Origin of the sequence: Azospirillum formosense, from assembly GCF_040500525.1 — a bacterium.
GTDB lineage: Bacteria > Pseudomonadota > Alphaproteobacteria > Azospirillales > Azospirillaceae > Azospirillum > Azospirillum formosense_A.
Map to the genome: position 1 here is coordinate 1,462,501 of NZ_CP159403.1, position 55,884 is coordinate 1,518,384.

51 protein-coding genes are annotated in these 55,884 nt (G+C 71.1%); 28 read left to right on the forward strand and 23 right to left on the reverse strand.

Annotated features, from left to right (window positions below):
- Positions 1-21: 21 nt before the first annotated feature.
- Both ABVN73_RS19785 and ABVN73_RS19790 read left to right on the forward strand, forming a co-directional pair.
- On the forward strand, positions 22-423 hold the full coding sequence (locus ABVN73_RS19785; RefSeq protein WP_353859948.1) for a response regulator: 402 nt from the start codon (positions 22-24) through the stop codon (positions 421-423).
- 168 nt (positions 424-591) lie between these two features.
- A complete protein-coding gene (locus ABVN73_RS19790; RefSeq protein WP_353859949.1) occupies positions 592-2,292 on the forward strand; it encodes a monovalent cation:proton antiporter-2 (CPA2) family protein in 1,701 nt (566 codons plus the stop codon).
- Between the two features lie 22 nt (positions 2,293-2,314).
- On the opposite strand, the gene ABVN73_RS19795 is transcribed toward ABVN73_RS19790, so the two are convergent.
- The 5 genes from ABVN73_RS19795 to ABVN73_RS19815 all read right to left on the reverse strand — a co-directional run bounded on the left by ABVN73_RS19795 (position 2,315) and on the right by ABVN73_RS19815 (position 8,095).
- Positions 2,315-4,039, reverse strand: coding sequence for a hypothetical protein (locus tag ABVN73_RS19795; RefSeq protein ID WP_353859950.1), 1,725 nt, complete (start codon positions 4,037-4,039; stop codon positions 2,315-2,317).
- A gap of 208 nt (positions 4,040-4,247) precedes the next feature.
- Positions 4,248-5,288 (reverse strand): sulfate ABC transporter ATP-binding protein, encoded by a 1,041-nt coding sequence (locus tag ABVN73_RS19800; protein ID WP_353859951.1) that lies wholly within the window; start codon positions 5,286-5,288, stop codon positions 4,248-4,250.
- Positions 5,289-5,301: 13 nt separating this feature from the next.
- A complete protein-coding gene (gene cysW / locus ABVN73_RS19805) occupies positions 5,302-6,162 on the reverse strand; it encodes a sulfate ABC transporter permease subunit CysW (RefSeq protein ID WP_353859952.1) in 861 nt (286 codons plus the stop codon).
- Positions 6,152-7,012, reverse strand: a complete 861-nt coding sequence (gene cysT, locus ABVN73_RS19810) for a sulfate ABC transporter permease subunit CysT (protein ID WP_353860829.1) — start codon at positions 7,010-7,012, stop codon at positions 6,152-6,154. Before cysT ends, cysW begins: the two co-directional genes overlap by 11 nt.
- Before the next feature lie 30 nt (positions 7,013-7,042).
- Positions 7,043-8,095: a sulfate ABC transporter substrate-binding protein gene (locus tag ABVN73_RS19815; RefSeq protein WP_353859953.1), complete on the reverse strand. Its 1,053-nt coding sequence runs from the start codon at positions 8,093-8,095 to the stop codon at positions 7,043-7,045.
- A 305-nt stretch (positions 8,096-8,400) separates the two neighbouring features.
- Between ABVN73_RS19815 and ABVN73_RS19820 the strand changes: the two genes are divergently transcribed.
- On the forward strand, positions 8,401-9,549 hold the full coding sequence (locus tag ABVN73_RS19820) for a hypothetical protein (RefSeq protein WP_353859954.1): 1,149 nt from the start codon (positions 8,401-8,403) through the stop codon (positions 9,547-9,549).
- A 29-nt stretch (positions 9,550-9,578) separates the two neighbouring features.
- Here the strand turns inward: ABVN73_RS19820 and ABVN73_RS19825 are convergent, their stop codons facing one another.
- Positions 9,579-10,031 carry an Rrf2 family transcriptional regulator gene (locus ABVN73_RS19825; RefSeq protein WP_014198135.1) on the reverse strand — a complete coding sequence of 151 codons (453 nt, stop codon included), beginning with the start codon at positions 10,029-10,031 and terminating at the stop codon, positions 9,579-9,581.
- Positions 10,032-10,199: 168 nt separating this feature from the next.
- On the opposite strand from ABVN73_RS19825, the gene ABVN73_RS19830 reads away from it, so the two are divergent.
- Entirely contained in the window at positions 10,200-10,832 is a 633-nt protein-coding gene (locus tag ABVN73_RS19830; RefSeq protein ID WP_353859955.1) for an MBL fold metallo-hydrolase, read from the forward strand.
- A gap of 123 nt (positions 10,833-10,955) precedes the next feature.
- Here the strand turns inward: ABVN73_RS19830 and ABVN73_RS19835 are convergent, their stop codons facing one another.
- The 3 genes from ABVN73_RS19835 to cobS are packed head-to-tail and all read right to left on the reverse strand — an operon-like array spanning position 10,956 to position 12,934.
- Positions 10,956-11,465 carry a pyridoxamine 5'-phosphate oxidase family protein gene (locus tag ABVN73_RS19835; protein WP_353859956.1) on the reverse strand — a complete coding sequence of 170 codons (510 nt, stop codon included), beginning with the start codon at positions 11,463-11,465 and terminating at the stop codon, positions 10,956-10,958.
- A 36-nt stretch (positions 11,466-11,501) separates the two neighbouring features.
- Positions 11,502-12,131, reverse strand: coding sequence for a histidine phosphatase family protein (locus ABVN73_RS19840; RefSeq protein WP_353859957.1), 630 nt, complete (start codon positions 12,129-12,131; stop codon positions 11,502-11,504).
- On the reverse strand, positions 12,128-12,934 hold the full coding sequence (gene cobS, locus ABVN73_RS19845) for an adenosylcobinamide-GDP ribazoletransferase (RefSeq protein ID WP_353859958.1): 807 nt from the start codon (positions 12,932-12,934) through the stop codon (positions 12,128-12,130). The genes ABVN73_RS19840 and cobS overlap by 4 nt, the downstream gene beginning before the upstream one ends.
- Positions 12,935-13,108: 174 nt before the next feature.
- On the opposite strand from cobS, the gene cobT reads away from it, so the two are divergent.
- Positions 13,109-14,137, forward strand: a complete 1,029-nt coding sequence (gene cobT / locus ABVN73_RS19850) for a nicotinate-nucleotide--dimethylbenzimidazole phosphoribosyltransferase (RefSeq protein ID WP_353859959.1) — start codon at positions 13,109-13,111, stop codon at positions 14,135-14,137.
- A 79-nt stretch (positions 14,138-14,216) separates the two neighbouring features.
- On the opposite strand, the gene ABVN73_RS19855 is transcribed toward cobT, so the two are convergent.
- The gene (locus ABVN73_RS19855; RefSeq protein ID WP_353859960.1) at positions 14,217-14,732 is read right to left on the reverse strand and encodes an OsmC family protein; all 516 of its coding nucleotides are present in this window, start codon (positions 14,730-14,732) and stop codon (positions 14,217-14,219) included.
- A 196-nt stretch (positions 14,733-14,928) separates the two neighbouring features.
- Between ABVN73_RS19855 and ABVN73_RS19860 the strand changes: the two genes are divergently transcribed.
- From ABVN73_RS19860 to ABVN73_RS19875, 4 genes are all read left to right on the forward strand, one after another.
- Positions 14,929-15,141: a hypothetical protein gene (locus tag ABVN73_RS19860; protein ID WP_353859961.1), complete on the forward strand. Its 213-nt coding sequence runs from the start codon at positions 14,929-14,931 to the stop codon at positions 15,139-15,141.
- 67 nt (positions 15,142-15,208) lie between these two features.
- A complete protein-coding gene (locus ABVN73_RS19865) occupies positions 15,209-15,694 on the forward strand; it encodes a hypothetical protein (protein WP_353859962.1) in 486 nt (161 codons plus the stop codon).
- 162 nt (positions 15,695-15,856) lie between these two features.
- A complete protein-coding gene (locus ABVN73_RS19870) occupies positions 15,857-16,168 on the forward strand; it encodes a Gas vesicle protein V (protein ID WP_353859963.1) in 312 nt (103 codons plus the stop codon).
- Between the two features lie 253 nt (positions 16,169-16,421).
- Entirely contained in the window at positions 16,422-17,186 is a 765-nt protein-coding gene (locus ABVN73_RS19875) for a helix-turn-helix domain-containing protein (protein ID WP_353859964.1), read from the forward strand.
- Positions 17,187-17,253: 67 nt separating this feature from the next.
- On the opposite strand, the gene ABVN73_RS19880 is transcribed toward ABVN73_RS19875, so the two are convergent.
- A complete protein-coding gene (locus ABVN73_RS19880) occupies positions 17,254-17,754 on the reverse strand; it encodes a hypothetical protein (protein ID WP_353859965.1) in 501 nt (166 codons plus the stop codon).
- 153 nt (positions 17,755-17,907) lie between these two features.
- Between ABVN73_RS19880 and ABVN73_RS19885 the strand changes: the two genes are divergently transcribed.
- Positions 17,908-18,036 carry a hypothetical protein gene (locus tag ABVN73_RS19885; RefSeq protein WP_014197696.1) on the forward strand — a complete coding sequence of 43 codons (129 nt, stop codon included), beginning with the start codon at positions 17,908-17,910 and terminating at the stop codon, positions 18,034-18,036.
- Positions 18,037-18,057: 21 nt separating this feature from the next.
- Here ABVN73_RS19885 and ABVN73_RS19890 read toward each other — a convergent pair whose 3' ends face one another.
- Entirely contained in the window at positions 18,058-18,507 is a 450-nt protein-coding gene (locus tag ABVN73_RS19890; RefSeq protein ID WP_051140500.1) for a hypothetical protein, read from the reverse strand.
- A 113-nt stretch (positions 18,508-18,620) separates the two neighbouring features.
- Between ABVN73_RS19890 and ABVN73_RS19895 the strand changes: the two genes are divergently transcribed.
- Positions 18,621-20,867 carry a helicase-related protein gene (locus tag ABVN73_RS19895; protein ID WP_353859966.1) on the forward strand — a complete coding sequence of 749 codons (2,247 nt, stop codon included), beginning with the start codon at positions 18,621-18,623 and terminating at the stop codon, positions 20,865-20,867.
- A gap of 20 nt (positions 20,868-20,887) precedes the next feature.
- On the opposite strand, the gene ABVN73_RS19900 is transcribed toward ABVN73_RS19895, so the two are convergent.
- Complete coding sequence (locus ABVN73_RS19900) at positions 20,888-22,549, reverse strand: electron transfer flavoprotein-ubiquinone oxidoreductase (RefSeq protein ID WP_353859967.1); 1,662 nt, start codon at positions 22,547-22,549, stop codon at positions 20,888-20,890.
- A 146-nt stretch (positions 22,550-22,695) separates the two neighbouring features.
- Between ABVN73_RS19900 and ABVN73_RS19905 the strand changes: the two genes are divergently transcribed.
- From ABVN73_RS19905 to ABVN73_RS19935, 7 genes are all read left to right on the forward strand, one after another.
- Positions 22,696-23,568: a uracil-DNA glycosylase gene (locus tag ABVN73_RS19905; RefSeq protein WP_353859968.1), complete on the forward strand. Its 873-nt coding sequence runs from the start codon at positions 22,696-22,698 to the stop codon at positions 23,566-23,568.
- Between the two features lie 525 nt (positions 23,569-24,093).
- Positions 24,094-26,052 carry a lytic transglycosylase domain-containing protein gene (locus ABVN73_RS19910; RefSeq protein ID WP_353859969.1) on the forward strand — a complete coding sequence of 653 codons (1,959 nt, stop codon included), beginning with the start codon at positions 24,094-24,096 and terminating at the stop codon, positions 26,050-26,052.
- Positions 26,053-26,065: 13 nt separating this feature from the next.
- Complete coding sequence (moaB, locus tag ABVN73_RS19915; protein WP_353859970.1) at positions 26,066-26,602, forward strand: molybdenum cofactor biosynthesis protein B; 537 nt, start codon at positions 26,066-26,068, stop codon at positions 26,600-26,602.
- Positions 26,599-27,612 (forward strand): phosphotransferase, encoded by a 1,014-nt coding sequence (locus ABVN73_RS19920; protein ID WP_353859971.1) that lies wholly within the window; start codon positions 26,599-26,601, stop codon positions 27,610-27,612. Before moaB ends, ABVN73_RS19920 begins: the two co-directional genes overlap by 4 nt.
- Positions 27,613-27,802: 190 nt before the next feature.
- Positions 27,803-29,497 (forward strand): tetratricopeptide repeat protein, encoded by a 1,695-nt coding sequence (locus ABVN73_RS19925; RefSeq protein WP_353859972.1) that lies wholly within the window; start codon positions 27,803-27,805, stop codon positions 29,495-29,497.
- A gap of 100 nt (positions 29,498-29,597) precedes the next feature.
- Entirely contained in the window at positions 29,598-30,674 is a 1,077-nt protein-coding gene (locus ABVN73_RS19930) for a PA0069 family radical SAM protein (protein ID WP_353859973.1), read from the forward strand.
- Between the two features lie 144 nt (positions 30,675-30,818).
- Positions 30,819-32,735 carry a tetratricopeptide repeat protein gene (locus ABVN73_RS19935; RefSeq protein ID WP_353859974.1) on the forward strand — a complete coding sequence of 639 codons (1,917 nt, stop codon included), beginning with the start codon at positions 30,819-30,821 and terminating at the stop codon, positions 32,733-32,735.
- A 17-nt stretch (positions 32,736-32,752) separates the two neighbouring features.
- On the opposite strand, the gene ABVN73_RS19940 is transcribed toward ABVN73_RS19935, so the two are convergent.
- The gene (locus ABVN73_RS19940) at positions 32,753-34,594 is read right to left on the reverse strand and encodes a tetratricopeptide repeat protein (RefSeq protein ID WP_353859975.1); all 1,842 of its coding nucleotides are present in this window, start codon (positions 34,592-34,594) and stop codon (positions 32,753-32,755) included.
- 320 nt (positions 34,595-34,914) lie between these two features.
- Between ABVN73_RS19940 and ABVN73_RS19945 the strand changes: the two genes are divergently transcribed.
- The gene (locus ABVN73_RS19945; protein WP_353859976.1) at positions 34,915-36,822 is read left to right on the forward strand and encodes a tetratricopeptide repeat protein; all 1,908 of its coding nucleotides are present in this window, start codon (positions 34,915-34,917) and stop codon (positions 36,820-36,822) included.
- Between the two features lie 28 nt (positions 36,823-36,850).
- On the opposite strand, the gene ABVN73_RS19950 is transcribed toward ABVN73_RS19945, so the two are convergent.
- From ABVN73_RS19950 to ABVN73_RS19975, 6 genes are all read right to left on the reverse strand, one after another.
- On the reverse strand, positions 36,851-38,164 hold the full coding sequence (locus ABVN73_RS19950; RefSeq protein ID WP_353859977.1) for a tetratricopeptide repeat protein: 1,314 nt from the start codon (positions 38,162-38,164) through the stop codon (positions 36,851-36,853).
- A gap of 115 nt (positions 38,165-38,279) precedes the next feature.
- Positions 38,280-39,443, reverse strand: coding sequence for an acyl-CoA dehydrogenase family protein (locus ABVN73_RS19955; protein WP_353859978.1), 1,164 nt, complete (start codon positions 39,441-39,443; stop codon positions 38,280-38,282).
- A gap of 36 nt (positions 39,444-39,479) precedes the next feature.
- Positions 39,480-40,343, reverse strand: a complete 864-nt coding sequence (locus ABVN73_RS19960; RefSeq protein ID WP_353859979.1) for a CoA ester lyase — start codon at positions 40,341-40,343, stop codon at positions 39,480-39,482.
- 37 nt (positions 40,344-40,380) lie between these two features.
- The gene (locus ABVN73_RS19965) at positions 40,381-41,220 is read right to left on the reverse strand and encodes a MaoC family dehydratase N-terminal domain-containing protein (RefSeq protein ID WP_353860830.1); all 840 of its coding nucleotides are present in this window, start codon (positions 41,218-41,220) and stop codon (positions 40,381-40,383) included.
- Between the two features lie 2 nt (positions 41,221-41,222).
- The gene (locus ABVN73_RS19970; RefSeq protein WP_353859980.1) at positions 41,223-42,404 is read right to left on the reverse strand and encodes a CaiB/BaiF CoA-transferase family protein; all 1,182 of its coding nucleotides are present in this window, start codon (positions 42,402-42,404) and stop codon (positions 41,223-41,225) included.
- Positions 42,405-42,554: 150 nt separating this feature from the next.
- Positions 42,555-43,493 carry a LysR family transcriptional regulator gene (locus ABVN73_RS19975; RefSeq protein WP_353859981.1) on the reverse strand — a complete coding sequence of 313 codons (939 nt, stop codon included), beginning with the start codon at positions 43,491-43,493 and terminating at the stop codon, positions 42,555-42,557.
- Positions 43,494-43,823: 330 nt separating this feature from the next.
- On the opposite strand from ABVN73_RS19975, the gene paoA reads away from it, so the two are divergent.
- The 6 genes from paoA to ABVN73_RS20005 all read left to right on the forward strand — a co-directional run bounded on the left by paoA (position 43,824) and on the right by ABVN73_RS20005 (position 50,876).
- The gene (gene paoA / locus ABVN73_RS19980) at positions 43,824-44,507 is read left to right on the forward strand and encodes an aldehyde dehydrogenase iron-sulfur subunit PaoA (RefSeq protein ID WP_353859982.1); all 684 of its coding nucleotides are present in this window, start codon (positions 43,824-43,826) and stop codon (positions 44,505-44,507) included.
- Positions 44,504-45,481 carry an FAD binding domain-containing protein gene (locus ABVN73_RS19985; RefSeq protein ID WP_353859983.1) on the forward strand — a complete coding sequence of 326 codons (978 nt, stop codon included), beginning with the start codon at positions 44,504-44,506 and terminating at the stop codon, positions 45,479-45,481. The genes paoA and ABVN73_RS19985 overlap by 4 nt, the downstream gene beginning before the upstream one ends.
- Positions 45,478-47,670 carry an aldehyde oxidoreductase molybdenum-binding subunit PaoC gene (paoC, locus tag ABVN73_RS19990; protein WP_353859984.1) on the forward strand — a complete coding sequence of 731 codons (2,193 nt, stop codon included), beginning with the start codon at positions 45,478-45,480 and terminating at the stop codon, positions 47,668-47,670. Before ABVN73_RS19985 ends, paoC begins: the two co-directional genes overlap by 4 nt.
- Before the next feature lie 174 nt (positions 47,671-47,844).
- Positions 47,845-48,630, forward strand: coding sequence for an HNH endonuclease family protein (locus ABVN73_RS19995; RefSeq protein ID WP_353859985.1), 786 nt, complete (start codon positions 47,845-47,847; stop codon positions 48,628-48,630).
- 144 nt (positions 48,631-48,774) lie between these two features.
- On the forward strand, positions 48,775-50,460 hold the full coding sequence (locus ABVN73_RS20000) for a GGDEF domain-containing protein (protein WP_353859986.1): 1,686 nt from the start codon (positions 48,775-48,777) through the stop codon (positions 50,458-50,460).
- Positions 50,461-50,615: 155 nt separating this feature from the next.
- Positions 50,616-50,876, forward strand: a complete 261-nt coding sequence (locus ABVN73_RS20005; protein ID WP_353859987.1) for a hypothetical protein — start codon at positions 50,616-50,618, stop codon at positions 50,874-50,876.
- A gap of 16 nt (positions 50,877-50,892) precedes the next feature.
- Here ABVN73_RS20005 and ABVN73_RS20010 read toward each other — a convergent pair whose 3' ends face one another.
- The 3 genes from ABVN73_RS20010 to ABVN73_RS20020 all read right to left on the reverse strand — a co-directional run bounded on the left by ABVN73_RS20010 (position 50,893) and on the right by ABVN73_RS20020 (position 51,923).
- Positions 50,893-51,108 carry a SlyX family protein gene (locus ABVN73_RS20010; protein WP_353859988.1) on the reverse strand — a complete coding sequence of 72 codons (216 nt, stop codon included), beginning with the start codon at positions 51,106-51,108 and terminating at the stop codon, positions 50,893-50,895.
- A 114-nt stretch (positions 51,109-51,222) separates the two neighbouring features.
- Positions 51,223-51,474: a hypothetical protein gene (locus ABVN73_RS20015; protein WP_353859989.1), complete on the reverse strand. Its 252-nt coding sequence runs from the start codon at positions 51,472-51,474 to the stop codon at positions 51,223-51,225.
- The gene (locus ABVN73_RS20020; protein ID WP_014197677.1) at positions 51,474-51,923 is read right to left on the reverse strand and encodes a Fur family transcriptional regulator; all 450 of its coding nucleotides are present in this window, start codon (positions 51,921-51,923) and stop codon (positions 51,474-51,476) included. Before ABVN73_RS20020 ends, ABVN73_RS20015 begins: the two co-directional genes overlap by 1 nt.
- 417 nt (positions 51,924-52,340) lie before the next feature.
- On the opposite strand from ABVN73_RS20020, the gene ABVN73_RS20025 reads away from it, so the two are divergent.
- From ABVN73_RS20025 to ABVN73_RS20035, 3 genes are all read left to right on the forward strand, one after another.
- Complete coding sequence (locus ABVN73_RS20025; protein WP_353859990.1) at positions 52,341-53,522, forward strand: GNAT family N-acetyltransferase; 1,182 nt, start codon at positions 52,341-52,343, stop codon at positions 53,520-53,522.
- A 62-nt stretch (positions 53,523-53,584) separates the two neighbouring features.
- Entirely contained in the window at positions 53,585-54,772 is a 1,188-nt protein-coding gene (locus ABVN73_RS20030; protein ID WP_353859991.1) for an ATP-grasp domain-containing protein, read from the forward strand.
- Positions 54,773-54,785: 13 nt separating this feature from the next.
- Positions 54,786-55,607, forward strand: a complete 822-nt coding sequence (locus ABVN73_RS20035) for a metallophosphoesterase family protein (RefSeq protein ID WP_353859992.1) — start codon at positions 54,786-54,788, stop codon at positions 55,605-55,607.
- Positions 55,608-55,884 lie beyond the last annotated feature (277 nt).

Below are 55,884 nucleotides of genomic sequence, written 5' to 3' on the forward strand. Positions count from 1 at the left end.
GCATTGGGAGCGACGGAGGCCATGGCCCGAATTCTGGTGATCGACGACGTTCCCGCCTTCACGGCGCTGCTGCGCATGACGCTGGAGACGCGGGGCCACCATGTGGCTGAGGCCCATGACGGCCTGTCCGGCCTGTCGATGCTGGAGCGCGAGCCCTTCGACCTCGCCATCGTCGACATGATGATGCCCGGCCTGGACGGGATCGAACTGATCCGCCGCCTGCGCGCCCGCGACGCCTCCCAGGCCCCGGGCGTCGACGCCCCGGCCATCATCGCCATGTCCGGCGGCACCGACGACTTTCCGGCGGCGTTCTCGCTGACTCTGTCGGCCATGCACGGCGCCGACCGCCTGCTCTACAAACCCTTCGACAACAGCGAGTTGACCGCCGCCGTTGACGAGCTGCTGGCCGTCCGAGCGGCCTGACGCCGCGGCGCCACCGCCACAGCGCGATCTTTTTTGAACGGCGCGGGACTTTTTTCGCGCGTTCCGATCTTTCGCACACCCGCTGCGCTTGCGGTGGCCCTGTTTGCGCCGCATACAGACGCCGTCCCGGACGGCCGGCGTCCGGCCCGACCCAGCCAGCGCGCGGCCATGCACGATCCCAAACTGCTTTTCGACGTCCTGTTCCTCCTGCTGGCGGCGGTGGTCATCGTCCCCTTGTTCCAGGCGCTGCGCATCCCGGCGGTGCTCGGCTATCTGGTGGGCGGGGCGCTGCTGGGTCCGCACACGCCGGGGCCGGTGGTGGATATGGAGCTTCCCCAGGTCCTGTCGGAATTCGGGGTGGTCTTCCTCCTCTTCGCCATCGGGCTGGAGCTGCCGCTGTCGCGCCTGCGGGCGATGCGGCGCTACATCTTCGGGCTGGGGCTGATGCAGGTCGTCCTGACCAGCGCCGCCATCGCCGCCGTCGCCTACGCGCTGGGCGAGGGCATGGCCGCCGCGCTGGTGATCGGCGGCATGCTGGCCTTCTCCTCCACCGCCACGGTGCTGAAGCTGCTGGTCGAGCGCGGCGAGACGGTGGCGCGGTTCGGGCGCGTGTCGGTCGCCGTGCTGATCTTCCAGGATCTGGCCGTCGTGCCGCTGCTGACCCTGCTGCCGCTGCTGGCCGGCGGCGACACCAGCATCCCCTGGGCGCTCGCCCTGGCGGGGGTCAAGGCCGTCGCGGCGATCGGCGCCATCATGCTGCTGGGCCGTTTCGTGGTGCGCCCGGTCTATCACTTCGTGGCCTCGGCCAAGAGCCCGGAGGTCTTCACGGCGACCAACCTGCTGGTCGTCCTGGCGGTCGCCTGGCTGACGGCGGAGGCCGGCATGTCGATGGCGCTGGGCGCCTTCCTGGCCGGCATGCTGATGGCCGACACCGCCTACCGCCATCAGGTGGAAGCCGACATCGAGCCGTTCCGCGGCCTGCTGCTCGGCCTGTTCTTCATGACGGTGGGCATGACGCTGGACCTGCCGGCCATGCTCCAGCGCGCCGACGACATCCTGATGGTGACCGCGGCGCTGCTGGTCGGGAAGAGCGTCCTGTTGTTCCTGCTCTGCCGCCTGTCGGGGCTCGGTCTGGCGACGTCGCTGCGCATCGGCCTTCTGCTGTCGCAGGGCGGCGAGTTCGCCTTCGTGCTGATCGGCAAGGCGACGCGGCTGAGCGTGCTGGAGGGCGAGACGGGGCTGCTGCTGTCCTCCTGCGTGGCGCTGAGCATGGCGGTCACGCCGCTGGTCGGCGCCATCGCCCAGCGGCTGGCCCAGAAGGTCGAGGCCCGCTACGGCGCCGAGGCCTTCGGCGTCGAGACCAGCGACATCACCGGCCACGTGCTGATCGCCGGCTATGGCCGGGTCGGGCGCGCCGTCGCCCGGTTGCTGCGCACCCACGACATCCCCTACGTCGCGCTGGACCTCGACCCGCAGCGGGTGGCCGCGGCGCGGGCCGAGGGGCTGCCGGTCTATTACGGCGACTCCAGCCAGATCGGCGTGCTGCGCGCCGCCGGGATCGAGCGGGCGCGGGCCGCCGTCATCACCGTCAACCGACCGGACATGGCGGAGCGCGCCGTGGAGGCCATCCGCCGCGCCGCCCCGCGTCTGGCCATCGCCGCCCGCGCCCACGATCTCGACCGCGGCGCGCGGCTGAAGAGGGCCGGGGCCAGCGCCGTGGTGCCGGAGACGCTGGAGGCCAGCCTGCAGTTGGCCAGCCTCGTGCTGCGCACCGCCGGGGTGGACGCCGAGACCATCGACCAGAGCCTGAAGAGCGTCCGCGACCGCGGCTACGACGCGCTCAGCGAGCCGGCCGGGCAGAACGACTGACCGGAACGACCGGGCGATCGCCTCATCGCGCGACCCGCCACAGGTCGAAGACGGTGCCGCGGTAGACCTCCTCCGCTCCCGCCGGCGGTTTCAGCCCGGCCGCGTGGAAGACGTTGGAGAACATCACCAGCACGTAATCGTACTTGTCCCGCCAGCCGACGTAGTGCGGGCAGGGCTCCACATGGTCGCGCAGGGTCGCCTCCCCGGGGCGGGAAAGCAGGCGCACATCCACCGGCACTCCCTCGTAGATCGCCATGCAGCGGTCGCGGTAGGGCTGGGTCACGGTCAGCGGCTGCTTGCCGGGGTGGCTGAACAGGGTCGGGACGAAGGCGCGCCGCTCCACGGTGATCAGCGACGGCAAATGGATCAGGCTGGGCAAGGCGACCAGCGTGTGCCGCCAAGGCGGCTGGGTGAGCAGAAACTCCCGCGTGTTGCAGCAGCCCGCCTCCTGCCCCGCCCAGGCGATCAGAACGGACCGTCCGGGCTCGATCCGCTCCATGGCGCGGCGCAGATCGGCCACATCGTCCTCATAGGCCAGCCAGTTGAGCGTCAGCACGCCGGTCCGCACCGTCAGCAGGGCGAGCAGCCCGGCGGCGAAGGCCGCCGCGGCACGGGCCGAGGGAAAGCGGATGTCGGTGCCGGCGACCAGCAGGAAGGCCGCGAGGATCCAGAAGCGGATCGACACGAAATAGGTGCCGAAGAAGGGGTCCGGCACGACGAAGAAGGCCAGCACGAACAGCCCCACCGCCAGCATCATCGCCGGCGCGGCGCGCAGCCAGCCGGCCAGACGCGCCGCGACCATGCCGCCCAGGATCAGCAGCAGGGTCGCCGCATCCAGCAGCGTGTTGTAGTTCAGCACCGGGGCCAGCATGTCGTGCAGCCGGTACCCCCACTGCTTCAGTTCGGTCAGCTTCTTCAGCCGCCAGTAGACCTCCTTCAGCAGCAGGACCGGCGTGCTGTCGCGCGACCCCACCGCCGCCGCGTCGGACTGCAGGAGATGCGTCCCCACCGTGCCGGCGAACAGCGCCGCGGGCAGGACCAGAAGCGCGGCGAAGCGCAGGGCGTCGCGCCCGAGATTGGCGAGCGTCAGCGGCTTGCGCCCCTTCCCCACATACGCCACCGCCTCCACCGCGAACAGGCAGAGCAGGAAGGAGCCGAGCACGATGGCGTGGGCGAAGTAGAGGAACAGGGCGCAGCCCATCCCCACCGGCACCTGCCAGCGCCGCCCCGCCAGCGCGATCCACAGCGACAGCCCGACCAGCAGGAAGCCGAGGCCGAGCGAGAAGCTCATGAAGCCGCCGATCAGCGTGGCGTTGTAGATGAACAGCGCGCCGCACAGCGGCCAAAGGCTCCACCGCCCGAACAGCGTGCGGTTGAGCAGCATCGCCCCGAACAGGGTCAGCAGCCCGGCCAGCGCCATGTAGACCCGCCCGGCGACGTACAGCGGCAGAACGCTGGCCAGCGGCAGCATCACCGCCTCCATCAGCAGGTTCGGCACCGGCGTCAGGGAGGCGGTGTAATGGTCGGCCAGGAAGGGATCGGACCGGTAGTTCAGCAGCACGTCCACCCGCGCCAGATGGTTCGGGTAGTCGAGCAGCGGCGGCATCTCCACCAGGATGAGCGGCAGAATCAGCAGCGCCAGGATCACCGGCAGCACGAGCGTCAGCGGCGGCGACCAGGCTCCGGCTCCGGCGTCCGTCCGCAGGGCGGCGGGGCCGGGGGCCTGCGACAGTCCTGAATGGTCCACCGGAGCCTCCTGCATTTGGTGCAATGCGGAAGGCTCAACACATCCGCCGTCCGCATCGCCAGAAGGCAATGGCGTTACGAGTCGGCGTTGGACTTAGTCCGCGGCCCGGACGGGGCAGGCTCCATGGTCCACGAAATTCCCCTTCGCATGAGGCGGGGCACCCCGCCCGCCCCTTTTCGAGGATAGGCCGGGTGCCATCCGCACGCCTTCAGGGCTGCGGGAAAACGCGGGCGCGGTCGATGTGGACGGCGCACTGGTCGCCGGGGCGCAGGCCCAGGGCGGACAGGCGCTCGCGGTCCATCTCGGCCTCCAGCGGCAGGCCGGCGAGGTCGATCTCGATCCGCGCGTCCGGCCCCACCACATGGATTCCCGACACCCGGCCCGGCCCCGCGGCGCTGGGGCTGAGCCCCAGATCGTGCGGGCGCACATAGGCGATGGCCGGGCCGCGGACCGTGCCGTCGGCGGGGATCGACAGCGCGCCGTTGGCGGTCCGCGCCACCCCGTCCGCCACCACGCAGTCGAAGCGGTTCACCTGACCCAGGAACTCGTAGACGAAGGCGGAGGCCGGGCGGTCGTAGACCTCCGCCGGGCTGCCCACCTGCTCGATCCGGCCCTGGCTCATCACCACCACGCGGTCGGCCAGTTCCAGCGCCTCCTCCTGGTCGTGGGTGACGAAGACGGAGGTGATGTGGATGTCCTCGTGCAGCTTGCGCAGCCAGCGCCGCAGCTCCTTGCGCACCTTGGCGTCGAGCGCGCCGAACGGTTCGTCGAGCAGCAGCACCTTCGGCTCGATGGCGAGCGCGCGGGCCAGCGCCACGCGCTGCCGCTGCCCGCCGGAGAGCTGTGCCGGATAGCGGTCGGCGAAATGGGCGAGCTGGACCAGTTCCAGAAGCTCCATGACGCGCCGCTTGATCTCGGCCGAGGCCGGGCGCTGGCCGCGCGGCCGCACCTTCATCCCGAAGGCCACATTCTCGAAGACGGTCATGTGGCGGAACAGCGCGTAATGCTGGAAGACGAAGCCGACCTGCCGCTCCCGCGGGGTGAGGCTCAGAGCCTCCTCGCCGTTGAGCAGGAGGCTGCCGGAGTCGGCGAACTCCAGCCCCGCCATGATGCGCAGAAGGGTCGTCTTGCCCGACCCCGACGGGCCGAGCAGGGCCAGAAGCTCGCCCGAGCGGACTTCGAGGTCCACCGCGTCGAGCGCGCGGAAACTGCCGAATTGCTTGGTGATGCCGGAAACCTGGATCGCCATGACGTGCGTCGCCTCAATGCCGGGTGGCCGCCAGCTCAGCCCCGAAGCGCCATTCCAGAACCGACTTCACGACCAGCGTGACGAGGGCGAGCATGGCCAGCACCGAGGCCACCGCGAAGGCAGCGACCAAGTTGTATTCGTTGTAGAGGATCTCGACATGCAGGGGCATCGTGTTGGTCTCGCCCCGGATGTGGCCGGACACCACCGACACCGCGCCGAATTCGCCCATCGCGCGGGCGTTGCACAGCAGGACGCCGTACAGCAGGCCCCATTTGATGTTGGGCAGGGTGACGCGCCAGAAGGTCTGCCAGCCGGACGCGCCCAGCACCAGAGCCGCCTCCTCCTCCTCGTTGCCCTGCTCCTGCATCAGCGGGATCAGTTCGCGGGCGACGAAGGGGAAGGTGACGAAGACGGTGGCGAGCACCAGCCCCGGCACGGCGAAGATGATCTGGATGCCCTGCGACTTCAGGAACGGCCCCATCAGCCCGTGCAGCCCGAACAGCAGCACGTAGATCAGGCCGGAGATCACCGGCGACACCGAGAAGGGCAGGTCGATCAAGGTGATCAGCACGTCCTTGCCGCGGAAGTCGAACTTGGCGATGCACCAGGAGGCCGCCACGCCGAAGAGGAGGTTGAGCGGCACGGCGATGGCCGCGACGAGCAGCGTCAGCCTGATCGCCGCCACCGCGTCCGGCTCCACCAGCGCCGCCCAGTAGGCGTCCGTGCCGCGGCGCAGCGCCTCGACAAAGACCGCGACCAGCGGCAGCACCAGGAACAGCAGCAGGAAGGCCAGCGCCGTGGCGATCAGCAGGCCCTTGACCCAGCGGCTGTCGGCCAGCGCGGGCGTAAAGCCGACGGCTTTCTTAACGAGCATGGCGGGCCCTCATCCAGGCTTGCAGCAGGTTTAGGCCCAGCAGCAGAACGAAGGACGCCATCAGCATCAGCACGCCGACCGCGGCGGCGCCGGCGTAGTCGTACTGCTCCAGCTTGATGACGATCAGCAGCGGAAGGATTTCCGACAGTCCGGGGATGTTGCCGGCGATGAAGATCACCGAGCCGTACTCCCCCACCCCGCGGGCGAAGGCCAGGGCGAAGCCGGTCAGCAGGGCCGGCAGGAGCGCCGGGAACACCACCCGCCGGAACGATTGCCAGCGCGTGGCGCCCAGGGCCGCGGCGGCCTCCTCCTCCTCCGGCGGCAGGTCCTGGAGGATGGGCTGCACGGTGCGCACCACGAAGGGCAGGCCGATGAAGGTCAGGGCGATGGCGATGCCCAGCGGCGTGAAGGCCACCCTCAGCCCGAACCACTCCATCAGCAGGGAGCCGATCCAGCCGTTGGGCGCGTAGAGCGCGCTGAGCGCGATGCCGGCCACCGCGGTGGGCAGGGCGAAGGGCAGGTCCACCAGCGCGTCGACGACGCGGTCGCCGGGGAAGCGGTAGCGCACCAGCACCCAGGCGACGATGAAGCCGAAGACGGCGTTGATCGCGGCGGCGGCCAGCGACAGCCCGAAGCTGACCTTGAAGGCGGCCAGGACGCGCGGCGTCAGCACCGCGTCCCAGAAGCCGGACCAGCCCAGCCCGGCCGCCTTCAGCGCCAGCGCGGCCAGCGGCAGCAGGACGATCAGGGACAGATAGGTCAGCGTGAATCCCAGGGTCAGCCCGAAGCCGGGCAGGACGCTGGGTTTTCGAAGAACGCTCAACACCGTGCCCCCCGCGTTGGGGAGCACGGCGTCGCTGGTGGTTGCCGCGACCACGGGTCAGCGGCCCTTCTGATAAATCTGGTCGAAGACGCCGCCATCCGCGAAATGCTTCTCCTGCGCCGTGCGCCAGCCCCCAAAGGAACCGTCGATGGTCACAAGCTTAACATTCGGGAAGCGATCCGCATACCGCGCAGCGACCTCGGGCAGGCGGGGGCGGTAGAAGTTCTTCGCCGCGATCTCCTGCGCTTCCGGGGTGTAGAGGAAGTTCAGATAGGCTTCCGCCGCCTTCCGGGTTCCCTTGCGGTCGACCACCGAATCGACGACCGCGACCGGCGGCTCCGCCAGGATCGACAGCGACGGCACGACGATGTCGAACTTGTCGGCGCCGAACTCCTGGAGCGACAGGAAGGCCTCGTTCTCCCAGGCCAGCAGCACGTCGCCGAGCTGCCGCTGCGTGAAGGTGACGGTGGAGCCGCGGGCGCCGCTGTCCAGCACCGGCACGTTCTTGAACAGGTCGGCGACGAACTGCTTGGCCTTGGCCTCGTCGTTGCCGTTCTTCTCCAGCGAATAGGCCCAGGCCGCCAGATAGTTCCAGCGCGCCCCGCCCGAGGTCTTCGGGTTCGGGGTGATGACCTGGACGCCCGGCTTCAGCAGGTCGTCCCAATCCTTGATCTGCTTCGGGTTCCCCTTGCGGACCAGGAAGACGATCGTCGAGGTGTAGGGGGAGCTGTTGTTCGGCAGGCGCGCCTGCCAGGTCTTCGGCAGGGCGCCGGAGTCGGCGATGGCGTCGATGTCGTAGGCCAGCGCCAGCGTCACCACGTCGGCGTCCAGCCCGTCGATGACCGAGCGCGCCTGCTTGCCCGACCCGCCGTGCGATTGCTTGACGGTCACCGTCTGGCCGTTTTCCGCCTGCCACTTCTTGGCGAACGCCTTGTTGAACTCCACATAGAATTCACGCGTGGGGTCGTAGGAGACGTTCAGCAGCGTGGTCTGCGCCTTGGCGGGCGTGACGGCCAGCATGGCGAGGGCGACGCCCGCGGCCATTGCGGACAGCCGGCCTATGGAGAGCCGGTTCGCGCGGAGCGCGGAGAGCCGATCACGAAAGGACATGGCACACTCCCTCGGTATGGTTCATTGGGGCACGGACACCGGCCCTTGAGGCCACGCGCCGCACCGCTGTTCACAAAGCCGGCGCTCGCGCCGTATCCACACACTTTATAATGTATATGCAATATCCATTTGCCTCCTAGAGTTTGCATGAATTCTCGAAGGCCGCAAAGCTGTTTTTTGTCATTCCCCGCGATGCGGCGAGACAATTCCACAAAAACTGTGAAATCCGGCCGTCGGATCGCGCTGGAAGCGAAGCGCCGGTTCGCTATCATGCGCGCCCTCTCCGCCCCCTGTCCCGAACGGCCATGTCCGCAACAGCCCAGTCCCCCTCCCCCGCCCTGCTGACCGCCCTTCTGGAGGCCGAGCGCGCGCTCGGCCGGCTGGCGGAGGTCACGCAGGACTTGGCGCGCCGGCGGCGGCTGTGGGCGGACGCGGCGCGGCGCGAATCCTGCGCGGCGGCCCGGCTCGACGGGGTGGCGGTGGACCCGGCGGATTTCCTGGTGGCGACCATCGGCACCGACCTCGTCCCCACCGCCGGGCGGGGAGCGGCGCAATCGGTCCGCGCGCTGTGGCAGGGCGCCCTGTTCACGCAAGGCGTCATCGCCGCCCCCGCCCGCCGCGCGGAAAACACGCGGGCGCCGTTCCCATCAAGCGGAGCCGCCGCCGACGCATGGCGCGCGGTGGCGGAACTGGAGGCCGGGCCGGAGTCCCGCTTTTCCTTCCCGCCGGACGACGAGGACGGCGACGCCGCGCCCGTGGTGGACGACACGCCGTCGCCCTGGACGCTGGGCTGGTCGGAGGCGCTGTGGCGCTGCCTTCAGGCCGAGGTGTCGGGCCGCGACCCCGGACGGCTGGCCTTCTCGGATGAGCGGGAGGCGGAGGCGGCCACCCTGCTCAAGCGGCTGGACCAGGCGGGCGACCAGCCGGCCCTGCTCGGCGGCGTCGGCATGCTGGCCGAGCTGCTGCGCCCGGCGCCCGACCTGCGGATTCCCGGCTGGGCGGTGCCCTCGGCCCGGCTGATGGCGGCGCTGGCGGTGGCGCGCTGCTGCCGGGTGCCGACTGTCTGGCTGCCGATGTCGGTCTCGCTGCACGCCGACCGCACGACCGCCGGCCTCGCCGCCCGCGGGCGGGAGGAGGGGTGGCGGCTCTGGCTGGCCGACACGGTGGCGGAGACGGCCCGGCGGGAGCGGGAGCGTGCCCTGTCCCTGGACCGCACGGCGGAAGGCTGGCAGCAGCGGGTGGGCGCCAAGCGCCGCAATTCCCGCACCCCGGATCTGCTGGACCTTCTGTTCGAGGAGCCCGCCCTGACGGTGCGGCGGGTGCAGAAGCGGCTGGGCAGCACCTTCCGCGGCGCCCAGCTTCTGGTCGACGAGCTTCTGGAGGCCGGCATCCTGCGCGAGGCGACGAACCGCGCGCTGGACCGCGTGTTCATCGCCGTCGATCTGGTGCCCTGAGCCGTCGCGACCGGCTCAGCGGTCGCCGGTCAGATGTCGAAATTGACGGGCAGGCCGCCGGTCGCCTGACGGTGGCGCAGGGCGTCGGACAGCGTCTGATTGTCGAGCACCTGGGCGGTGGCGTCGCGCACCTGCACCATCAGCCAGCGCACCGAGCAGGTCGGCGGGTCGATGCAATCCTCGCAGGGGCGGAAGGAATTCTTGCTGGCGCAGGGAATCGGAGCCAGATGCCCGTCGATCAGCCGGATCACCTCGCCAAAGGAAATCTCCTCCGCCGGGCGCGCCAGACGGTAGCCGCCGCTCTTGCCGCGCTTGGCGAACAGCAGGCCGTGCTTGCGCAGCTCCACCAGGATGGCTTCGAGGAACTTGCGCGGAATGTTCTCCCGCTCGGCGATTTCCGCGATCAGGACGAGTTCGTCATCCGTCCGTTCGGCCAGCATGATCAGCGCACGCAGGGCGTATTTGGCTTTTTGCGACAGCATTCGGTCCGGCACCGCCCCCCGCGGCGGAATGGTATAAAGATAAAGTGCCCTCCATATAGCCGTGTTGCCCAGGAATTGGTACCGGTTCTTGCCCTGGAAAACGGCGGCGCGTAAGGTCGTGCACGAATCGATCCCTGACCATGATCATTGACCGGCGAAGGACGCGGCATGCAGACCATCATCGTTCCCGTCACTCCGTTCCAGCAGAACTGCACGGTGCTGTGGTGCCCGGAGACGATGAAGGGAGCCGCCGTCGATCCCGGCGGCGACCTGCCGCGCGTCCTGCGCGCCGCCCAGTCCAAGGGCGTGACGCTGGAGAAGATCCTGGTCACCCACGGCCACATCGACCACGCCGGCGCCGTCGCCGACCTCGCCGACGACCTGAAGCTGCCGATCGAGGGGCCGCACCGCGAGGACCAGTTCTGGATCGACGGCATGCCGATGCAGAGCCAGATGTTCGGCTTCCCGCCGGTCCGCTCCTTCACGCCGGACCGCTGGCTGGAGGAGGGCGACACGGTCACGGTCGGCAACCTGACGCTGGATGTCCACCATTGCCCGGGCCACACGCCGGGCCACGTGGTCTTCGTGCACAAGCCCAGCAAGATCGCCATCGTCGGCGACGTGCTGTTCCAGGGCTCCATCGGCCGCACCGACTTCCCCAAGGGCAACCACGGCGACCTGATCGAGTCGATCCGCAGCAAGCTGTTCCCGCTGGGCGACGACGTGACCTTCATCCCCGGCCACGGCCCAACCTCGACCATCGGCGAGGAGCGCCTCTACAACCCCTTCCTCAACGACTGAGCGACGACTGAGCGTCGCGCCCGCGGCAGGAAAACCGCGGGGAACGCTCGTCCCCGCCCGCTCCTCCCCCGCCGACGCAAGGGAGGAACGGGCGGGGGCAGGCACGGCCCCGGTCGGGTCCGCTTACTGGAACGCGATCTTCGCGTGGTCCCCCGGCTTCGGCGGTTCGCCGGTGATCTTCGCCTTCACATAGCCGTAGGCGTAGACCATCGCGCTCGACGGGCTGTCCCAATATTCGGCCCGGTCGACGCTGACCTTCAGCAGCGCGAGATCGGGATCGTCCACCCCCTGCGGAAACCAAGTGGACAGGATGTCCCGCCACAGGAAACGGATCTTGTCGCGGTCGCGCACCGTCTCCGCCACCCCGGACACCGACACGTAATCCTGCTTGTCGGGATCGGCGTAGGACAGGTTCACGCGCCAGTGCGTCTGCAACTCGTGCACCTTCGGCGAGTCGGCCCGCGTAAAGAACCACAAGGTTCCATCGTCGAACCCCGCGTGCGGCAGGGTCGCCATCGGGCGGGAATGCAAAATGCCGTTCTCGTCCAGCGTCGTCATCATGCAGATGCGGACGCCCTTGATCATGCCCCAGAGCTTCTCGGCGGCCTCGCGATCGTCAGCGCTTCTTGCCATGGTCTGACCCTCTATTGGTAGCCCAACGGAGTCCGGTCAACGCCCGCTGCCCGAAAAGGTTCCGAGCGCGTTCAGGGCCGTGACCGACCAGGAACCGCCCCCCTCGACCCCGCCGTGATGGTCGATCCGCGACAGCGACAGCGGCGCCACCGCCAGCCGCAGCGCCGCCTGCGGGGTCAGGTCCAGCGCCAGCGCCAGCGCCGCGCGGATCGACCCGCCATGGATCACCGCCACGATGTCGCGCCCGGCGTGGGCCGCGGTCAGCCGGGCGACGGCGCCGGCCACCCGCTCCATCACCGCCGCGAAGCTCTCGCCGTCCGGCGGGGCCTCCAGCGCCGGGTCGGTCCAGAAGCGTCGGGCCTCCCCAGGGTGCAGCGCCGCCACGTCGTCGTGCGACAGCCCCTCCCAGCGCCCGAAATCCTGTTCGGCCAGCGCCCGCTCGACCAGGGCCATGTCGCTGCCCGGCAGGCGCAGCGCCGCCGACGTCTGCCGCGTCCGGCGCAGGTGCGAGGTCACCCAGACCGCCCGCGGCGGCAGCCGCGCCGCCAGCGCCGCCAGCGCGTCGGAATCGCCAATGTCGGCGGGGAGGTCGGTCCGCCCGTAGATCAGCCGGTCCGGATTGGGGACGGGGGCGTGGCGGATCAGCCACCAGCGCGTGGTCGTCATGCCGCCATCGCGGCCAGGGTGAGCAGAACGGCGGCCTCCGCCACCTGCTGGGCGGCGCCGAACACGTCGCCGGTGTGGCCGCCGATCTGCCGCCGCGCCTGCCACGCCACCGCCAGGACCGCCAGGACCGCCGCCAAAGCCGCCGCCGGAACAGCGCCGGGGGCCAGCCCCTTGACCGCCAGCGCCGCCACGCCGAGCGCCAGCGCGAGCGACAGGGCCACGGTGCCGGGCGACGGGCGCCCCTGCCGGGCGGCCAGCCCGTCGGCGCGGGCCGGGTCCAGGGCGCGGGCGATCACCGCCATGCCGCCGCGCGACAGGGCGCCGGAGGCGAGCAGCGCGGGGATGACGGCGCGCGGCTCGGCCAGCGCGGCCAGAGCCGCGGCGCGGACGGCGACCGAGAAGACGATGGCGAGCACGCCGTAGCTGCCGACCCGGCTGTCGCGCATGATCTCCAGCTTGCGGGCCTTGTCGCGCCCGCCGCCGAAGCCGTCCGCGACGTCGGCCGCCCCGTCCTCGTGCAAGGCGCCGGTCAGCCAGACCATGGCGCCCAGCGCCAGCAGCGCCCCCGGCAGCGGCGGCAGGTGGACGAGCGCCGCCAGCCCGTAGACGGCACCGCCGAACAGCCCGACCCCGGCGCCGACCAGGGGGAACCAGCCCATGGCGCGGGCGTGGGCGTCCGCGGCCAGCGGACCGGACAGGCGCAGCGGCAGCCGAGTCAGGAAGACGACGGCCAGCGCCAGATCGGCGGTCCAACGGAGGGCGATCCGGCGGGAGGCGGGCGGGACGGGGGAATCCTCGGGCATGGCGCTTCGGAGTACGGCAAGCCCGGTCCCGCCGCAACGGATAACAGACCGGCGGCGGATGACAGACCGGACGAGAGGCGCTTTGACAGCGGGTCGGGAATGGTCCAAGGTCGCGCCGCTTTTTTCATCGTTCCCCGATCACATCCTCTGCCGTCAGCGCCAGGACCCTTCGCCATGAGCAACACGCAGCCCGCCATCACCTTCGAGGAAATCCGCGCGCTGGTGCGCAACCTGCCGGGGCCGGACCTCGACGCCGGCACGGCGGCCCTCCAGCGCGAACGGCAGCTCACCAAGCCGGCGGGCGCGCTCGGCCGGCTGGAGGAGATCGCGCAGTGGATGGCGACGTGGCAGGGCCAGCACCCGGCGGAGGTGCGCCGGCCGCGCGTCGCCGTCTTCGCCGGCAACCACGGCGTCGCCGCCCGCGGCGTGTCGGCCTACCCGGCGGCGGTGACCGCCCAGATGGTCCAGAACTTCCAGAACGGCGGCGCCGCCGTGAACCAGCTTTGCGAGGTGGCCGACGCCGACCTGCGCGTCTACGAGCTGGATCTGGACACCCCCACCGCCGACTTCACCGAAGGCCCGGCGATGGGCGAGCAGGACTGCTGCCAGGCCATGGCCTACGGCATGATGGCCGTGGAGAGCGGCGTCCAGCTTCTGGCGCTCGGCGAGATGGGCATCGGCAACTCCACCGCCGCCGCCGCGCTCTGCCACGCGCTGTTCGGCGGCGAGGCCAAGGATTGGACGGGCCGCGGCACCGGGGTCGACGACGAGGGGCTGGCCCGCAAGGTCGCCGCCGTCGAGTCCGGTCTGGCCGCCAACCCGCAGGCCAAGGACGACCCGTTCGAGGCGCTGCGCTGCTTCGGCGGCTATGAACTGGCGGCCATCGCCGGCGCCATCCTGGCCGCCCGCATGGCGCGGGTGCCGGTGCTGCTCGACGGCTACGCCTGCACGGCGGCGGCGGCGGTGCTGTTCAAGGCCGACCGCCGGGCGCTCGACCATTGCATGGTCGCCCACCGCTCGGTGGAGCCGGGCCACGACCATCTGCTGGCGGCCATCGGCAAGGAGCCGCTGCTCGACCTGGGGATGCGTCTGGGCGAGGGCTCGGGCGCCGCTCTGGCCATCAACATCGTGAAGTCGGCCTGCGCCTGCCACGCCGGCATGGCGACCTTCGCCGACGCGGGCGTCAGCACCCGCGGGGCATGAGAAGCCGGGGCGTCAGGAAGCCGGGCTTGAGGGGACGGGACGCCCCCGGCCCCGCCCGGCGCCCCTCATCTCTGACTCGTCACCGCTGGGCGGTCTCGATGGTCAGCGCCATCGGCAGCGGATTGGCCAGCGTCTGGTAGACGACGCAATAGCGCTCGGTCAGCTTGGTCAGGGTGGCGATGCGCTCCGGCGGCTCGTCGGTGTCCAGCTCGAAGCGCAGGCGGATGGAGCGGAAGCCGACCGGCACGTCCTTCGCCACGCCCAGCGTGCCGCGGAAATCCAGGTCGCCTTCCGCCGACACCGCGCCGCCGCGCAGGTTGAACTCCAGCGCCGTGGCGACCGCCTTCAGCGTCACGCCGGCGCAGGCCACCAGCGCCTCCAGCAGCATGTCGCCGGAGCAGGCCTGGGTGCCCGGCCCGCCGGTCGCCGGATGCAGGCCGGCCTCGACCAGCACGCGGCCCGTGTCGACCTTGCAGGTGATGCCGGAATCGTCCAGCGCCCCGCGGGCCTTCAGCGTGACCACCGCGGACTCCGGGGCGTCCTTGTACTTGTCCTTCAGCGGCGCCTGGAGCGCGCGCAGATCCTGTGCATCCATACCCGTGCGTTTCCTCTGTACGGTTCGGCTTCTTGATTTGTGAGACCTGCGGATGATGGACCGCAACGACCATCCCGGCAATGCCCAATGCGATGCCCGCCGGCCTCATCGTCATGCCCCTTTTTGTTGCTCGTCCGCCGGCGGCGCTCCGGAGTAGGGTTTCGTTAACGAAACACGGGATGCGGGAGTTGCAACCATGCTGCGGCTGGGCACGAAGGTCCGGCATCATGGACAGGACGCCATGGTGATCGCCCGGACCCTGGGTGGGCATCCGTCCTACGATCTGCGGTTGGTCGATGGCACGATCGTGAAATACGCCCTGGAAGCGGACTGCGAGGCGCTGCCCGCCGACGGCGGCTTCCCGCCGCCCGCCGCCGGAACGGACGCTGCGGCGGGCCGCCCGGGCTGAATTCACGGCGGCGCCGCCGGGCAAGAGCGCCGTTGCCGAAACCCATCCATCCGCGCAATATCGCGCCATGGAACGGTTGGAAGACGATGGCGGCGATCCGCGGCGGCGCTGGCGGGTGATCGAGGGGGGCGGCACTCCCGTCGAGGTGTCCGGCACGCCCCGCGTCGACGACGCGCGCCCGGACGGCGTGGTGGAGGCCGCGGCGCGCCCGGTCCCAGAGGATTACGGGCTGACGCGGGAGGACCTGCGGATCTGGTACGCGCCGGGCCGCGTCGGAGTCGGGCTGGCGCTGGCCGCCACGGTGGGAATGGCGGCGGTGCAGGCCTACGACGCCGGGCGGCTGTCCGATCCCTGGATTCTGGGCGCCCTGCCCGGCCTGCTCTACGGCACGCTGATCGGCGGCTTCGCCGGGATGGGGCTGATGGTGCTGGTCCACTGGTGCGACCCGCTGGTCGGCATGGCCTGGCCGACCTACGCGCGGCTGCGCCGCTACCGCGACGCGCTGGCCGCCGCGGTCGCCGCGGAGCGGAGCGTCAACGAACGGATGCCCTGACGACCGGACGGACCGGCGGAAAGGACCATTCCCTGTTGCCACCGGCGGTGGAAATGCAGGGCCTATCCCATTCGAACGATGGTGCAGCGGCGCGTCGACCCAATCTGCTTAAGAGCAGACAGGAGAAACGCAGTGAACCGATTCGACGAAAAAGTCTATCGCGTGACCAAGCGCCGGGACGGGCCGAGCCTCCCGGAGCAGAAGAGTCAGTTGCTCCGCCTGAAGCAGGATCTCGAACAGTTCAAGTCCCGTCAGGCGGGCGCCGCGGTCGTCGGCAGCCTGCAGGCGCGCATCCGCGAACTGGAATCCTCGATCTCCCGTGCCGAGGCGGCGCGGGTGACGGACCGCGATTCCCGCCGCCCGCGCGGCGACGAGGAGGACTCGGAATCCGGCGGCATGCCGATGCCGGACGGCACCATGCGCGCCACGTCCAGCCGCTTCCCGCCGCGTGGTCGGCCCGGCCGGACCCTTTGAGCCGCCGCGAAGCCCTACCCCCGACGAATTCTCCCCACGGCCCGGACCATCCTCCGGGCCGTTGCGCTGTTTGGTTGCCGCTTTGCCGGAGCGATCCGGTGTCCGCTTGATCCAGATCAGGGCGGGCCCTGGTCTTAATTCATACCTTTGGCTCGGTTCCAAGACCTTAGTCTGATACTCTGGTCGGAACCGAACGTCCGAATCGAGCGCGCCCTTTCCGGCGCCGAAGCGAGACAGACCAGGGGTGCATGCCATGACCTTCTCCGTCGCCACCGTCGCCGCCGCCGCCGTTGTCCCGCCGCCGATGCCCGCCCCGCAGCCGCGCGCGGCGGAGTCGGTGACCGGCCGCTGCGCCGGCTGCTCGGCGCGGAGCAAGGGGCTGTGCGGCGCCCTGACCGCCGGGGACCTGCCGGATCTGTCGACGACGTCGCGGCCGCTGGACCTGCTGTCGGCGACTCCGGTGGTGATGGAGGGCGAGGAGGCCGAGGCCGTCTTCACCGTGATGTCGGGCATGCTGAAGCTCTACAAGACCCTGCCGGACGGCCGCCAGCAGATCACCGGCTTCGCCACCGCGGGCGACGTGATCGGGCTCGCCGTGGGCAGCGGCTACGCCTACACCGCCGAGACGGTCACCGCCTCCACCGTCTGCCGGATGTCGCGGACGGCGCTGCGCCGCCTGATGGAGCGGCACCCGGCGGTCCAGGGGCGGCTGCTCGCCATGACCTCGGTCGAGCTGTCGGCGGCGCAGGACCAGATCCTGCTCCTTGGCTGCAAGACGGCGGTGGAGCGGGTGTCCAGCTTCCTCCTCGCCCTGTCGCGGCGGTCGCGCCCTCTGGCCGATGGCACGCCCAGCGCCTTCCTTCCCATGCCGAAGGTGGACATCGGCGCCTATCTCGGCCTGCGCCCCGAAACGCTGTCGCGCGTGCTGCGCAAGCTGGAGAGCGCCGGAGCGATCACCCGCCTGACCAACGACCGCATCCGCATCGAGAACCCGGCGGCGCTCGAAGCCGCCGCCTGATCCTTCCCTTCAGGTTCCTTGCCGAGTCTGCCCCTGCCGACTCTGCTCCTGCCGATTCGTCACCCTGTCAGGCCCGGCCCGCCACCGGATAGCCCTCGCCGCCGAACCCCGCCGCCACGTCCTTCACGAAGGCCTGCCCGACCCGGCGATAGCCCAGCCGGGTGAACAGGCCCGCGGCGTCGAGCTTCGGCGCGGTCGCCGCGACGACGCAGCCCCGCTCGTCCACCACCACCGTCGAACAGCCCAGCTTGCGCGCCAGCAGGTCGATGCCGTCGGCCTGCGCCGCCGAGGTCACCGCCGCGTCGAACAGCCCCACCGCGATGAAGATCGGCACCGTCAGCACGCGGATCATCCCTTCGGCGCTGACGCGGTAGCAGAACAGGCCGCGGATGTGCCCGTCGCTCATCTCGCAGGCCATCACCCCGCCGTCGCCACCGTCCTGCAGGAAGAGGGCAGCCACCTGCCGCCACTCGTCCAGCGTCATGTCACGGTGCAGGGTCTGAACGACGGGCAGCGCCTGATCGGCCTGGGTTTTGGCCAGCGGGGCGAGGATGAAGCTTCTGGGCATGGGCGGGCGATCCTTTCGCGGGCATCTTCCGCGATGATCCGAACCGCCGCTTTGATTTTGGTCATGCGCCGCACCGGTGGAGGACGCGAGGGAGCGAATGCGCGCAGGCGGTGTTTCCTGAGGACGGCCCCACCCCGTCACCGGAGACCGGACATGAGCCCCTACCCGCCGCCCCGGCAGGAACCCGACGTGCCGATCCCCATGCCGCTGCCGCCCGACGCCCCGCCGGACGAGCCTGTGGAGGCCCCGCCGATGCCCGGCGAGCCGCAGGAGCCCGTGTAGCGGAAGCCGCCCAACGAACCGTCAGGGCTTGCGGCGGTAGAGCGCCATCGCGCGTTCCAGGATGCCGGGCGACGAATAATCACCGAGGAACAGGTCGCCCAGCGCGCGGCGCATCCGCGCCCGGATGCGGGAGCGGATGGCGTTGCGCAGCGCCTCCTCCTGCATGTGGCAGCGGCGGCAAAGGTTCTTGGGGCGGGCCTCCGGGTTGCCGGAGGGACGGACCGGGCGGACGACGACCTGCACGTCGCGGGTCTCGGCATACTCCACCACGTCGGGCCAGGCCGCCCGCCGCCCGCGCCCGTCGCGCCAGGTCTGGTCGGCGGCGTCGTACCAGCGCCCGTCCGGCAGGCAGCGCACGACGGCGCCGCCGGGCCGCCCGCAGCAGCGGCAGCGGTTCTCCCCGCTGGCGCCCTTGCGGTGGGCCGGATCGAGGTCGGGTCGGAGAATCTTTGCGCGGAGCGGTCTGGTCATGGCTTGATGCCTGCCTTGGGGCCGGGACTGCCCCTGCGGGACGTGGCTCATGACATGGATGGCCGCGGACCGCCAGTGCGAATTTGTGAAAAGTTCTCCAGAGACCGCGCCCTATGGACATGACCTCCCCCGACCCTTCCGGCACAGGCCCTTCCCACGCCGGCGAGCCCGCCGACCCGCATCTGGTGCACGAACTGGCCAGCGCCCACCCCGACGTGGTGACCGCCGCCGCCGCGGGCGTGACGCGGGTGGCCCATGGCGAGGGGCTGGGTCTGGTGCCGCTCGGCCTGCCGCTGCCCAAGGGCAAGCGCGACCTGCTGGTCCCGGCGGAGCGGCGCGAGGCGGTGCTTCTGGAGATCCAGGGCACGCTCGACCGCGCGCGGCGGCGCAACGCCCTGCTCGCCCAGGGACGCCGCGCGCTGGAGGGCTGGTCGACCAGCCTGCACCCGGCGGACGACCGCACGCGGGTGCGGGCGGTGCGCAGCGACGACCTGCCCTGGCCCGGCCTGCCGGCGCCGGTGCGGCTCCAAGTGTCGCGCGTGCTCGACGCCATGGAGCTGGCCGACCTGACGGACGACGACTTGGCCCTGCGGCTGGAGGGCGACCCGGCGCTGGCTGCCGCGCTGGAGGACGCGCTGTCGCGCACCGCCGCCCGTCTGCACCGCTATGCCGGGGAGACGGACGGTGCGGAGGATGCCTGGACCTTTGCGTCGCTGGCCGACCGGCTGTCCCGCGCCGCCCGCAACCGCCATGCCGTGGACGAGTTGCTGGAGCGCTGGGACCGCGAGTTCGCCGTCTGGCGGCGCGAGCGGGCGGAAGCGCGCGGGCGCGCCTATGTGGACCGGCATTTCGACCTCGCCCGCTTCGAGAAGCTGTTCCCGGTGGCCCGCGGGCTGGGGCGGCGGCTGGTGCTGGTGGTGGGCCCGACCAACTCCGGCAAGACCCACCACGCCATCGAGGCGCTGAAGGGCGCCTGGGACGGCATCTATCTGGCTCCGCTGCGCCTGCTGGCATTGGAGGTGATGGAGCGGCTGAACGCCGAGGGCACGCCGGCCTCCCTGCTCACCGGCGAGGAGGCCATCGTGACGCCGGGCGCCCGCCACACCGCCTCGACCATCGAGGTGATGGACCCCGACCGCCCGGTCGAGGTGGCGGTGATCGACGAGATCCAGATGCTTGCCGATCCCGACCGCGGCTGGGCCTGGACGGCGGCGCTGATGGGCGCACCGGCGGAGACCGTCTACATCCTCGGCGCCCCGGAGGCCCGCCCGCTCGTCGAGCGGGTGGCGGCCCATCTCGGCGAGCGGCTGGAGGTGATCGAGCTGGAGCGCAAGGTGCCGCTGACCCTGATCGACCGCCGCCTGAACTGGGAGGAGGTGGAGCCCGGCGACGCGCTGATCGCCTTCTCCCGGCGGGAGATTCATTCCGTGCGCGACACGCTGCGCGCCAAGGGCCTGTCGGTCGCCGCGGTCTACGGCGCGCTGGCCCCGGAGGTGCGGCGGCGGGAGGCGGCGCGCTTCCTGTCCGGCGAGGCCGACGTGGTGGTGGCGACCGACGCCATCGGCATGGGGCTGAACCTGCCCTGCCGCCGCGTGCTGTTCACCGCGCTGGAGAAGTTCGACGGGACCAGCGTCCGCCCGCTGAGCGCGACGGAGGTCAAGCAGATCGCCGGACGCGCCGGGCGCTTCGGCAAGTTCGAGTCGGGGGAGTTCGGCGTGGTCGGGCGGGGCACGCCGCAGGCCCTACGGAACCTCCTGGAAAAGGCGGACGGGCGGCTGCGCGCCGACGCCCCGCTGACCGTGCGGCCGACCCGCGCCATGCTGGCCCGTCTGGCCGATCACATCGGGACGGAGGAGACGGTCCTGCTGCTCGACTGCGTCGCCGACGCCCGCACGGCAGGGTCGCCCTACCGGGTGGGCGACCTGTCCGGCATGCGGCGGCTGGCGGTGATGCTGGACGAGCGGCGGCTGGGCCTGCCGGCCAAGCTCGACCTGCTGCTGATCCCCGCCGACCTGGAGGACGAGGCGGAGGCGCGCATCCTCGCCGCCATCCTCGGCGCGGTGGAGGCCGGGGAGCCGTCACCGCTCGGACGCTTCGTCCCGGCGCGGCTCGACGGGCTGGACGGGGCGGCGCTGGAGGGGCTGTCGCGGGCCTGCGACCTTTATTACTGGGCGGCGCGCAAGTTCCCGACCCTATTCCCGGAACGGGAGGCGGTGCGCGGTCGCCGCGGCGAGATCAGCCGGCGTCTGGCCGACCTGCTCGCCACGCGCGGGGCGCGGTCGGCCGGGCAGCGGCGCGAGCCGCCGCCCAAGGCCGGTTTCCGTGGCGCCCCGCGCAAGCGCTTCGGGCCGCGGCGGTAGAGGAGCAGTAAAGCGGGGCCTTACATGCCGCCGGGATAGTTGGGGCCGCCGCCGCCCTCCGGGACGACCCAGTTGATGTTCTGGGTGGGGTCCTTGATGTCGCAGGTCTTGCAGTGCACGCAGTTCTGCGCGTTGATCTGCAGCCGCGGGTCGCTGCCGTCCGCCGCCCGCACGATCTCGTACACGCCCGCCGGGCAGTAGCGCGTCTCCGGCGCGTCGTAGAGCGCCAGATTGACCGCGATCGGCACCGACGCATCCTTCAGCGTCAGGTGCGCCGGCTGGTCCTCCTCGTGGTTGGTGTTCGACAGGTACACCGACGACAGACGGTCGAACGACACCACCCCGTCCGGCTTGGGATAGGCGATCTTCGGCATCTCCGACGCCTTTTTCAGCGTCTCGTGGTCGCCGTGCCGATGGTGCAGCGTCCACGGCGACTTGCCCTTAGTCGCCGTCTCGTAGGCCGCGTTGGCCAGACCCGCCCATAGCCCCTTCTGGAAGCCGGGGCGGATGTTGCGCACCGCGTGAAGCTCCGACCACACCCACGACGCCTTCAGCTTCTCCGGATAGGCCACCGCCTCGCGCGCCGGCCCATCGGAGTTGGCGTCGGCCGACAGCAGCTCGAACACCGCCTCGGCCGCCAGCATCCCCGACTTCATCGCGGTGTGGTTGCCCTTGATCTTGGGCACGTTGAGGAAGCCCGCCGCGTCGCCAACGATGACGCCGCCGGGGAAGGTCAGCTTGGGGATCGACTGGAAGCCACCCTCCGACAGCGCGCGGGCGCCGTAGGCGATGCGCCGCCCGCCCTCGAAGGTCGGGCGGATCGCCGGGTGGGTCTTGTAGCGCTGGAACTCCTCGAACGGCGAGAGGTGCGGGTTTTCGTAGTCGAGCCCGACCACGAAGCCGACCGACACCAGGTTGCCCTCCATGTGGTAGAGCCAGGAGCCGCCGTAGGTCTTGGCGTCCATCGGCCAGCCGATGGTGTGGACGATCAGGCCGGGCTGCGACTTGGCGGGATCGACCTCCCACAGCTCCTTGATGCCGATGCCGTAGGTCTGCGGGTCGGCGTCGCGGCGCAGGTCGAAGCGCTCGAACAGCGTCTTGGTCAGCGAGCCGCGGCAGCCCTCGGCGAAGATGGTCTGTTTGGCGTGCAGCTCCATGCCCGGCGTGTAGTTGGCGGTCTTCTCGCCGTCCTTGCCGATGCCCATGTCGCCGGTGGCGACACCCTTGACGGCACCCGTGTCGTCGTAGAGCACCTCCGCCGCGGCGAAGCCGGGGTAGATCTCCACCCCCAGCTCCTCGGCCTGGGCGGCCATCCAGCGGGCGAGGTTGCCGAGGCTGATGATGTAGTTGCCGTGATTGTGCATCTGCGGCGGGGCGAAGGGCGACTTCAGCGCCTTGGTCTCGGTGAGGTAGAGGAAGCGGTCCTCGCGCGCCGGGGTGATCAGGGGCGCGCCCTTGTCCTTCCAGTCGGGGATCAGCTCGTCCAGCGCGTGCGGCTCGAACACCGCGCCGGAGAGCAGGTGGGCGCCGACCTCCGAGCCCTTCTCCACGACGCAGACCGAGAGCTCCTGCCCCGCATCAACGGCGAGCTGTTTCAGGCGGATGGCCGCGCTCAGGCCCGACGGGCCGGCTCCGACGACAAGGACGTCGTACTCCATCACCTCGCGCGGATCGCGATCCATGGTCCCCATGCCTCCCCGGTTGATTGAAGCGCCGGGGCCATTTCCGCAGGGTCCGGCGGCTTTCGGAACGGCGTATGCCTTTCGCACCCGCCAAAAAGGATATCTAAGCCCATGTAAGACCACAGGAGCCGTGGTAAGGTCAAACGATGATTGACCAATCCGACATACTGGCGGCCCTGCGCTGGCACGTCGACATCGGGTGCGACGAAGCCATCGGGGACGAGCCCCTGGACTGGGCGACGCTGGCCGCCCGGCCGGCGGTGGCGCGCGCGCCGGCGGGCGCGTCCGCGCTGCCGCCCGCCGCGGCGCGCCCCACCCCGGCGCCGGCGCCACGGTCGGCGTTCGGGGGGCCCTCCGGCGCGTCGATGTTCGGCGCGCCCATGGCGGCGGACCTGCCGCTGGGCGCCAGCGAGGCCGGGGCGAGCGCCCGCGCCCGCGCCGCCGAGGCGCGCAGCCTGGAGGATCTGGAGTCGGCCCTTCGCGCCTTCGACGGCTGCCCGCTGAAGGCGACGGCGATGAACACGGTCTTCGCGGACGGCAACCCCTCCGCGGACATCATGCTGATCGGCGAGGCGCCGGGCGAGGACGAGGACCGGCAGGGCAAGCCCTTCGTCGGGGTCAGCGGCAAGCTGCTCGACCGCATGCTGGCCCAGGTTGGGCTCGACCGCAGCAAAGTCTACATCAGCAACATCCTGCCTTGGCGCCCGCCCGGCAACCGGTCGCCGACCCAGGCGGAGATCGCCGCCTGCCTGCCCTTTCTGGAGCGGCACGTCGAGCTGATCGGGCCGAAGGTCCTGGTGCCGCTGGGCGGAACCTCCGCCAAGACGCTGCTCAACCGGACGGAGGGCATCACCCGTCTGCGCGGCCGCTGGTTCGACTACGCCTCCCCCGGCCTGCCCAGCCCGGTGCCGGTCCTGCCGATGCTTCACCCGGCCTATCTGCTGCGCAATCCCATCGCCAAGCGCGAGGCGTGGCGCGACCTGCTGACCCTGCGCCAGCGCTTTCCAGAGAAACCTTAAAAGCGCGGCCCTTAGAAAGGCGGCTTTCTGCCCCCTCCCTAACCCTCCCCCTCTTCGAGGTGGAGGGGACGGACGTCGCTTCGCCTAAGGCACCCTCTCCCTCGCAGAGGGGGAGGGCCGGGGTGGGGCACGCCTTCGCGATGGTTAACACCGCCGATTTCCTAAAATGCTTCTCTTATTGCGCCTTTTCTTGCGCGGTCGTTCGAACATTCGACATCCATAGACATTCCAAACATTACCCAAGTACTTCGAAAGATCGGATTGGTTTACCAAGTCTCCGCTATGCCGTTGCGCCAATCGGCACAGAAAGGCCCATGACCTTGCGCCAAATGGGTCTTCCCACCGGGCTAGGGCCATTTTTCCGCCCCCACTAAGTTGCTGAAAACCCTTGCGAACAGACGGCCTCGACCGCTGTTGGGGAATCATCTTCTTGCGATTCCCGTTCACTGCGGTTATTCGAATACCATGTTCCGGATATTGTGCAGCGCAGCAAACACCGTCTCGCTGCGGCGGAAGGTCCTGGGAATGGCGGGGGTGGCGCTGGCGCTGTGCGCAGCACCCGACCCGACGGGCGGCTATCGCCCGGCCCAGGCCGGCCTTGTGATCCACGCGCCGGATGGGCGCCCCGTCGTCCCGCCGGGATTTGATCGTGCCGAGCAGAACCTGCTCCTGGCGACGGATGCCGACGCGCGCGCCGTGCAGCTGACCGAAGAGGACGCCCGCCATTACCGGCGCATCTTCGCCCTTCAGGAACGGGGGGAGTGGGAGGGCGCCGACTGGGAAATCCGCCTGCTGCGCGACCGCCGCCTGATGGGCCACGTGCTGCGCCAGCGCTACCTGCACCCCGACCGCAAGGCCAGCTACGACGAGCTGGCCGGCTGGCTCCAGCGTTACGGCGACCTGCCGGGCGCCGAGCGCATCCACGCCCTGGCCCAGCGCCGCGCCCCCGCCGGCCAGCAACGCGCCCTGAAGCCGCCGCGCGGCGGCGACGGCGAACGGCTGACCGGCTCGCTGGAGCGGCTGGGCGGCCTGCGCCCCGAGCCGCTGCCGGAAACCGTCTCCGACGAGGATCCGTCGGACCCGGACAAGAACGCGGAGGCGGCCGAGGACAAGGCCAAGCTCACCGTCGCCCCGCGCAGCCGCACCGCCAGCCGCAGCAACGCCACCACCCCGTCCCGCGTGACCGACCTGCTGCGCGCCGGCAAGCCCGGAGCGGCGCTCGCCCTGCTCAACCAGGACGACTTCGGGCGCAACCTCGACCCGGTGCAGTACGACCAGGCGCGGGCGCGCATCGCCGCCTCGCTCTATTATTCCGGCGACGTGACGCAGGCGCTGTCACTGGCCTCGGCCAGCGCCGCCCGTTCCGGCCCGGCGCTGACGGAGGCGCATTGGATCGCCGGCCTCGCCGCCTGGCGGCTGAAGCAGTACGACCGCGCCGCCCGCCACTTCACCAACCTGGCCGAGGCTGGACCGCGATCGCCCTGGCTGGCCTCCGCCGCCGATTTCTGGGCCGCCCGCGCCCACGCCCGCCGGGGCCGCGAGGAGCAGGCCCGCGCCCATCTGGCCGCCGCGGCGCGCTACCCGCACACTTTCTATGGGCTTCTCGCCCACCGCAAGCTGGGCGGCTCTGGCGACCTCAATTGGCGCACGCCGGAGCTGACCGGGGACCATCTGAAGGCGCTGGCCTCCCTGCCCGGCGGCACCCGCGCCATCGCCCTGATCCAGGCCGGCCAGCGCGAGGCGGCGGAGCTGGAGCTGCGCCGCATCCACCCGCGCGGCGACGCGCTGGCCGAGCAGGCGCTGGTCGCGCTGGCCGACCGCGCCGGATTGCCGGGGCTGGCGCTTCAGGTCGGCAACGCGGTGGCCGGTCCGGACGGCGCGCCCTACACGGCGGCCCTCTACCCGGTGCCGCACTGGAAGCCGCGCGACGGCTTCGCCGTGGACCGCGCGCTGGTCTTCGCGGTGATGCGGCAGGAATCGCGCTTCGACCCGAAGCTGGTCAGCTCCGCCGGGGCCACCGGTCTGATGCAGATCATGCCCGCCACCGCCCAGCACGTGCAGGAGCGCAACGCCGACATCGGCGAGGCCGACGCCGCCCGCGCCGGCCTGTTCGACCCCTCCACCAACATGGAGCTGGGGCAGCGCTACATGGCGGAGCTTCTGAACAGCCAGGACATCGGCAACAACCTGTTCCTGCTGGCCGCCGCCTACAACGCCGGCCCCGGCACGCTGGCGCGCTGGCGCCGCGAGCTGTCGGACATCGGCAACGACCCGCTGCTCTTCATCGAGAGCCTGCCCTACGCCGAGACGCGGAACTACGTCGAGAAGGTCGTCGCCAACTTCTGGATCTACCGGCTGCGGCTGGGCCAGGAGATCGAATCGCTGGACGCCGTTGCGGCGGGCGGCTGGCCGGTCTATATGCCGGTGGACGTCTTCCCGGCGGCCCGGTCCACCCAGGTCGCGCAACACGCCGAAGCCCCCTGACCGAAGCCCGACCATGCCGAAGATCGACGAATCGCGCCCGTTCCTGCCCGTCAACATCGCCGTCATGACCGTGTCCGACACGCGGACGCCCGCCGACGACCGCTCGGGCGACGCCTTGGCGGAGCGGCTGGCCGGCGCCGGCCACCGGCTGGGCGCCCGCGCCATCGTGAAGGACGACGTCGCCGCCATCCGCGCGCAGGTGCAGGCCTGGATCGCCGATCCGGAGATCGACGTGGTGCTGACCACCGGCGGCACCGGCGTGACCGGCCGCGACGTGACTCCGGAGGCGGTGGAGGCCCTGTTCGACAAGGCGATCCCCGGCTTCGGGGAGCTGTTCCGCCAGCTCAGCTACGCCAAGGTCGGCACCTCGACGATCCAGAGCCGGGCGACCGCCGGCGTCGCCAACGGCACCTACATCTTCGCCCTGCCGGGCTCGCCCAGCGCCTGCCGCGACGCCTGGGACGACATCCTCGTCTTCCAGCTCGACAACCGGCACCGCCCCTGCAACCTCGTCGAACTGATGCCGCGCCTGCGCGAGCATCAGGTGTGACCGGCACCTCAGAATCGACCGGCACCGCCGGCCTTCACGGCGCCCTGACGCGGCTGCCCGCCTTCGCCGGCTTGCCGCAGGGCGCGCTGGAACCGATGCCGCGCCGGGGCGTGGCCCACGACCATGTGCGGCTGTCGGGAAGGGGCCTGGTCGCCCGCGTCCCGCGCTGGAGCCAGCTCGGGCTCGACCCCTTCGCCAATCTGGAGCAGCAGGCCACCGCCTTCCGCCGCGCCGCCCCCGGCGGCCACACGCCGGAGCTGGCCGCCGTCCTGCCGCCGGGGCCGGGGCTGCCCATGGGCGCGCTGGTGGTGACGGAGATTGTCGGCCGGCCGCCGCGCCTGCCGGACGATATGCCGGCCATCGCGCGGGCGCTCGCCGCCCTGCACGCCCTGCCCCTGCCGCCGGACGGTGAGCGCGCTCCCCTGCCCGCACCCGCCGACCCGGTGGCGGCGACGCTGGCCCAGGTGGAGCGGCAGGCGGTATGGTTCGAGCGGGCCGGGCTGGCGCCGGACGCCCTGGACCTGCTTGCCGCCGAACTGGACGCCGCCCGCGCCTTCCGCTGCGCGGCGCCCATCCCCATCACCCTGGTCGGCAGCGACGTCCACCCCGGCAATTTCCTGATCGACGCCGCCGGCAAGGCGTGGTTCACCGACCTGGAGAAGGCCCAGTACGGCCACCCGGCCATCGACCTCGCCCACGCCAGCCTCTACACCTCCACCAAATGGGAGCGGGAGGTCGCGGCGGTGCTGGCCCCGGAGGAGGTCGCGGCGTTCCACGCCGCCTGGGAGGCCGCGGTGCCGCCCGCGCTGGCCGGGGCAGTGCGCCCGTGGCGCCTGCCCTTGCGCCGGCTGACCTGGCTGCGCACCTTGTCCTGGATGGCCCGCTGGCGGGTGGAGGGCACCGCCCTGTCGCCGGACATGCCGGAGTCGCTGGCCGCCCACATGGACGGCCACGCGATCGACGTTCTCCGTCCGGAGGTCATCGGGCGGGTCGCCGCGGAATGGCGTTGAAGGCGAAGGGCGGCCGAGACATGCGATGGATCGGCCCGCAGCGTGGTTAACCCTTGCCTGCGGTTGGTGTTAGACTGAGGAATCGAGTTTCAGGCTTTCCTGATCCAGACTCCGTAGGCGTGCAGGTGGACGCGGCATGATGACATTCCGATTTGAGCGGGCCCGGTTTGGTCGGACGGCGCTCGCGGCCTTGCTCCTCTCCACGGCGGGCCTTCTGCCGGCCGGCAACGCCGCCGCCGCGGCCCCGGCGGCGACGGAACGTCCGTCGCTGACCTCGGCGACCGGCAGCTATCTGGCCGGACGCTTCGCCCAGCGCCAGGACGACTGGGCCGCCGCCGCCCTGTTCATGGCCCACGCCCTGTCCGCCGACCCCGGCGACCTGACGCTGCTGCGCCGGACCTACCTTCTGAAGCTCGGCGAGGGGCAGTTCGACGCCGCCATCGACCTCGCCAAGCGGCTGCTGGAGCAGGACAACGACCCGCAGATGGCCATCGCCCTGCTGGCCTCGGACAACCTGGCCCGCGGCAAGCTGAAGGAGGCCAAGGCCATGGCCGCGCGCATGCCCAAGGAGGGCATGGCGAAGTACATCGGCCCGCTGATCGACGCCTGGCTGGCCGCCGCGGAGGGCAAGACCGACGCGGCGCTGAAGGCGCTGGAACCGCTGTCCGCCGCCAGCGGCTTCGCCGCCCTGCACGATCTGCACGCCGGTCTGGTGCTGGAGCTGGGCGGGCGCAAGGACGCCGCCGCGGAGCGCTTCGCCCGCGTGCTGGACAAGGAGGCGCCGCTGCGCGTCATCCAGATCGTCGGCAGCTTCTACGAACGCACCGGCCGCAAGGACGAGGCGCGCAAGCTCTACGACGCCTTCCGCGCCAGCAACCCCGACAGCCTGATGGTCGAGCCGGCGCTGAAGGCGCTGGACGAGGGCCGGGCCGCCGCCCCGGTGGTGGCCGACGCCAAGCAGGGGCTGGCGGAAGCCCTGTTCGACCTGGGCAGCGCCATCCACCACGAGGGGGCGGAGGAGACCGCCCTGCTGTTCGGGCGGATCGCCCTGCACCTGCGCCCCGACCTGTCGCTGGCGCGGCTGATGATCGGCGACATCATGGAGAACCGCGACCACCACGCCGACGCGCTGGTCGAGTTCCAGGCGCTGGAGAAGGATCCGGTTCTGGGCTGGACCGCCCGGCTGCGGGCCGCCGAGAGCCTCGCCCGGCTGGAGCGCACCGACGACGCCATCGCCGCCTTCTCCGCCCTGTCCGCCGAGCGTCCCGAGCGGACGGACGCGCTGATCCGGCTGGGCGACCTGTACCGCGTCGCCAAGCGCTACGGCGAGGCCGCCGACAGCTACAGCAAGGCGCTGGAGCGCATCGGCACGCCGGAGGAGCGGCATTGGGCGGTGCTCTACGCCCGCGCCATGTCCTACGACAAGATCGACCGCTGGCCGGACGCCGAGCGCGACCTGCGGGCGGCGCTGGCGCTGAAGCCGGACGAGGCCTTCCTGCTGAACTATCTGGGCTACAGCTACGTCGACCGCGGGCTGAACCTGGAGGAGGCCAAGGGGATGATCGAGAAGGCCGTCGCCCTGCGCCCCAAGGACGGCTACATCGTCGACAGCCTGGGCTGGGCGCTCTACCGCACCGGCGATTTCGAGGGAGCGGTGGAGAAGCTGGAGCGCGCGGTGGAGCTGAAGCCGACCGACGCCACCATCAACGATCATCTGGGCGACGCCTACTGGCGCGTCGGGCGCCGCAACGAGGCCCGCTTCCAATGGACCCGCGCGCTCCGCACCGCGGAGGAGGAGCCGCAGAAGGAGGACATCCGGGCCAAGCTGGACAAGGGCCTGGTGGACCCCAAGGCCGCCGAGGCGGCGGCCCCGAAGGTCCAGTAACGCCGGCCGCCCCGCTCCTCCTCCCTTCGTCGTGAAGGGACTGGCGCGGGGCGGTAAATGTTCACTTTACGTTCCGTTTCGCCGCGGTTATCCTGCCGCCATGGACGAGATTCCGCGGCAGGCCCTGAAAGGACGGGGAGCGATCAGCAACCTGACCTCCCGCTACGAGCGGGAGACGCGGGTGCTGGCCGATGACGGCTGGGGCGGGAACGACGCGGTGACGGAAACCGTCCCGACCCAGGTCTTCGACGACGGCGCCCGCTCGGTCCTGTCGAAGAACACGTCGCCCGACGTGATCTTCGAGCGGTCGGTGAACCCCTACCGGGGGTGCGAGCACGCCTGCATCTACTGCTTCGCCCGCCCGACCCACGCCTATCTCGGCCTGTCGCCGGGGCTGGATTTCGAGACGAAGATCTTCCGCAAGGCGAGGGCGGCCGAGCTTCTCGCGGCGGAGCTTCGCGCCAGGTCCTACCGCTGCCAGCCGCTGGCGCTCGGTGCCAACACCGATCCCTACCAGCCCATCGAGCGGGAGCAGCGCATCACCCGCGCCGTGCTGGAGGTCTGCCGCGACTTCAACCAGCCGGTGATGATCATCACCAAGTCGGCGCTGGTCCTGCGCGACCTCGACATCCTGGCGCCGATGGCGGCCAAGGGTCTGGTCAACGTCGCGCTGTCGGTCACCACGCTCGACCGCGACCTCGCCCGCCGGATGGAGCCGCGGGCCAGCACGCCGCAGCGGCGCCTCGCCGCCATGCGCGACCTGACGGCGGCCGGCGTGCCGGTGGCGGTGCTGGCCAGCCCGATGATCCCGGCGCTCAACGACCACGAACTGGAAGCGATCCTGACCGCGGCGGCGGAGGCCGGGGCGACTCAGGCCAACTACATCCTCCTGCGCCTGCCGCTGGAGATCAAGGACCTGTTCGAGGAATGGCTGCGCGAGCACGCGCCCAACCGCGCCGAGCGGGTGCTCAGCCTGATCCGCCAGTGCCGCGAGGGGGAATTGTACCAATCCCAATTCGGCAGCCGCATGAAGGGCTCCGGCCCGGTGGCGGAGCTGCTGGCGAAGCGGTTCAAGCTGGCCTGCAAGCGCCTCGGCCTCAACGCCCGCGACGCCGCCCTCAACTGCGCCGACTTCCAGCCCCCGCCGGCCCGCGGCGACCAATTGACGATGTTCTGATCGGGCGGTTCCGCGCGGGAACGATCCGGGGCCCGCTCCGCGTTGATCGGCCGGCCATCCCTGGGCTACCTTCCGCCGCCCGGGCACGCCCTTGCGGGCGTCGCTCATCCGGGTTGCGGTTCGACGGTCGAGGGAGACGAAGTGATGGCCACGATCGGTGAAGCCCTGGCCATCGCCTTCGCCAATCATCGCGCCGGCCGCGTGTCCGAGGCGGCCGTTCTCTACCGCCGGATCCTGGAAGCCGACCCGGCGAACCCCAACGCCGTGTACCTGCTGGGGATGGCCGAGTGGCAGGCCGGCCGGCCGGCCGCGTGCCTGCCCCTGGTCGGGCGTGCGCTTCGGCTCAATCCCGCCTGGACCGAGGCGCGCGCCAACCGGGCCGCCATCCTGGACAAGGCCGGCCGGCCCGCGGAGGCCGCCGCGGACTGGCGGCGGCTGACGCTCGCCGATCCGGGCCATCGGCAGGCCTGGCGCAACCTCGGCGACGCCTTCCAGGCCCAGGGCGATGCCGGGACCCCGCAAGCCGTTCGGGCGCTGAGCCGCGCCGCGCGCCTCGTTCCCGGCGTGGCCGAGGTTCATCACGATCTGGGGGTGGTTCTCCGCCGCGCCGGCCAGCTCGACGAGGCGGTGGACAGCCTGCGCCGCGCCATCGCGGTCAGGGCCGATCTGGCGCCCGCCCACATGAACCTGGGCAACACCCTGCTCGAACGCGGCGATGACGCCGCGGCCCGGGCCAGCCTGCGGCGCGCGCTGGCGCTCAGCCCGGCCGGCCCGGAGCACTGGTACAACGCCGGCAACGCCCTGTACGCCCACGGCGATCCGCTGGAAGCCCTGACCGCCTACCGGCGCTCGGCGCGGCTCGGGCTGGCCCTCGCCCGCCTTCGGGTGGCGGCGGTGCTGAGCGATCTGGGCCGCCTGTCCGAAGCCGAAGGCGAACTGATCGAAAGCCTGCCGGTTCCCGGCGCCGATGTGCCCCTCAGCATCGAATTGCTGACCAACGTCTTCCTGCGCGGCGACCGGCTGGCCGAAGGGCGGGCGTTCTTCACCCGGCTGGCCTCGACGCCGCTCGGCGGCGCGGCCTATCGCGGGGAATGCCTGACCGCGCTCGCCGCGCTCGACCTGCGGGACGGCGCGCCACGGGCGGCCCGCGACCGGCTGGCGGCGGTCCGCGGCGACAACGGCTGGTTCTTCACCGTGAAGTCGCTCGCCGCCTTGCGCGCGACGCTGGCCGAGCAGGGGCTCCAGCTCGTCCGCCCCGCCGCCGCTGGGGCGGACGGCGGGCACCGGCCACCGCGCGTGACGTCGTCGTCGCTGGCCACCCGTGGCCGCTTCGCCCACACCGTCCTGGAGTACATCCTGGTCCGGCTCTACGCCGAGAAATACGGCTTCTTGCTGGAGACGCCCGACTGGGTGGGCGGCGCCTTTTTCGCGCTGGACGATCCGCCGCAGAGCGGCCCGCTGCCGCCGCTGCTGTTCGCCCGCCGCACCCTCAACGATCTGGTGAGCGGCACCGCGAAGCGGGCGCCGATCGCCGACCGCGACATCCTCTCGCCCCTGTTCCTGTTCGAGCACAAGCGGGAGTACCGGCAGCGGGTCCAGTCCTGGCTGAGGCCGCGCCGGGTCTGGGAGCCGCAGCTCGCCCCGGCGGTCGAGCGGTTGCGGGCGGCGGGAAACACGGTGGTCGCGCTCCACATCCGGCGGGGCGACTTCGTGACGTCCAATTATCCGATCACCGAGACCGCCTGGTACGTCGACTGGCTGCGCGGCTGGTGGCCGCGCCTCGACCGGCCGGTGCTCTATGTGGCCAGCGACGACGTCGCGGCGGTCCGCCACGCCTTCGCGGAGTTCCATCCCCTGACGCGGGCCGACGTCGTGGAGGAATGGGCCGGGTTGGACTTCCTTCAGGACTTCCATGTGCTGATGAACGCCGACGTGGTCGGCACCAGCGCCGCCAGCGGCTTCAGCGCGCTGGCCGCCCGTCTCAACACCCGCGCCCGCCTGTTCGTCGAGCCGGACGTCGCCGCCCGCCGCATCCGGCCCTTCGAACCCTGGACTCCCTGACGTTTCCGTCCTGAGATTTACGTCCCGACGCCCTGCGCGTCGGGTTCCGGGCGGGACCGCGCGAGGGCCTGGAGAGCGGCGCGGACGCGGCCGACGACGGGCGCCCAGTCGCCGCGCCGGTCCTGGCGGAACAGGCGCATGGTCGGGTACCACGGCGTGCACATCCCCTGGTCCAGCCAGCGCCAGTCGGGGGCGAAGGGCAGCACCGTCCAGACCGGGCGGCCAAGCGCTCCGGCCAGATGGGCCGGCCCCGTGCAGGAGCTGATGACGAGGTCGAGGTTTTCCATGATCGCCGCAGTGTCGGCGAAGTCCGAAATCTCATCGCCGAGGTCGGTGAAGGACGGCGGCAGCGGCCCGCACGTCTCCAGATCCTGCCGCCCCGCCCCCTTCTGCAGGCCGAAGACCGTGACGCCCGGAACGTCCAGCAGCGGAAGGAACGCCTTCAGGCGCGGCGAACGGATGCGGTCGGCCTTGAAGCCGGGGTTTCCCGCCCACACCAGCCCCACCCGCAGCCCCGTCCGCCGACCGGTCGGCGACCCCATGCGTTCCGCCCAGCGCGTCACCAGGTCCGGCTCGGCGCGCAGGTAGGGAACCTCGGCGGGGATGGTGTAGAGCATGGTGCCGAGCCGGTGCGGCAGGCTGGCCAGGGCGTCGTGCGCGTCGTGCGGTGGCGGCGGGGCGAACCGGCTGACCACGCCCTCGATGCCCGGCATGGCGGAGAGCAGGCGGACGAGCTGGCTGTTGCACTCGATGAGGACGCGCACGCCCCGCGCCTGGAGCTGCGGGGCGAAGCGGGCGAACATGATGGTGTCGCCCACCCCCTGCTCGTCATGGACCAGCAGGGTCCGGCCGGTGAGGTCGGAACCGTCCCAGGCGGGCGAGGCGAAGCTGCGCCGGGGCGACGGGAAGTCGGCCATGCGCGACCGCCATTCGTACTCGGCGAACCCCTCCTCCAGCTCGCCCTTGATCAGCAGCCCGAAGCTCAGCGCGGTGTGTGCCTCCGCCAGGGACGGGTCGAGCCGGACCGCGGTCCGCGCCAGGGCGATCATCTCGTCGACGCGCATCAGATCGCGGGCCGCCAGCGCGAGGTTGAGGTGGGTGTGCGCCGCGCCCGGCTGCAGCGCGATGGATTGCCGGAAGCAGGCCGCCGCCTCGTCGAGCCGCCCCAGGTCCTGAAGCGTGACGCCCAGGTTGTTGAGGACGCCGGGATCGTCCGGCGCGAAGCCGAGCGCGCAGCGGTAGTGGCGCACCGCCTCCTCGGCCCGGCCGAGACGGCGAAGCGCCATCCCCAGGTTGGCGTAGGCGGCGACCGACGAGGGCGCCATCCCGAGGAGCACCATCAGTTCCTCGATCGCCTCCTCGGCGCGGCCGCCCAGGATGAGCGCCTGCGCGAGCATCAGCCGCTGGTCGGTCAGCCGCGGCTTGAGGTGGAGCAGCCGGCGCAGAGCGGTCGCGGCGTCGCCGTGCCGGCCCTGGTCCGACAGCACGTTGGCGAAGTTGTTGAGCGCGTCGCCGGAGCCGGGGTCGAGCGCCAGGGCCCGGTGGCAGGCCGCCGCGGCCTCGTCGCGCCGGCTGAGCCGACGCAGCGCGCTGGCGAGGTTGGAGAAGCAGGCCGCGTTGTCGGGGGCGGAGCGGAGGGCCTGCCTCATCCACTCCACGGCCTCGCCCGGCCTGCCGCCCTGAAGCGCCAGCGCGCCCAGCAGATGCAGGGCGTCGGGGTGATGGGGGTGGTCGGCGAGGACCCGCCGGTAGGCGCCTTCCGCCTCGGCCAGCCGGCCGGCCCCGTGATGGGCGAGACCCGTCGCGACGAGCGTGGCCGGGTCGGGTCGATCAAGGGTGGCTTTGGTCGGGAAGGCCATGCGTCCGTGCTGTGTCAATGCGCTCTGGGCGAGGGGCCGGGCCGTCGGTCGGATGGGCAGCGGACCGACGGGCGGCAGAATAGCAGAACGCGGACGCCGATCCACAGCGCGCGCCGCCGGCGCCGGCCGCTCGATTCCGCTGGAACGCGCCGCGCGCTTGTCGCACCTTCCCGAGGGGCGGGGACCGCCCGCCGACGGGCAGCGACGGGAACGATGAGGATGGGAGGGTGCCGAGACAGCCGCGATCATCGGGGGCACGACTCCGATCGTCGCCAGCGGTTCCCGGCGCCCGGCGACCCGGCCGCCTCGACGTGTGCGCCATGACGGCCGACGTCGCGGCGGCGGTGCGGAGCTTCGCCGCCGCGCTGGCCCATCATCAGGCCGGGCGGCTCGACGCCGCCGAGGCGGCCTACCGGGCGATCCTGCGCGACGACCCCGGGCACGCCCACGCCAACAACAATCTGGCCATCCTGCTGCGCACCGCCGGGCGGCGGGACGAGGCGGTCGCCTTGTACCGCCGGGCCGTCGCGGCGCTGCCGGACGACGCGCCGATCCGCAGCAACCTGTCCTGCGCGCTGACCGACCTCGACCGGCCGGCGGAGGCGCTGGCGGCGCTGCGCGTCGCGCTGTCCCTGAGCCCGGACTACGCCGACGCCTGGTTCAACGCCGGCAACCTCCTGAAGGCCGCCCGCCAGACCGACCGGGCGCTCGCCGCCTACCGCCGGGCGGTGCGGCTGAAGCCCGGCATGGGCGGCGCGCACAGCAACATGGCCGATCTGTTCCGGGATCGCGGGGAGTCGAGCCGCGCCGTGGAGGGATACCGGGCGGCGATCCAGGCGCAGCCCGACCTGCCGCAACCCGTCGTCAACCTCGGCGAGGCGCTGAAGGAGCAAGGGCGGATCACCGAGGCCATCGCGACCTTCCAGGGCGGGATCGAGCGTCACCCCGATCTGGCCCTGCTGCACTCCAACCTGCTGCTCGCCCTGCATTACACGCCCTGGGTGCCGCCCGAGGTCATCGCCCGCGCCCACGCGCACTGGAACGAACGGCACGCCCGGCCGCTGATGCCGCGGGACCGGCGGTTCGCCAACGACCGCGACCCGGACCGCCGGTTGCGGGTGGGCTACGTCTCGCCCGACTTCCGCGCCCATGCCTGCGCCCATTTCATCGAACCCCTGCTGCGCGCGCACGACCGCGGCGCGGTCGAGATCGTCTGCTACGCCACCTCGGACCATCACGACGCGGTGACCGACCGCCTGCGGAGCCTGGCCGACGGGTGGCGGTCGCTGGAACCCGTGGACGACGCGGCGGCCGCCGCGTTGGTCGAGCGCGACCGCATCGACATCCTGGTCGATCTGGCCGGCCACACGGCGCGCGCCCGGCCGCTGCTGTTCGCCCGCAAGCCGGCCCCGGTCCAGGTCGCGTGGCTGGGCTATCCCGACACCACCGGCATGCCGGCGATCGACCACCGCCTGACCGACGCGGTCGCCGACCCGCCGGGCCCGACCGACGCCTGGCACGCCGAGCGGCTGGTGCGCCTGCCCAGGGGGTTTCTCGCCTTCCAGCCCTTGCGCGCCGCCGCCGCGGGCGAGGAACCGCCGGCGCTGGCCAACGGCTTCGTGACCTTCGGGTCGTTCAACAACGCCGCCAAGGTGACGCCGGAGGTGCTGCGGGTCTGGTCGGCCATCCTGACGCGCCTGCCGTCCGCCCGCCTGCTTCTCAAGAGCCGCGCCTTCGACGACCCGCCGACCCGGGAGCGCTATCTCCAGCAATTCGCCGGCAACGGCGTGGACCGCGGCCGTGTCGACCTGCTCCCCACGATGGACAGCATCGACGCCCATCTGCGGGCCTATGGCCGGATCGACATCGGCCTCGACCCGTTCCCCTACAACGGGACCACCACGACCTGCGAGGCGCTGTGGATGGGGGTGCCGGTGATCACGCTGGCCGGCGGCCACCACGTCGCGCGGGTCGGCGCCAGCCTGCTGACGCACTGCGGGCTCGCCGAGCTGGTCGCCGCGGACGAGGCCGGCTACGTCGAGACGGCCGTCGCCCTGGCCCGTGACACCGCGCGCCTGGCCGCGTTGCGCGGCGGCATGCGGGAGCGGATGGAGGGGGCGCCGCTCAACGACCACCGCGGCTTCGCGGCGTCGGTCGAGACGGCCTATCGCGCCATGTGGCGGTCCTGGCTCGCGCGCGACACGGAGGAAGCGCCGCCGGAACGCTGAGCGCGGGCCTTTTCACCGACTGTTCCCTTCACCGGCCGGTGCGGCGGCGGACCTCCGCGCGCAGGGCGTCCGCCGCCCGGGCGAACACCGGTTCCCAGTCCTGGTCGGGACCCTGGCGGAACAGGCGCATCGTCGGGTACCAGGGGGTGCGGTCGCCGGAAAAGCCGTAGATCCAGTAGGGGACGTGCTGCACGAGGTTCCAGACCGGCGTGCCGATGGACCCGGCGAGGTGCGCCACCGAACTGTCGGTCATGATGACGAGGTCGAGCTGCTCCAGCATCGCCGCCGTGTCGGCGAAATCGTCCAGGTCGGGACCGAGCGGAGTTACCAGATGGCCGGCGACGCCGCTGTCGGCGAGTTCGGCCTCGGGCGGCCCTTTCTGAAGGCTGTAGAGCCGGACGCCGGGAATCTCGGCGAAGCGCAGGAAACGGGCGAGGCTGGTGGCCCGCCGGCCGTTGTCGGCGAAGGTCACCCGCCCCGACCACACGATCCCGACGCGCAGCGTGCCCGGCTCGCGCGCGCCGAGGCGGCGGGCGGCCTTCCCGCGGGACTCGTCGGGGATGGTCAGGCCGACCGGCGGCGGGATCGAGGCCAGCGTGGTGCCGAACAGGCCGGGCAGGCTCATCTGCGACGCCTCGACGTCGAAGGCCGGCGGCGGCTTCCCCGGCGGCAGGACGGCGTCGGCCCCCAATCCCGACAGCACCCGGCGCAGCTCCGGATGGCATTCGTAAAGCACCCGGCCGCCCCGCGCCTTGACCAGCGGCACGTAGCGCGCCGCCAGGATGGCGTCGCCGAACCCCTGTTCGGTGAACAGGAAAAGCGCGCGCCCGTCCAGCGGACCGCCGTTCCAGGCCCGGTCCGATGGTGGCCGGCCATGGTAGGAGGCCAGTCCGCGCCGGGCCTCGTAATCGGTGAAGCCGTGGACGTAATCGCCGATCTGGAGCCGGGCCAGCGCCCGCTCCCATCGCAGCTCGGGCGTGCTGGTCCCGCCCGCCGCCGCGCGCTCGATCATCGCGAGCGTGTCCTTGAAGCGGCCCGCCTTGCGCAAGGCCACGACGCTGTTGAAGAGATAGGCCGGGGCGTCCGGTTCGAGCCGAAGCGCTTCCGAGTGCGCGGCCAGCGCCTCGTCGAAGCGGCCGGCCTCCACCAGGGCGTTGCCGAGATTGCTCCAGATGCCGGCGGTGGCCGGAGCAACCTCCAGCCCCCGCCGGTGGCAGGCGATGGCGCCCTCCAGCTTTCCCGCGCGGCGGAGGAAATGGCCGAGCGTGCTCCAGGCGGCACCGTCACGCGGGTTGGCCGCGAGGGCGGCTTCCAGCGTGGTCGTGGCCTGTGCGTGGTCCATCCTCGTCTCCCCGGCGCGCCGTGGCCGAACGGTGAGGCCACGCCGCGAGCATAGACCCGTTTGATCGCACGGCTGTCAACCACGCGCCACCGCCGGTCAACCGGAGTCCGGCCGGTCAGTAGGACTTCGGCAGATCCAGCACATGCTCGGCGACATAGGCCAGGATCAGGTTGGTGGAGACGGGCGCCACCTGATACAGCCGGGTCTCGCGGAACTTGCGCTCCACGTCGTACTCGCTGGCGAAGCCGAAGCCGCCGTGGAACTGCAGGCAGGCGTTCGCCGCCTCCCACGAGGCCTTGGCGGCGAGGTACTTCGCCATATTGGCCTGGGCGCCGCAGGGCTCCCCGGCGTCGTAGAGGCGGCAGGCCTCGAAGCGCATCAGGTTGGCGGCCTCCACCTCGATGAAGCTCTCGGCGATGGGGAACTGCACGCCCTGGTTCTGGGCGATCGGACGGCCGAACACCTGCCGGTCGCGGGTGTAGTCGCAGACCTTGTCGACGAACCAGTAGCCGTCGCCGATGCATTCCGCCGCGATCAGCACCCGCTCGGCGTTGAGGCCGGTTAGGATGTACTTGAAGCCCTGGCCCTCCTCGCCGATCAGGTTCTCCTCGGGAATCTCCAGATTGTCGAAGAACAGCTCGTTCGTCTCATGGTTGACCATGTTGCGGATGGGCCGCACGGTCATGCCCTTGGCCATTGCCTCCTTGATGTCGACGATGAAGATCGACATGCCTTCCGACTTCTTGCGCACCTGATCGAGCGGCGTGGTGCGGGCGAGCAGGATCATCAGGTCGGAATGCTGGACGCGGGAGATCCACACCTTCTGCCCGTTGATGACGTAGCGGTCGCCCTTCTTCTCCGCCCGGGTCTTGATGCGGGTGGTGTCGGTGCCGGTGGTCGGCTCGGTGACGCCCATCGACTGGAGGCGCAGCTCGCCCGCCGCGATCTTCGGCAGGTAGCGGCGGCGCTGCTCCTCCGAACCGTGCCGGATCAGCGTGTTCATGTTGTACATCTGGCCGTGGCAGGCGCCGGAATTGCCGCCCGAGCGGTTGATCTCCTCCATGATCACGGAGGCTTCGGTCAGGCCGAGGCCCGAGCCGCCGTACTCCTCCGGGATCAGGGCGGCCATCCAGCCGGCCTTGGTCAGCGCGTCCACGAACTCCTCGGGATAGCCGCGCTCCTCGTCGATGCGGCGATGGTACTCGCTGGGGAATTCGGCGCACAGCGCGCGCACGGCGTCGCGGATCTCGTCGAAGCCCTGACCGATGCTGGTCTTCATGTCTCGTCACCCTGCTTTTCTGGTTGTGGCCGCGTTTCAGGTCTTGGGAGCGCTGCGCGCCAGGATGGCCTTCGCCCGCTCGGCGACCGGGCGGTCGACCATCCGCCCGTCCACCGACACGGCGCCGCGCCCCGCCGCCTGGGCCTCGTCCCACGCCGCGACCACCCGCCCGGCCCAGGCCACGTCGACGGCGGAGGGGACGAAGACGTCGCGGACGACGGCCAGCTGGGCCGGATGGATGCACAGCGCGCCGGTCATCCCGACGGCCCGCGCCTGCGCCACCATGGCGCGGTAGGCGTCGAGGTCGCGGAACTCGGCCAGCGAACCGGGCAGGCCGATCGCCGCGAGGCCGCGGGCGGCGGCGGCCAGCGCGATCTGGCGACACGGCAGGGCGAGCAGCGCCTCGGTCGGCTCCACCCCCAAAGTCAGCGCGAAATCCTCGCTGCCCAGCGCCAGGGCCGCCACGCGCGGAACGGCCGCGATCCCGGCCAGCCGCTCCAGCCCCAGCGGGCTCTCGATGAGGGCGACGAGGCCGATGGCGCCCGGCGTCAAGCCGCGCTCCGCCTCCCACTCGCCGATCATGGCGGACAGCACGCGCAGCGCCCCGGCGTCCTCGGCCTTGGGCACCACCAGGGCGGCCACGCCGGGACGCACCGCGGCCTCCAGGTCGGCGACGGCGTCGCGCCAGCCGCTGTTGATCCGCACGAGGACCGGCACGCCCAACCCGTGCAGCCGCTCGATCGGCGCCGGGAGCCCGCGGCGGGCGTCCGGCTTGCCGGCGGGAAGGACGGCGTCCTCGAGGTCGAGGATGAGGGCGTCCGCCCCGCGCTGGTGGGCCTTCTCCAGCAGCTTCGCGTTGTCGGCGGGAACGAAGAGATAGGATTGATGCGGCAGGGACATCAGGCGCGTCCTCCAACCGTGTCGCACGTCGCCGCCGTCATGACCGTTCGGCGTCCAGCTCGGCGGACATGGCGACGAAGCCCTCGTGGTCGGTAACCCACAGCGTGGCGCCGGTGGCGGTCGGGGCGCCGCACAGGGTCAGCGGATGGATGTCGAACAGCGGCCGCTTCGCCCGGAAGCGGAAGCCGGTCACCCGCGCCCCGGGATTCTCGCGCAAGAACAGGTCCATCAGCATGGTGGCGCTGAGCGGGCCGTGGAACACCAGCCCCGGATAGCCCTCGACGTCGCGGCAATAGTCGCGGTCGTAATGGATGCGGTGGCCGTTGAAGGTCAGGGCCGAGTAGCGGAACAGCAGAACCGGATCGGGCTGGATGCGCCGCTGCCACACCGCCTCGCCCGCCGGGCGCTCGCCGGGGGCGGCGGCCTCGCCGGGCTTGGCGGCCTCGCGGTAGACGATGTCGTGGAATTCGGTGATGGCGACGCCGGCGGCGGTGCTGATCTCGTGCCGGACCTTCACGAAGACCATCCGGCCCGACCGGCCCTCCTTCGGGGTGACCTCCTCGATGGTCGAGCGGCGGGTGATCGCCTCGCCGCTGCGGATCGGGCGGTGGAAGGTCAGGGTGTCGCCGGCCCACATGCGGCGGGGCAGTTCCACCGGCGGCAGGAAGCCGCCCTTGTGCGGGTGGCCGTCCTCGGCGATGTCGCGCTGCAGCGCCTTGGGCAGGAAATACAGCCAGTGACCCAGCGGCGGCACCTCGCCCGCCGGCCAGGGCGGGTTGTCGTGGTCGAGCATCGCCGCCAGACCGGTCAGCGCCACCGGCGCCGCGACGTCCTCGGCGCTTTCCGACCGGCCGATCCAATCGCGCAAATGGTCCATGCTCATGCTCCCCCCTTATGGTTCGACGGTTTGACGCCGGACGGCGTCGGTTCGAAGACTTCACGCCGGACGGCGTCGGTGTGCTGGCCCAGCGCCGGAACGGCGCCGGAGGCGTAGGGTCGGCCGCGCACCTGCACCGGCGGCGCCACCACCTCGACCGGTCCGCCCGGCGTCTCGGCGGTCACGCGGCGCAGCTGCGCGTGGGTGGACAGGTCCGCCACCTCGTTCAGCGAGCCGAAGGCGGTGCGCGCGCGGTTCAGCCGGCGCACCGCCTCGGCGTGGTCCATGGTCCGGAAGATGGCGGCGACGAGCGCGTCCAGCTCCGGGCGGTTGGCGACGCGGCGGTTGTTGGTCGAGAAGCGCTCGTCGGTGGCCAGTTCCGGCCGCAGCAGCACGTCGGCGCAGAAGGCCGCCCATTCGCGCTCGTTCTGGATCGACAGCACCACCTGCCGGCCGTCGGCCAGCGCGAAGGCGGAATAGGGGGCGATGCTCGGGTGCATCAACCCGACCCGCCCCGGCGCCTTGCCGCCATGGTCGTGGTGCATCAGCGGCACCATCATCCACTCCGCCAGCGAATCGAACAGGGACACGGCCACCGCCGACCCCTCGCCCGTGCGGTCGCGCTCCAGCAACGCCTGGAGGACGCCGGTGTAGGCGTTCATACCGCAGGCGATGTCGGCCACCGACACGCCGACACGGCCGGGCTGGTCCGGCGAACCGGTGATCGAGGCCAGCCCGGTCTCGCTCTGCACCAGCAGATCGTAGGCCTTCATGTCCCGGTAGGGGCCGTCGTCGCCGTAGCCGGAGATGTCGCAGGTGATCAGCCGGGGATGGCGCCGCCGCAGGGCGTCCGAGCCGAAGCCGGCCCGCTCCGCCGCGCCGGGCGCCAGATTCTGCACGAAGACGTCGGCGCGGGCGATCAGGCGCTCCAGCAGCTCGGCGTCCTCGGGCGTCTTGATGTCGAGGACGACCGATTCCTTGCCGCGGTTGAGCCACACGAAATAGGAGCTCTGCCCGTGGACGACGGCGTCATAGCCGCGGGCGAAGTCGCCCTCCGGCCGCTCGATCTTGATGACCCGCGCCCCGGCGTCAGCGAGGCGCGACGTGCAGAGCGGCGCCGCCACCGCCTGCTCCAGCGAGACGACCAGAAGCCCGGACAGAGGTCCGGACAAAGGTGAAGTCATTCTGCGAAGCCTCCGCTGTTGGCCAGGGCCGATCGTCCGTGACCGGGATGGTAAACAGCCGGACCGGCCCCGATCCAATACAGATGGGGCATGCATCGCATAACGAAGCGCTATGAGGCCGTACGAGTCTGAAGCGAATGAAAATTCGCCTTAGGAGGACGCCGCCTCCTCGCCCAGCAGGAGGGTGCCGGGCCAGTCGCCGCCGCCGACCAGATCGCGCACCACCCGCAGGAAGGTCTCGCGCACCGCCGCCGCGGCCTCGGTCACCGGGGCGCCGCGGGGCCGGCAGAGATGGACCGACCGGCGCAGCGACGGCGACACGATCAGCCGGGCGGAGATCTGGCCCGACCGCCATTCCTCCATCACCGCCGAGATCGGCAGGACCGAATAGCCCACCCCCTTGGCGACCAGCGCCTTGATCTGGGGGAGCCCGTTGATCTCCACCGCCACGGTGACGATCGTGCAGGTCTCGCGCGCCACCCGTTCGATGCGGTCGCGGAGATTGTGCGGACGGCTCGGCAGGATCAGGTCCTTGCCGGCCAGCTCGTCGAAGGCGATGGCGCCGTCACCGCCGCCCGGCGGCCCGATCAGGTAAAGATCCTCGCGGACCAGCGATTCGGCCAGCAGGGTGCGCGACCGCGTCACGTCGTAGATGCAGCCGAAATCCAGCCGGTCGTCGTTCAGCCATTCCAGGATCGTCCCGCTGAAGGACTCGACGACCCGCAGGGACACCTGCGGCAGCTCGGCGCGGACCGCCTGCACCAGTGGAACCGCCGCCACCAGCGCCACCGACGAGGTGAAGCCGACGGTCACCAGCCCGCTCGGCGTGCCCGAGCAGTTGCGCACCTGCTCGGTCGCCTGGGCGACGTGGCGCAGGATGATCTCCGCATGCTCGTACAGCCGGGTGCCGGCGGCGGTCGGCTTGACCCCATGGACGCCGCGCGTCAGCAGCTTGACTCCGAGGCCCGCCTCCAGGTTGCGGATGTTGTGGCTCAGGGCCGGCTGGGCGACGTTCAGCTTCTGAGCCGCGGCCGTGAAGGAGCCTTCATCGACGATGCCGATGAAATACCGCAACTGACGCAGATCCAACGCTCACCTTCCTTTGCCTACCCTTTGCCCGCTGGGGCCCCTTTACCCGCCGGGGCGATGAGCCCCCGGCGTCGCGCAATCATGTCGGTGCGCCGCAAGCGGATCAAGACGAGTGGATGAGGAAGCGCCGGGCAAACCCGGTTCAACCGTCCGCAGGGCCGCTCCGTTCCATTGATCCGCTTCATAACCCTTATCGGGGACCGGCGGGTAATCGGCGGAGCGGCCCGGCCTAGTTTTTCCCCATCCGCACAAGCGGATGAGCCGTCCGCACGCCTGAACCCCGCCCCGCGGGGCCGGGATCACAGCCAGGAAGGGAAGAGGATTTCACCGATGCACTATTCCGGCGACCTCGACATGACGCGGCGCGGCCTCCTGCTTGGGACCGCCGCCACCGCCGCGCTGACGGCGGCGCCGTTCCGGGCGCCGGCGCGGGCGGCCACCGTTGGAGAGACCGCCATGCCACCCCCCGCCACCGGAGCCGACACGCCGTCCCTGTCGCCCGTCCTGTCCAAGGTGACCTTCACCGTGAACGGGCAGCGCCGCGACCTCGAACTCGACACGAGGACGACCCTGCTCGACGCGCTGCGCGAGCATCTGCACCTCACCGGCACCAAGAAGGGCTGCGACCACGGCCAGTGCGGCGCCTGCACGGTCATCGTGGACGGGCAGCGCATCAATTCCTGCCTGACGCTCGCCGTGATGCACGAGGGCGGCAGCGTCACCACCATCGAAGGGCTAGGCCTGCCCGGCACGCTGCACCCCATGCAGGCGGCCTTCGTGGAGCATGACGGCTACCAGTGCGGCTACTGCACGCCGGGCCAGATCTGTTCGGCGGTGGCGATGCTGGACGAGATCAAGGCCGGGGTGCCCAGCCACGTCACCGCCGACCTCACCGCCGCACCGCAGGCGACGGTCGATGAGTACCGTGAGCGGATGAGCGGCAACATCTGTCGCTGCGGCGCCTATTCCAACATCGTCGATGCGATCTCGGACGTCGCACGGAGGGAGGCATGAGACCCTTCACCTACGAGCGGGCGGACTCCCCCGCCGCCGCGGCCGCCGCGGTCGAGCGCCGGCCGGGCGCCAAGTTCATCGCGGGCGGCACCAACCTGCTCGACCTGATGAAGCTGGAGATCGAGACGCCGGCCCATCTGATCGACGTCAACGGGCTGAAGCTCGATACGCTGGAAGCGACGCCGGACGGCGGGCTGCGCATCGGCGCTCTGGTGCGCAACACGGCGCTCGCCGCCGACCCGCGGGTGCGGCGCGACTACGGCGTGCTGTCGCGCGCCCTGCTCGCCGGGGCGTCGGGCCAGCTGCGCAACAAGGCGACGACGGCGGGCAACCTGCTCCAGCGCACGCGCTGCCCCTACTTCTACGACACCGCCCAGCCCTGCAACAAACGCCAGCCCGGCAGCGGCTGCGCCGCCATCGGCGGCTACAGCCGGCAGCTCGCCGTGGTCGGGTCCAGCGACGCCTGCATCGCCACCCACCCCAGCGACATGGCCGTCGCCATGCGCGCCCTGGACGCCACGGTGGAAACGGTGCGGGCCGACGGGACGACGCGGAAAATCCCCATCGCGGAGTTCCACCGGCTGCCCGGCGACACGCCGCACATCGAGACGGCGCTGGTGCCCGGCGAACTGATCACCGCGGTGACCCTGCCCAAGCCGGCCGGCGGCACCCACGTCTACCGCAAGGTGCGCGACCGCGCGTCCTACGCCTTCGCCCTGATCTCCGTCGCGGCGGTGGTGCAGCGCGACGGCGGCGGCCGGGTGGCGCTGGGCGGCGTGGCGCACAAGCCGTGGCGCGTCGAGGCCGCCGAGGCCGAGATGCCGCGCGGCGCCAAGGCGGTGACCGCCGGGCTGCTGGCCGATGCGAAGCCGACACACGACAACGCATTCAAGCTGACCCTGGTCGAGCGGACGCTCGCCTCGGTGCTGGCCGAAGCGAAAGGCCAGGGAGAGCGAAAGGCTGAGACACCATGAAGTTCGACACTCCCGCGACCACCAACCCGATCGACCAGCTGAAGGTGGTGGGCAAGCCGACCGACCGCATCGACGGGCCGCTGAAGACCACGGGAAAAGCCACCTACGCCTATGAATGGCACGACGTGGCGCCGAACGTCGCCTATGGCTGGGTCATCGGCTCGGGCATCGCCAAGGGACGCATCGCGTCGATGGACCTGGAGGCGGCGAAAAAGGCCCCCGGCGTCGTCGCCATCGTCACGGCGGAGAACGCCGGCTCCCTCGACAAGGGCAAGCGCAACGCCGCGACCCTCCTCGGCGGGCCGGAGATCGAGCATTACCAGCAGGCCGTCGCCCTGGTGGTGGCCGAGACCTTCGAACAGGCCCGCACCGCGGCGGGGCTGGTGCGCATCGACTACACCCCCGCGGACGGCGCCTACGATCTGGCGGCGGTCAAGGACAAGGCGGAGAAGACCAAGGACGGCGATTCGGTGGTCGGCGATTTCGCGGGCGCCTTCGCGGCGGCTCCCATGAAACTCGACGAGACCTACACCACGCCGGACGAGAGCCACGCGATGATGGAGCCGCACGCGACCATCGCCGCCTGGGAGGGCGACCGGCTGACCGTCTGGACCTCCAACCAGATGATCGACTGGATGGTGACCGACCTGTCGGCGACGCTGAAGATGCCGAAGGAGAAGGTGCGCGTCATCTCCCCCTTCATCGGCGGCGGCTTCGGCGGAAAGCTGTTCCTGCGCGCCGACGCGCTGCTGGCGGCTTTGGGCGCGCGGGAGGCCGGGCGTCCGGTCAAGGTGGGGCTGTCGCGGCCCCTGATGATGAACAACACCACGCACCGGCCCGCCACCATCCAGCGCGTCCGCATCGGCGCCACGCCGGACGGCACGATCACCGCCATCGCCCATGAAAGCTGGTCGGGCAACCTGCCCGGCGGCTCGGAGGAGACGGCGTCCGACCAGACCCGGCTGCTCTACGCCGGGGCCAACCGCCTGATCGGCAACCGCATCGCCACGCTCGACCTGCCCGAAGGCAACGCCATGCGCGCGCCGGGCGAGGCGTCGGGCATGATGGCGCTGGAGGTCGCTATGGACGAGATGGCGGAAAAGCTGGGCATGGACCCGGTGGAATTCCGCATCCGCAACGACACCCAGACCGACCCCGCCGACCCCAACCGGCCCTTCTCACAGCGCCAGCTCGTGCAGTGCCTGCGCCTCGGGGCGGAACGGTTCGGCTGGGCGAAGCGCAACCCGAAGCCGGGACAGGTGCGCGACGGGCGCTGGCTGGTCGGGCTGGGCATGGCGTCGGCCTTCCGCAACAACCTGCTGACCAAGTCGGCGGCGCGGGTGCGGCTGGACCAGCGCGGGATCGTGACGGTCGAGACCGACATGACCGACATCGGCACCGGCAGCTACACCATCATCGCCCAGACCGCGGCGGAGATGATGGGGGTCGGGCTGGACAAGGTGGCGGTGCGGCTCGGCGATTCGAGCTTCCCGGTGTCCGCCGGGTCGGGCGGCCAATGGGGCGCCAACAACGCCACCGCCGGCGTCTACGCCGCCTGCGTGAAGCTGCGCGAGGTGGTGGCCCAGCGGCTCGGCGTCAACTCCGCCGACGCGCGGTTCGAGGACGGTCAGGTGATCGCCGGCAACCGCAAGGTTCCGCTGGCCGAGGCGGCGGGGGCCGACGGCCTGTCCGCCGAGGACGGAATCGAATACGGCGACCTCGACAAAAAGTACCAGCAGTCGACCTTCGGCGCCCATTACGTGGAGGCGGCGGTGGACGCCGCGACCGGCGAGATCCGCGTGCGGCGGATGCTGGCGGTCTGCGCGGCGGGCCGCATCCTGAACCCGAAATCGGCGCGCAGCCAAGTGATCGGCGCCATGACCATGGGCGTCGGCGCCGCGCTGATGGAGGAGCTGGCGCTCGACAAGCGGAGGGGCTTCTTCGTCAACCACGACCTCGCCGGCTACGAGGTGCCGGTCCACGCCGACATCCCGCACCAGGAGGTGATCTTCCTCGACGAGACCGACCCGATCTCCTCGCCGATGAAGGCCAAGGGGGTGGGCGAGCTGGGCCTGTGCGGGGTGGGCGCGGCGGTCGCCAACGCGGTCCACAACGCGACGGGCCTGCGGGTGCGCGAGTACCCGATCACGCTCGACAAGTTCCTCGACCGGCTGCCCGCCATGGGATGAATCGCGGCGGAGTTTGGGTACGCCCCGGACTCCGCCGCGTCTTTTTCACAGGGTCCGTGACGCTCGACGGACCCCCGCCCCCCCGAAGCCGTTGCACCAGTTTCCCAAAGCGCCATAGAACACGCCCGCCATCATATCCACGTATGGCGCACATCAGGCTGAGGGACGCAAGGCATGGCACGACGGAGAGGCGGAGCACCGCGGGGGAGCCGGAGGGGCCGCCCCCTGACGCTGGGCGGACTGGTCGCCGTTCTGCTGGTGCTCGCCGCGGTCTACACGGCGGAGCGCTTCCACCTCATCCCGCCCGGCACGCTGGATTCCATCCTCGGCGAAGAGAAGGCCCAGCGCCAGCGCCCGATCCCGCGCCCCGTCCCGGACGCCAGCATCGATTACGCCGCCGTCGCCGCCCAGCTCGACCGCATCCAGGTGACGGAGGAGCGGCGCCGCGGCTATGTGCGGGACGAGTGGCCGCACTGGCTGACCATCGGCTCCAAATGCCTGAACACACGGGAGCAGGTGCTGATCCGCGACTCCGCGAAGCCGGCGACGCTGTCGGCCAACGGCTGCTCGGTGCTGTCCGGCGTCTGGAACGATCCCTACACCGGCGAGACCTTCACCGAGCCGAAACAGGTGGACATCGACCACCGCGTTCCGCTGGAGGAGGCGTACGCCAGCGGCGGCTACGACTGGCCGCGCGAGAAGCGCGCCGCCTACGCCAATGACCTGAGCGACCCGCTGACTCTCGTCACCGTCTCGTCGGCGGCCAACCGCGCCAAGGGGTCGAAGGGGCCCGAGGACTGGCTGCCGCCGCGCGAGGCGTACATCTGCGCCTATGTGGCGGGCTGGATCGCCGTGAAGGCGCGCTGGGAGCTGACCATGGACGAGCGGGAGCGCGTCACCGTCGGCAACATCCTCTCCGACTGCCGCCGCACCGCCGTGGGGGCGCGGCCCGCCCGCTGAGCGCCTTTCCGACCATTCCATGCGCCGGTATGCCCCGTCCGCGGCCAATGTCACTTTTGAAACCTGGCCGAAGTTGTTAGAACCTTCGTAGGCGGTCTTCCTGACGGAACGGCGGCGGGATGTTGCAGGGAGTGGCCGGGCGTCATGGCGAGGGAACGCGGTCTGCGGACGACGGTGGCTTTGACCGGCGCCGTTCTGGTCCTGGGCGTCTCCGTCGTGCTGGCGGCACTGACCGGTCTGCGCTCCCGCGAGCGGATCGAGAGCGAGATCGGGCATTCGCTGGCGGAGGCCGCGCACAACATGGCCGACCGGCTGGACCGCTCCATGTGGTCGCGCGCCAGCGAGATCAGCATGCTGGCCAAGCTCGGGATCACGCCGGCCATGGGCGACCCGGTCCGGTTGCGCTGGCTGCTGGAGCAGTTCCAGGCGTTCTTCCCGACCGTTTCCTGGATGGGCGTGACCGACACCAAGGGCAAGGTGCTGGCCGCCACCGGCGGCTTGCTGGACGGCGTGGACATTTCCAAGCGCCCGGTCTTCCAGAACGGGCAGAAAACGCAGTTCGTCGGCGACGTGCACGACGCGGTGATGCTGGCCTTCCTGTTGCCGAACCCGACGGGCGAGGCCATGAAGTTCGTGGACATCTCCACCCCCGTGCACAACGAGCAGGGCGAGGTCGTCGGCGTGCTAGCAACCCATCTGAGCTGGGAATGGACGCGCGAGATCCGCCGCTCCCTGATGGACACCATGCGGGGCCGCGCGGAGCTGGAACTGGTCGTGGTGGCGGCGGACCGCACTGTGCTGCTCGGCCCCCGCGAACTGCTCGGCACTCCCCTCGACATCGAGGCGGTGCGGCACGCGCAGAAGAACGAGAGCGGCTGGATCGTCGAACGCTGGCCGGACGGACAGCGCTACCTGACCGGCTACGCCTACGGCAAGGGCCACCTGAGTTATCCGGGCCTGGGCTGGAGCGTGGTCGCCCGCCAGCCGCTGGCCGTCGCCTACGCCCCGGCCACCGCCCAGATGATCGAGACGGTGCTGGCCGGCGGGGCCATGGTTCTGCTGTTCAGCGTGCTCGGCTGGATGGCCGCCGGGCGCGTCACGCGGCCGCTGCGCCGCATCGCCCAGGCGGCGGAACGCATCCGCAGCGGCGAGCGCGGGGCGGAGATGCCGGTGCTGGGCGGCAGCGCCGAGATCACCTCGCTGTCGGCGACGCTGCGCGATCTGGTGGACGGGCTGACCCACCGCGACGCCGCCCTGGTGCGGCTGGAGGACATCGCTTATCAGGACCGGCTGACCGGCCTGCCGAACCGCCGCTATTTCGAGCAGTATGTGGAGGCGACCACCGCCGGCAACGGCTCCGCCGCCTTCCTCTACATCGACCTGGACGGCTTCAAGCCGGTGAACGACCGGCTGGGCCACGACGCCGGCGACCTCGTGCTGCGTCAGGTGGGTGAACGGCTGGCCGCCTGCTTCCGCGGCGACGACGTGGTCGCCCGGCTGGGCGGCGACGAGTTCGCGGCGGTGCTGCCGCAGCGCGCCGGGGCCGAACCGCCGGACCTGGATGGGCTGGCCCGCCGCATCATCGATGCGGTGAACGAACCCGTGAGCATCGGGGGCGAGGCGGTGCGGGTCGGCTGTTCGCTCGGCATCGCGCTGTGGCCCGAGGATTCGTCCGACGTGGCGGAAACCCTCCGCCGGGCCGATCAGGCGCTCTATCAGGCCAAGCGCGCCGGGCGCAACCGCGGCATCCGCTGGACGGCCGATCTGCCGCCCGCCCCCGCCGGAAGCCAGGGCATAGCCGCGGAGGCGATGAGGAACGCCGCGTCCTAGGCCCCGCGGTCAAGCACCCGCCAAGCGGGGAACCGCGTCCGGCGGGCGCCCGGCCAGCGGTGGGTAAGGCGGTTGCACGCTGGAGCCTCGGACCTCTTCTGCCGTTTCATGTCCATCGGAGCACGACTCGGACGGCCATGGCGGGAGATTGGAAGATGAGCCTCGACACCAAGGGACAGCGTGCCCGCATGCTGCGTCTGCTCGCCGTCGTCGAACATTACGAGCGCAACAGCGCGGCGGGCGCGCAACTGATGCGCGGCACGCGCTACGAGCTGGCCGTCCAGGCCACCGACGTGAACGGCGACCGCTGCCTGTTCCCCGCCTGCGGCTGCGCCCAGGCCGACTGCTCGCGCCAGCCGCCCGCCGGCCCGCAGTTCAATTGGTGCGGCCCGCGCGGCGGCTGGAAGATGCGGTGAGCCTCCGCGAAGGAGATCAGTAATGGGGCGGGGGCGGCTCGTCCTGCGGCGCGCGGGAAACGCCGGACTCCAGCTCCGCGATCCGGTCGCGCAGGCGGCGCATCTGCGCCGTCATGAGGTCGAGGGTCCGACCCTGCTCGAACAGCACGGCGGACATCTCCTCGGCCATGCGCTCGTGATGGGCGAGGCGGGATTCCAGCTCGGTCAGGCGGCTCTCGGCGTCGGCGTCCATGGGTGGCCCTGCGGTGTCGCGGAAGGGACAGAGCTTTAGAACCGCTCCGCCGGGCAAGGCAAGATCAATGCGCCATCAACGCGGCCGGCATCGCAGCCGGCATCGCAGCCGGCATCAGTGCAGCCGGTCCCCGGCGACCACCCAGCGCTCGACGATCTGAAGCGCCTGCGGCACGTCCAGCTCCGGATGATGCCAGCGCAGCACCACCGTGGCGGCCTCCAGCGCGTGGCGGTCGGGGCGCCCGCAATCGACCAGTTCGCGGTAGGCGCGCTCCACCACGGGGCGGCAGCCGCAGACCGCGGCCTCGCAGGCGGCGAAACGCTCCGCCGGATCGCGCTCCGGTCCGCCTCTCCGCTCCGCCGCCATCAGGCCGTCTCCGGACCTTTGCGCTGGATGCGGCGCCCGAAGATCTCAAGCCGCTGCCCGATCATGTCGAAGCCGAGATGGCGGGCGATGCGGGTGACCGCGGCCTCCAGCTCCGGGTCCTGGAACTCCACCACCTCGCCGGTCTCGATGTCGATCAGGTGATGGTGGTGGTCGCCGCGCGCCTCCTCGTAGCGGGCCCGCCCGTCGCCGAAATCGTGGCGCTGGATGATCCCGATCTCCTCGAACAGCCGCATCGAGCGGTAGACGGTCGCCAGGCTGATGCCCGCGTCGATCGCCGCCGCGCGGCGGTAGACCTCCTCCACATCGGGGTGATCGGCGGCTTCCGACAGGACGCGGGCGATGATCCGGCGCTGGCCGGTCATCTTCAACCCCCGCTCGGCGCAGGCGCGTTCCAGACGCGACGGCAGGGCTTCTTCGGGCGTGGTCACGGGGCCGGTCCTTTCCGATGCCTAACCCATGGACTCAAGAGATGGAGAGGAAAGCCGGCAAGGACAACGGTCATCCGTATGACCTGCCTTTAGACCTGGACCAATGGCCGCCACCCCGGCCCATGGCATCGGGCGGAACGTCGTCCAGGGAGCAGAGGGACACATCCATTGCGCTGCCGCATCACCGCCCGATACCCCCGATGACCCGGACGGGTTCCCCCACCGGGACGCCGCAACCCACCTTCCGCCACCGCGTTTTTTGTCATGCTCATCCGTACATGATGCAGATGCCGGAACACAGGGAAGATCGGATGAGATCAAAGATTTCGAAACATCTATCCAATCCCATTCTCTGCACGTAAACATTCGAAGCCGCCCCTTCCATCAACATCCCCCGGGAAGACCGAGCCCATGGACATGAGGACTCTTGTTGAGGACGACGGCGACCGCATCGATATCACCCTGCAGCCTCTGGACAATCAGAGAGAATTTGAAAAGATTTGGATTGATCTGGAGGAGCGCGCCGACGGCTCCTTCTTCCTGAGCTGGCAGTGGATCGGCAACTGGCTGGCCTCCCTGCCCCGCGGCACGCGCCCCCACGCGCTGGTGGCGCGGCGCGGCGGGCGGATCGTCGGGCTGGCGCTGCTCTGCCCGCGCACGCAGTGGCGCTTCGGTCTGCTGCGCACGCGCTGCTGGCTGCTGCACGAGACCGGCGAGCGGACCTTCGACCGGCTGTTCGTCGAGTACAACGGCATCCTTGCCGACCGGAGCTGCGCGGACGCCGTGCTGGCCGCCTGCTTCGACTGGCTGGGGCGCCGCCTGACCAATTGGGACGAGCTGTTGCTGGGCGGGCTGGAGCCGCAGGCGGAGGCGGCGGTGCGGCTCGCCGCGGCGCAGCAGGGCCACGCGCTGCAGGTCCGGGTGGCCGACAGCTGCCAGTGGGTGGATCTGGGGGACGTGCGCCGTCAGGGCGCCGGCTATCTCGCCAGCCTCGGCAAGAACACCCGCGCCGCAGTGCGACGGGCCATGCGGCTCTACGCCGAGCGCGGCCCCCTGACCTACCGCGTCGCCGCCACGGCGGAACAGGCGCTGGAGGACTTCCACGCCATGGAGATCCTGCATCAGGCGAGCTGGAACGCGCGCGGCCAGTCCGGCGCCTTCTCCAACCCGGCCTTCCGCCCCTTCCATGAGCGGCTGATCGCCGGCGGCGTGCCGGCGGGCACGGTGCGGTTGTGCCGGGTCAGCGCCGGGGACGCGGTCATCGGCTATCTCTACAACTTCGTCCATCGCGGGCGGGTGATGAACTACCAGGGCGGTTTCGCCTACGAGGCCGACAACCGGCTGAAGCCCGGCCTGGTCGCCCACGTCCTGGCCATCGAGGACACGCTGGCCCGCGGCGAGGACTGCTACGACTTCATGTCCACTCCGGCGGGGCACAAGCCGCTGCTGTCCAACACGGAACAGCCGATGAACTGGATCGCGCTCGGCCCGGACCGGCTAAGCCGCCAGATCGACACCCGCCTGCGCCGCGTCAAGGCCGGGCTGACCGACCGGATGAGGCGGCTGATCCGCAGCCCGCTGCCCCTGATGAACCGCTGACTCCGTCAAGACCAACGCCGCAACCGCAGGGCCGCCGACGGGGCGGTCGGAGGATGCCGAAAATGAGAAACACCCCTGCCAACTCCGCCCTGGCCTGCGTAATGGGCGACATGGACATGGTGCGCCCGCTGGGGCTGGCCGGACTGCGCTGCGCCGTGGTCACCCATCCCGGGGCCCCCGCCCTGCACTCCCGCTTCACCAAGGACGCCATCCTGTGGGACGACCCGGCGCGCAACCCGGACGGGCTGGTCGAGGTGATGATGGCCTTCGCCAAGGACCAGCCGGAGAAGCCGGTCCTCTATTTCCAGGACGATACCCAGCTCCTGCTCGTCTCGCGCAACCGCGACCGGTTGGCCGAAGGGTTCCGCTTCGCCATCGCCGACGCCGAACTGGTCGAGGATCTGGTGGACAAGGGCCGCTTCCAGGCGCTGGCCGAGCGGCTGGACCTGCCCGTCCCGGCGACCCGCCGCCTCTTCCCGACCCGCGAGGCGGCGCCCGACGTGGTGGACCTGCGCTTTCCCCTGATCGTCAAGCCGCTGACCCGCCGCCGGGTGTGGGACGAGGCAGACGGCTTCGCCAAGGCCATCCAGGTCGATTCCGCGGACGAGCTGCGCTCCCTGTGGCCGCGGCTGGCGGCGGTCGGGCTCGACCTGCTGGTGCAGGAAATGATTCCCGGCCCGGAGACCCGGATCGAGAGCTACCACGTCTATGTGGACGAGAGCGGCGGCGTGGCCGGGGAGTTCACGGGCGCCAAGATCCGCACCTACCCGCTCGCCTACGGGCACAGCACCGCCCTGACCATCACCGACGCGCCGGACGTGGCGGCACTGGGCCGCTCGCTGACCGAGCGGCTGGGGCTGCGCGGCGTCGCCAAATTCGACTTCAAGCGCGCCCCGGACGGCGCGCTGCATCTGCTGGAAGTCAATCCGCGCTTCAACCTGTGGCACCATCTGGGGGCGGTGGCCGGGGTCAACCTGCCGGCGCTGGTCCACGCCGACCGGCTCGGCCTGCCGCGTCCGGCGGTGGGCAAGGCGCGGGCCGGGGCGCGCTGGTGCCACATCACCAAGGACCGGCTGGCCGCCAAGGACAGCGGCCTGTCGATGGCCGCGTGGCTGCCCTGGGTGCTGGGCTGCGAGGCGAAGGCCATCGCGCTCGACGACCCGATGCCCTTCCTGCACAACCAGCTCGCCCGTTTCCTGCCGTCGCGCGCCCCCCACGACGCGCCTGGCGGCGCGATGAAGGCCCAGTGAGGGTGGCGCGGCGATGAGGATCGGCATCCTGTCGGACATCCACGCCAACCGCGAGGCGCTGGAGGCCACGCTGGCCGACATGAGCGGCGCGGGGGTGGAGCGGGTCGTCTGCCTGGGCGACGTGGTGGGCTACAACACCGACCCGTCGCCCTGCATCAGCCTGCTGCGCGAGGCCGGGGCGGTCTGCGTCGCCGGCAACCACGACCGCGCGGTGACCCGCCAGATCCCCACCGACGGCTTCAGCGTCCGCGCCATCCGGGCGATCGCCTGGACTCGCAAGCGCCTGCCGCCGGAGGACGTCGCGTGGCTGTCCGCCCTGCCGCTGAAGACGAATGTCGGCGACCAGCTCGTTGCCGTCCACGGGGCGCTTCATGTGGACCGCGGCTGCGAGCTGGTCCGGCTGAACAGCGAGGACCGGATGCGGCGCACCGCGCAGGCCCTGCTCGCCCACCCCTCCGGCGCCCGCATCTGCGCCTACGGGCACACGCACCGGCTCGGCATCCACGAATACCGCAACGGCGAGCTGTGGGAGCACGACCCCGACAGCGAGGTCGTCCTGCGCGGCGGCTCCTGCTACCTGCTGAACCCCGGCACGGTGGGGGAGCCGCGGAGCGAGGAGCGGCGCGCGACCTGGATGCTGTTCGACACCGCCCGGCGGACGGTGAGCGTGCGGCGGGTCGCCTACGACGACCGCGCGGCCTTCGACAAGACGCGCCGGGCGGGGATTGAACCGCGGCGCCTGCTGTCCATTCCGGCGCCGTTGCGCTCCGCCCTTCAGGGGGGGCTCCGGCGGATGGGGATTTACGAGATGGTGCGGCGGGTCATCAACTCGTGACCCGTTTCCTCACTGAACCGTCGCCAGCATCAGCAGCGACGCGCCGAGCGGCAACAGGGCGAGCAGCAGCTTGAGCATGGGTCCGGCCATCGGGGTCTCGCAAGGGGGCTTCCAACGCGCGCGACTGTAGCCGGACGACGGGCGACTTTCTGTGACAAATGCCACAACCCAGCCATCCCTTCCCACCTCCTGAAAAATTTTCCTTTTGATCCAATCTCTCGGCAAATCCGTATCAACTCTTCGGTGCTACCGTCGGTTCCGCCGCGGGATGGGCTTT

Excerpts from the sequence above, each read along its gene's own strand:
- ABVN73_RS19825 (WP_014198135.1), bottom strand. The coding sequence starts at position 10,031 with ATGCTGTCGCAAAAAGCCAAATACGCCCTGCGTGCGCTGATCATGCTG.
- cysW (WP_353859952.1), bottom strand. The coding sequence starts at position 6,162 with ATGCTCGTTAAGAAAGCCGTCGGCTTTACGCCCGCGCTGGCCGACAGC.
- paoC (WP_353859984.1), top strand. The coding sequence starts at position 45,478 with ATGAAGTTCGACACTCCCGCGACCACCAACCCGATCGACCAGCTGAAG.
- ABVN73_RS19940 (WP_353859975.1), bottom strand. The coding sequence starts at position 34,594 with ATGGCCTTCCCGACCAAAGCCACCCTTGATCGACCCGACCCGGCCACG.
- ABVN73_RS19905 (WP_353859968.1), top strand. The coding sequence starts at position 22,696 with ATGATTGACCAATCCGACATACTGGCGGCCCTGCGCTGGCACGTCGAC.
- ABVN73_RS19815 (WP_353859953.1), bottom strand. The coding sequence starts at position 8,095 with ATGTCCTTTCGTGATCGGCTCTCCGCGCTCCGCGCGAACCGGCTCTCC.
- ABVN73_RS19865 (WP_353859962.1), top strand. The coding sequence starts at position 15,209 with ATGGAACGGTTGGAAGACGATGGCGGCGATCCGCGGCGGCGCTGGCGG.
- ABVN73_RS20035 (WP_353859992.1), top strand. The coding sequence starts at position 54,786 with ATGAGGATCGGCATCCTGTCGGACATCCACGCCAACCGCGAGGCGCTG.
- ABVN73_RS19840 (WP_353859957.1), bottom strand. The coding sequence starts at position 12,131 with ATGACGACCACGCGCTGGTGGCTGATCCGCCACGCCCCCGTCCCCAAT.
- ABVN73_RS19930 (WP_353859973.1), top strand. The coding sequence starts at position 29,598 with ATGGACGAGATTCCGCGGCAGGCCCTGAAAGGACGGGGAGCGATCAGC.
- ABVN73_RS19935 (WP_353859974.1), top strand. The coding sequence starts at position 30,819 with ATGGCCACGATCGGTGAAGCCCTGGCCATCGCCTTCGCCAATCATCGC.
- ABVN73_RS19835 (WP_353859956.1), bottom strand. The coding sequence starts at position 11,465 with ATGGCAAGAAGCGCTGACGATCGCGAGGCCGCCGAGAAGCTCTGGGGC.
- cobT (WP_353859959.1), top strand. The coding sequence starts at position 13,109 with ATGAGCAACACGCAGCCCGCCATCACCTTCGAGGAAATCCGCGCGCTG.
- ABVN73_RS19890 (WP_051140500.1), bottom strand. The coding sequence starts at position 18,507 with ATGACCAGACCGCTCCGCGCAAAGATTCTCCGACCCGACCTCGATCCG.
- ABVN73_RS20000 (WP_353859986.1), top strand. The coding sequence starts at position 48,775 with ATGGCGAGGGAACGCGGTCTGCGGACGACGGTGGCTTTGACCGGCGCC.
- ABVN73_RS19950 (WP_353859977.1), bottom strand. The coding sequence starts at position 38,164 with ATGGACCACGCACAGGCCACGACCACGCTGGAAGCCGCCCTCGCGGCC.
- ABVN73_RS20030 (WP_353859991.1), top strand. The coding sequence starts at position 53,585 with ATGAGAAACACCCCTGCCAACTCCGCCCTGGCCTGCGTAATGGGCGAC.
- ABVN73_RS19855 (WP_353859960.1), bottom strand. The coding sequence starts at position 14,732 with ATGGATGCACAGGATCTGCGCGCGCTCCAGGCGCCGCTGAAGGACAAG.
- ABVN73_RS20005 (WP_353859987.1), top strand. The coding sequence starts at position 50,616 with ATGAGCCTCGACACCAAGGGACAGCGTGCCCGCATGCTGCGTCTGCTC.
- ABVN73_RS19895 (WP_353859966.1), top strand. The coding sequence starts at position 18,621 with ATGGACATGACCTCCCCCGACCCTTCCGGCACAGGCCCTTCCCACGCC.
- ABVN73_RS19885 (WP_014197696.1), top strand. The coding sequence starts at position 17,908 with ATGAGCCCCTACCCGCCGCCCCGGCAGGAACCCGACGTGCCGATCCCC.
- ABVN73_RS19860 (WP_353859961.1), top strand. The coding sequence starts at position 14,929 with ATGCTGCGGCTGGGCACGAAGGTCCGGCATCATGGACAGGACGCCATG.
- ABVN73_RS19960 (WP_353859979.1), bottom strand. The coding sequence starts at position 40,343 with ATGTCCCTGCCGCATCAATCCTATCTCTTCGTTCCCGCCGACAACGCG.
- paoA (WP_353859982.1), top strand. The coding sequence starts at position 43,824 with ATGCACTATTCCGGCGACCTCGACATGACGCGGCGCGGCCTCCTGCTT.
- ABVN73_RS19910 (WP_353859969.1), top strand. The coding sequence starts at position 24,094 with ATGGCGGGGGTGGCGCTGGCGCTGTGCGCAGCACCCGACCCGACGGGC.
- ABVN73_RS20015 (WP_353859989.1), bottom strand. The coding sequence starts at position 51,474 with ATGGCGGCGGAGCGGAGAGGCGGACCGGAGCGCGATCCGGCGGAGCGT.
- ABVN73_RS19970 (WP_353859980.1), bottom strand. The coding sequence starts at position 42,404 with ATGACTTCACCTTTGTCCGGACCTCTGTCCGGGCTTCTGGTCGTCTCG.
- ABVN73_RS19985 (WP_353859983.1), top strand. The coding sequence starts at position 44,504 with ATGAGACCCTTCACCTACGAGCGGGCGGACTCCCCCGCCGCCGCGGCC.
- ABVN73_RS19945 (WP_353859976.1), top strand. The coding sequence starts at position 34,915 with ATGACGGCCGACGTCGCGGCGGCGGTGCGGAGCTTCGCCGCCGCGCTG.
- ABVN73_RS19900 (WP_353859967.1), bottom strand. The coding sequence starts at position 22,549 with ATGGATCGCGATCCGCGCGAGGTGATGGAGTACGACGTCCTTGTCGTC.
- ABVN73_RS19965 (WP_353860830.1), bottom strand. The coding sequence starts at position 41,220 with ATGGACCATTTGCGCGATTGGATCGGCCGGTCGGAAAGCGCCGAGGAC.
- ABVN73_RS19785 (WP_353859948.1), top strand. The coding sequence starts at position 22 with ATGGCCCGAATTCTGGTGATCGACGACGTTCCCGCCTTCACGGCGCTG.
- ABVN73_RS19955 (WP_353859978.1), bottom strand. The coding sequence starts at position 39,443 with ATGAAGACCAGCATCGGTCAGGGCTTCGACGAGATCCGCGACGCCGTG.
- ABVN73_RS19800 (WP_353859951.1), bottom strand. The coding sequence starts at position 5,288 with ATGGCGATCCAGGTTTCCGGCATCACCAAGCAATTCGGCAGTTTCCGC.
- ABVN73_RS19790 (WP_353859949.1), top strand. The coding sequence starts at position 592 with ATGCACGATCCCAAACTGCTTTTCGACGTCCTGTTCCTCCTGCTGGCG.
- ABVN73_RS20010 (WP_353859988.1), bottom strand. The coding sequence starts at position 51,108 with ATGGACGCCGACGCCGAGAGCCGCCTGACCGAGCTGGAATCCCGCCTC.
- ABVN73_RS19820 (WP_353859954.1), top strand. The coding sequence starts at position 8,401 with ATGTCCGCAACAGCCCAGTCCCCCTCCCCCGCCCTGCTGACCGCCCTT.
- ABVN73_RS19995 (WP_353859985.1), top strand. The coding sequence starts at position 47,845 with ATGGCACGACGGAGAGGCGGAGCACCGCGGGGGAGCCGGAGGGGCCGC.
- cobS (WP_353859958.1), bottom strand. The coding sequence starts at position 12,934 with ATGCCCGAGGATTCCCCCGTCCCGCCCGCCTCCCGCCGGATCGCCCTC.
- ABVN73_RS19830 (WP_353859955.1), top strand. The coding sequence starts at position 10,200 with ATGCAGACCATCATCGTTCCCGTCACTCCGTTCCAGCAGAACTGCACG.
- ABVN73_RS20025 (WP_353859990.1), top strand. The coding sequence starts at position 52,341 with ATGAGGACTCTTGTTGAGGACGACGGCGACCGCATCGATATCACCCTG.
- ABVN73_RS19875 (WP_353859964.1), top strand. The coding sequence starts at position 16,422 with ATGACCTTCTCCGTCGCCACCGTCGCCGCCGCCGCCGTTGTCCCGCCG.
- ABVN73_RS19880 (WP_353859965.1), bottom strand. The coding sequence starts at position 17,754 with ATGCCCAGAAGCTTCATCCTCGCCCCGCTGGCCAAAACCCAGGCCGAT.
- moaB (WP_353859970.1), top strand. The coding sequence starts at position 26,066 with ATGCCGAAGATCGACGAATCGCGCCCGTTCCTGCCCGTCAACATCGCC.